This window comes from Acidimicrobiales bacterium (genome assembly GCA_035547835.1).
Lineage (GTDB): Bacteria > Actinomycetota > Acidimicrobiia > Acidimicrobiales > Iamiaceae > DASZTW01.
This window is the reverse complement of the sequence record DASZTW010000006.1, coordinates 5,001-60,704: the sequence shown is the minus strand read 5'-3', so window position 1 is coordinate 60,704 and position 55,704 is coordinate 5,001. Positions and strand designations below refer to the sequence as shown.

The following is a 55,704-nucleotide window of genomic DNA, read 5'->3' as shown; positions in this document are numbered from 1 at the left end:
AGCCCGTGAGCTGCAACGGCTGCTGGCCGCGTTCGGGCCCGCCAACGTCGCGGTCGAGCTGTGGGACCACGGCGACCCGCTCGACTCCGCTCGCAACGACGCTCTGGCCGAGCTGGCGGTGCGTGCCGGGCTGCCGTTGGTGGCCACCAACAACGTGCACTACGCCGTCCCGACCCGCCGGCGGTTGGCCACCGCCCTCGCCGCTGTCCGCGCCCGCCGCAGCCTCGAGGAAGTCGATCCGTGGCTCCCCGCCGGGGCTGGTGCCCACCTGCGTTCCGGCGCCGAGCAGGCCCGCCGGTTCGCCCGTTGGCCGGGGGTGGTGGAGCGGGCGGCGGCGCTCGGGCGGGAGTGCGCGTTCGACCTCCGGCTGGTGGCGCCCAAGTTGCCGCCGTTCCCGTGCCCCGACGGGCTCGACGAGATGGCGTTCCTGCGGCGGCTCGCTGTCGAAGGTGCCACCCGCCGCTACGGGCCTCGGCACGCCTCCGCCACCGACCCCCTGGTCGCCAGAGCTTGGACCCAGATCGACCACGAGCTCGAAGTGATCGAGCAGCTCGGCTTCCCGGGTTACTTCCTCGTGGTGTGGGACATCGTCCAGTTCTGCGAGCGGGCCGGCATCTTCTGCCAGGGCCGCGGGTCGGCGGCGAACTCGGCGGTCTGCTTCGCGCTCGGGGTCACCCGGGCCGACGCGGTCCGCCTCGGTCTGTTGTTCGAGCGCTTCTTGTCCCCCGAGCGCGACGGCCCGCCCGACATCGACCTCGACATCGAGAGCGGCCGGCGGGAGGAAGCGATCCAGTACGTCTATGCGCGCTACGGCCGCCAGAACGCCGCCCAAGTCGCCAACGTCATCACGTACCGGCCGCGGTCGGCCATCCGCGACATGGCCAAGGCGCTCGGCTACGCGACCGGCCAGCAGGATGCTTTCGCCAAGCAGATCGACCACTGGGGGCCCTTGCCCGACGCCGGCGGCGAGGTCCCGGCGGCGGTCGTCGACCTCGCCGGTGAGCTGCTCGACGCCCCCCGCCACCTCGGCATCCACTCGGGCGGCATGGTGATCTGCGACCGGCCGGTGGTCGAGGTCTGCCCGGTCGAGTGGGGTCGGATGGAAGGCCGCAGCGTGCTCCAGTGGGACAAGGACGACTGCGCGGCCGAGGGGCTGGTGAAGTTCGACTTGCTCGGCCTGGGGATGCTCACCGCCTTGCACGAAGCGGTCGACCTGATCCGTGCGCACCGCGACTACGAGCTCGACTTGGCCGAGCTTCCACAGGATCCCGCGGTGTACGACATGTTGTGCCGGGCCGACTCGGTCGGGGTGTTCCAAGTCGAGTCCCGGGCGCAGATGGCCACGCTGCCCCGCTTGCGACCGCGCGAGTTCTACGACTTGGTGGTCGAAGTGGCGCTGATCCGGCCCGGCCCGATCCAAGGCGGGTCCGTCCACCCCTACATCCGTCGCCGCAATGGCCGCGAGCCGGTCACGTACCTCCACCCACTGCTCGAGCCGGCGCTGCGCAAGACGCTCGGCATCCCGCTGTTCCAAGAGCAACTCATGCAGATGGCCATCGACGTCGGTGGGTTCTCGGCCGCCGACGCCGATCAGCTCCGCCAAGCCATGGGGGCGAAGCGGTCGGCGCAACGGATGGAGCGGTTGCGCGCCCGTTTCTACGGCGGTATGGCCGAGCGGGGGATCACCGGCGACATCGCGGACGCCATCTGGGACAAGCTCGCCGCGTTCGCCAATTTCGGCTTCCCCGAGAGCCACTCGGTGAGCTTCGCCTACCTCGTGTACAGCTCGGCGTGGATCAAGTTGTACGAGCCGGCTGCGTTCTGCGCGGCGCTGTTGAACGCGCAGCCGATGGGGTTCTACTCGCCGCACTCGCTCGTGCAGGACGCACGCCGACACGGTGTGGTCGTGCATTCCCCCGACCTCGCTGCATCGTCGGCCAAGGCCACGCTCGAGCCGTGCCCTGGCAGCCACAACGACGTGGCGGTCCGCATGGGCATCTCGTCGGTGCGCACCATCGGCGCGGAGCTCGCCGAGCGCATCGCGGCGGGTCGCCCGTACACCGGCATGGAAGACGTCGCCCGACGGTGTGGCCTGTCCCAGCCGCAACTCGAGGCGTTGGCCACCGCCGGCGCGTTTGCCTGCTTTGCCGGTGCCGGGCCGTCCGACGGGGCCGGGTCTGGCGGGGGAGGGATGGCGCGGCGGGCTGCGTTGTGGGCGGCGGGGGCGGTGGCCCAAGGGGGGCCGGGCCGGTTGCCGGGTGTCGTCACCGGGGTGGAGGCGCCGCCCCTGCCGGGACTGTCGCCAGCGGAGACGGCAGTCGCCGACTTGTGGGCCACCGGGGTGGCGCCCGACGGCCACCCCACCCGGTTCGTGCGCGACACCCTCGACCGCCTCGGCGTCACGACCGCAGTGGGGCTGCACCAGCTACCCGACCGGGCCAAGGTCACGGTGGGTGGGGTCGTGACCCACCGCCAGCGCCCGGCCACGGCAGGCGGCACGGTGTTCGTCAACCTCGAAGACGAGACCGGCCTCATCAACGTGGTGTGCTCGAAGGGGTGCTGGGCTCGCTACCGCCGGCTGGCCCGCACGTGCCCCGCCCTGTTGGTGCGCGGTCGGCTGGAAAAGGTCGAGGGGGTGGTGAACGTGGTTGCCGAGAAGTTGGAGCCGCTGCCGCTGGCGGCCGGCACGCTCCGCTCCCGCGACTTCCGCTGATGCCGAGGCGGCCGGGCGTGTCCGATTTCGCTGCCGTCTCGGCGGCGGGGGATCATCCAGCCATGACGGTCGACTCCGCATCGATGCCGACCCCGCTCGAAAGCCCTCCGTTCGCGGTGATGTGGGACATGGACGGCACGCTCGTCGACACCGAGCCGGACTGGATCGCCGCGGAGTACGCGCTGGTCGAGGAGTTCGGCGGGCACTGGGACGACGGGCGGGCCCACAGCCTGATCGGGCTCGACCTGCTCGCCGCCGCCGGGGTGATCCGGCGGCTCGGCTCGGTCGACCTGCAGCCAGAGGAGATCGTGCACCGCTTGTCCGCCGAGGTGCAGGACCGGATCGCCCACGAGCCGAAGTGGCGACCGGGCGCGTACGAGTTGCTCGATGGCCTCCGCCGATCCGAAGTGCCGTGCGCGCTGGTGACCATGTCGTGGGCCGGCCTTGCCAACTCGGTCGTCGACCATCTGCCGGCCGGAACGTTCGCGGCGGTGGTGACCGGCGACGTGGTCACGCGCGGCAAGCCCCATCCGGACCCGTATCTGGCGGCGGCCGCCCGGCTGGGGATCGAGCCGGCTCACGGCTTGGCCATCGAGGACTCACCGACCGGCGTGGCCGCGGCCGTGGCTGCCGGCGTCCCGACGTTGGCCGTGCCGAACGTGGCGGGCGTCGCGGAGCAGCCCGGAGTGGTGCAGGTGTCGACGCTCGCCGACGTGCGACCCCACGACTTGGCGGCCTTGTGGGCGGCAGCCCGCGGTTGAGCGAGCGGGCGCGCCCTACCGGCGGGTGAGGCCGGGTCCCTCAGGCTCAGGTCGACGCCGGTTCGCGGTCGCCCACCACGTGGGTGAACGGGATCGTCAGCTCCTTGCGGAGACGGCTGGGTGCGTCGAGCTTGAGCCATCGCGACGGCCCGGCCGGCAAGGTCGACATGATCACGCCATCGAAGGCGGTGTCGCGGTCGAACACGACGTGCACCGCGTGCACCGGGTTGATGTCGCCGATCTCGCCGCTGACCTCGGCTGCGCCGAGCTCGGTGAACGCAGCGATGGCGGCGTCGAGCCGGGCCTGTGCCTCCGCTTGCACTTCGCCTTCGGTCCAGACGTGGTCGGCCGGGTGGGTGATCGGGACGACGAGGTGAAACGAGCTCGGGCCCTGCGCGATGCGCTGGCGCACTTCGTCGAGCAGGGCGCTGCTCCCGATGGTGCGGTGGGCCACCACCAGATATCGGCGCATCGTTGACCTCCTTCGTGCCCGCAGCACCACGATACGCGACGACGGCGCGCTCGTGCGCTTGTGAACACTTTCCGCGAACGCCCTCGGCCCGGTCGGCGCGGGCGCAGACGTCGTCGTCGGTCCGTAACCTGACGGCATGAGGTCGCTTCGCAAGGCACAGGATCTGCCGGCACCCGAGCACGCGCTCGCTGGGCGCGACGAGCCGATGCCGGTCCCCGCAACGCACGAGGTCAACGGCCATCCGCTCGTGCCACCGTTCCCTGACGGGCTGGAGCAGATCGTGCTCGGCAGCGGCTGCTTCTGGGGCACCGAGGAGCTGTTCTGGCAGCTGCCGGGCGTGTACACCACCGCGGTCGGCTATGCGGGTGGGGTAACCCCGAACCCCACGTACGAAGAGGTGTGCACCGGCCGGACCGGCCACACCGAAGCGGTCTTGGTCGTGTTCGATCCGGCGGTGGTGAGCCTCGACGAGATCCTGCGCACGTTCTGGGAGACGCACGACCCCACCCAGGGGATGCGTCAGGGCAACGACATCGGGACGCAGTACCGGTCGGCCATCTACACCACGTCCGACCAGCAGTTGGCCGAAGCCGAAGCGTCGGCCACCCGATACCAGGCAGCGCTCCACACGGCGGGCCGTGGCGAGGTCACCACCGAGATCGGTCCGCTCGGCCCCTTCTTCTACGCCGAGCCCTACCACCAGCAGTACCTGCACAAGAACCCCAACGGCTACCGCTGCCACTCCGCCACCGGCATCGCCTTCCCCGCCTGACCGCCTCAACATCCCGTTCTGGGCTGCTTTTTACGCGTCCCAACGCGCTTTTTTCAGCCCAGAACAGTTGAGGTGGGGGACTCAGGGGTCGGGGTCCCGGGGTTGGTCGTGGCGGCGGACGCGCCAGGGACGCGGCGACGGCGGCGGGGGCGGGTCGTGCAACCAGGGCACGGGACCTTCTCGGTCGCGGGCACGTCGGAGTGCCGCCCGGCGCAGCAGCCACAGCGGGCCGAGCACCACGCCGATGAGCGCGGCAGCGACCACGCCGGCGAGCAGCGCGCTGACCGCCACCCGCGTCAGCGACCGGTGGCCGCAGCTCGCCTTGCCCGCGAGCCAAGTGGAGGTTTCGACACGCCGACCGGCCGCTCGGACTTCGCCGGCACGCAGGTCGGCGGGGTCGAACGTGGGCCCGGTCCACGCGTCACCGGTCGTGGACTCCGCCAACGCGCGGTACGTCGTGCCTCGTCGGAGCCCTCCGGCGCCGAGGTCGTCGACCACCCGGTAGCCCGGCACGTGCCTCGCGACCGTCAGGTCGGTCGTCGAGGCGCCGCCTGGCGACACCGTGGCCGACCACACCACGCGGTTGCGCGGGTCGAGGAGCCGCAGGCGCCTGATCGCGGCCGTGTCGTCGCACGGTTTGAAGCGGATGGTGGTGCCGCCGGCGGTAGGGCCCACCGCGCTGGCCGGCCCGGCGGTGCGCGCACATCCGCTGGTCGTCAGGGCCAACGACCCGACGAGGAGGAGCGCGGCAGCGATCCGGCGGGCTCGGGCGGGCATCGGCTGAGTCTGGCCGGTTCGGGCGCCTGGCCGCAGCCCGGTAGCGTGGAAGGCCATGGCTGACCGCAACCAGGCCAAACAACGGCGCCAAGCGCAGAACCGGGCGCGGCGCGCCGAGATCGCGGCGCGGGCCGAGACGTCGAGGCGCAAGGGCAGCGACGAGGAGCCCACCTCGGGTCGGGGTCGCCCGGCGCGCACGGCACGCGGCGTTGCCAGCGCCACCGGCAAGGGCGGCCGCGCCACCACCGCTGCCGGCCGGCCGGTGCGCACTCCCGTGCCACGCGGCGGTCTGCTCGGCAAGTTCGGTTGGAACGAACCGGGCGGCCAGGCCGTCATCTTGGGTGCCGCCGCCACGATCCTCGCGTCCGTGGCGCTCATCTTCGTGAAGATCATCCCCACCGACGGGCCCTGGGAGGTCGTCGACCGGGCCGGCAACGTCGGCGCCGGTCTGTCGAAGCAGAGCCTCGACCAGATCGTGGCGTTGCACGGCAAAGTCCACACCGAGACGTTGCTCAAGAACGCCGGCAGTCGTGGTTGGCTGTTCCTGGCCTTGCCGGTGGTGCTCACCTGGCTCACCGTCTTGATCGCCCGGCCGTCGAACCGCAAGCGCACCTGGATCATGGGCGCCATCGCCATGTTCTTGTTCGTGATGCTCTACCAGCAGCTCGGGATCTTCTACATCGTGCCGTTCGGTGCGTTCGCCTGGGGCACCTACCAGGCGTACAAAGTCGCCCGCCTCGAGCGACTTGCCGACGCAGGCGGCGGCCGCGCCATCCCCACCACGGCCCGCGATGCCACCGCCGCTGAGGATCTCGACGGCGAGGACTACGACGACTTCGACGACGAGGACCACGACGCCGACGAGGACGACGACGACGGCGCACCTGCCCGCCGCAGCGCGGCGCGCAGCGGTGGGGCGAACGCCCGGCGGCCCGCGGCCGCGAGCTCGCCGAACACCGGCCCGCGTCCGGGCTTGTTGTCGTCGTTGTTCAAACCGCAGCCGCGCGCCACGCGCAGCGCGGGTCGACCGCGGCGCGACCGCGACGAGTAACGCCTCTCCGGGGCCGTTCGGCGCGACCGTCGCCGACGTGAGCGGTCCGCGCGTCGGCGGTGAGGTGCCCCGTAGTATCCCGACGCATGCGGAGCACCCTCGACCGGTTCTTCGAGATCAGCCGACGGGGCTCGACGCTCAGCGCGGAGATCCGTGGTGGCCTCGCCACGTTCTTCACGATGGCCTACATCCTGGCCGTCAACCCCAACATCCTCGGCCACGGTGACGCCAGCGGTCACTACCTGACCGGCCAGCTCGTGCCGAAGGTCGCAGGTGGGGCTTCGGTGCCGCTCACCGCCGAGACGGCGAAGATCGCCGCGTCGACCGCCCTGGTGGCGCTGGCCACCACGTTGCTGATGGGCATCGTCGGGCGCGTGCCGATCGCGCTCGCCGCCGGCCTCGGCGTCAACGCGATCGTGGCGTTCCAGCTCGCGCCGCGCATGTCGTGGCCGGCCGCCATGGGCATCGTGGTCATCCAAGGTGTGGGCATCACGGTCCTGGTGCTCACCGGGGTGCGGCGGATGATCTTCGACGCGGTACCGGCCGCGCTCAAGCACGCCATCACGTGCGGCATCGGGCTGTTCATCGCGTTCATCGGCTTCGTGGACGCCGGCTTCGCCCAGCGCACCCCCAACCCGGGCGGCCCGCCGGTCCAGCTCGGCCCGACCGGCAACCTGCTCGGGTGGCCGGTCGTGGTGTTCGTGATCGGCCTGCTCGCCATCGGGATCCTCATGGCCCGGCGGGTGAAGGGCGCCATCTTGATCGGCATCATCGCCACGACGGTGGTGGCGATGATCATCAACAAGGCGGCCGACGTCCCGGCCGCGGCGTGGGGCGGTGCCATACCGGCGTGGCCCAAGAAAGTCGTCGCCGCGCCCGACTTCGGCCTCCTCGGTCACTTCAGCATCGGGGGCGCGTTCCACCAGGTCGGGGTGATCACGGTGATCGTCTTCGCCTTCACGATCATGTTGAGCGATTTCTTCGACGCCATGGGCACCATGCACGGTGTCAGCGAGCAAGCGGGGATCCTCGACGAGCACGACCAGGTGCCCCGCGCCGACGCCGTGCTGCTGGTCGACTCGGTGGCCTCCTTCGGCGGTGGTCTCGCGGCGTCGAGCTCGGCCACCTGCTACATCGAGTCGGCCGCCGGCGTCGGTGAAGGGGCCAAGACCGGTTTCGCCAGCGTGGTCACTGCGTTGTGCTTCGGCTTGGCGCTGTTCGTCACCCCTCTCGTCGGGGTCATCCCGAGCCAGGCCACCGCACCGGCCCTGGTGATCGTGGGGCTGATGATGATGAGCCAGGTGCGCCACATCAGCTTCGACGACTTCGCCATCGCGCTGCCGGCCTTCCTGACGATGGTCGTCATGCCGTTCACGTACTCCATCACCGACGGGATCGGGGCCGGATTCGTGGCGTACGCGGTGTTGCAGGCCGCGTCGGGCAAGGCGCGCGAGGTCAAGCCGCTGATGTGGATCACGGCGTTCGTGTTCCTCGTCTACTTCGCCATCGAGCCGGTCAAGAGCTGGCTGGGGGTGGGCTAGTGGCACACCCGGAGGAACCCTCGCCGGCCGACTTCGACGACGCCACCGACTTCGCGACGGACACGACCGTCCACCCGCTCGGCCCTGGCCGGTGGGGCGCGTCGCTGCGCCGCGGCTGGTGGATCGTGCGGGGACCCAATGGCGGTTACCTGGCGGCGATCGTGCTGCGGGCCATCCTCGCCGAGGTCGACGACCCGTCGCGGCGCCCGCGCTCGCTGACGCTCCACTACATCGCGCCCGCCACCGACGGGCCCGTCGAGATCGTCACGGCCGTGGAGCGCACCGGCCGGTCGCTCACCACGGTCACCGCCCGCCTCGTGCAGGACGGGGAACCGAAAGTACTGGCGATGGCCGCCGTCGCCGCGGACCGGCCTGCGCCTGAGTGGTCGACGCTCGAGCGGGTCGACGCGCCGCCGGCCGACGCGATCGCCACCAGCACCGAGCCGACCGTGCCCCTCGGCAACCGCTTCGAGCAGCGCTGGGTCGAAGGCGTGCCGTTCAGCGGCCAGGCGCGAGCGCTGACCACCGGTTGGATCCGGCCCAAGGTGCACGAACCGCTCGATTGGCCGCTGGTCGCCGCGTTGACCGACGCGTGGCTGCCTGCGGTGTTCACCAAGCACGAAGGTTTCGCGGCCGTCCCCACCGTCGACCTCACCATCCACTTCCGTGACCCGCTGCCCGAAGGCGACACCACCGGGGCGTGGTCACTGGTCCGTTTCACGACGGACGTGTCGTCGTCGGGCTACCTCGAAGAGGACGGCGAAGTGTGGACCGAGGGAGGCAAGCTGCTCGCCCAGAGCCGCCAACTCGCGGTGTTCCTGGCTGCTCCCGGTTGATTTGCGAGCGCATCGCTTCACGAGCGGAAAAAGCCTGCGGAGCCTCTTGACGCACCACCGCGCGAGGTCCACAGTGGCACTACTCCGGTGAGCGGCCATTGGCCACGACCATCGGGGTGGGCAACACATCGGTCGCATCCGAGGAGGTGCTGAACGATCGTGACGACCGTGGAGCGCAGGCGCTTGGAGCGGTCTCCGCCCTGCTGACGGCTGCTCGAGCCGGAAGCTGACATCCCGGCCGGGCCGCGGCTCGCCTGGTGCGCGCCGCAGACGAGTCGATCTGGGAGCCGCTTGTGCCGATCCGTTACGGACCGCGGATGTGCAGGTAGGGGAAACGTCGACGTGGGGTGGAACCCAGCCGGGAACGCCGGCCCCTCATCGCCGAGACCTCTCCGCCAGCCACCGGGCCCGTCCAACCACTGACGGCGCCGGGCCGCGACCCAGACGCTGCGTCCCGCCGACCCCGGGCCTCCACCGCCCGCCGTCGGCGGGGCGCCTCGCGTTCCGACCTTCCCGCCGGGTTGGGGTCGGTTGGGTCCGGCGTGTCCGCCGCGCCGGGCTGGTCGGGCACCCCGGTAGCGTGAGTGACCATGTCGGACACGCCACCAGACCCGACCACGACGTTCCCTGCGGCGCCGCTCATCGCCGTCGACGAGGTCGACCCCGGCCCGAGCGGGCGCCTGCGGATCGTGTCCGTCCACGCCCACCCCGACGATGAGGCGTCCAAGGGTGCCGGCACCATCGCCAAGCTCACCGACGGCGGTGCCCGGGCCGTGCTGGTCACCTGCACCGGCGGTGAGGCCGGCGACGTGCTGAACCCGGCGATGGACCGTCCCGAGGTCAAGGCCGACCTCGCCAACGTGCGGCGGGACGAGCTCGCAAGGGCGGCGGGCGTGATCGGCTACCACCAGGTCGTGATGCTCGGTTACCGCGACTCGGGGATGCCCGACAGCGAGCACAACGCCCACCCGCGGGCCTTCGCCAACGCCCCCTTCGACGAAGCCGTCGATCGGCTGGCCTCGGTGTTGCGGGTCGTGCGACCCCACATCGTGTTGACATACGCCGATGACCAGAAGTGGTATCCGCATCCCGACCACCTCCGCGTGCACGACATCTCCGCGCCCGCCATCGAGGTGGCGGCCGGCCCGGCGACCCACTTGCCCGGCGATCCGTGGCAGGTGAGCAAGGTGTACTACTCGTCGTGGTCCCGCTCGCGCATCGAGGCCTTCCACGAGAAGTTCCTCGAGCTCGGCCTCGAGTCGCCTTACGATGACCGGTGGTTCGAGCGTCCCTCGCAGGATCAGCGGATCACCACCCGCCTCGACGTGGCGGGCTACTACGCCCGCCGCAAGGCCGCCCTGGTGGCGCACGCCACCCAGATCGATCCGACCTCGAAGTTCTGGTTCGGCCTCCCCGACGACGTGGCCGAAGCGGCGTACCCCTGGGAGGACTGGATCCTGGCGTCGAGCGAAGTGCCGACCGAGACGCCCGAACATGATCTCGCGGCCGGGCTGCACGATCTCGTCGGTGGGGAAGCGTGATGGCGGCGTACGGCTCGGCCGAGTGGCTTGCGGCCCTCGAAGAGCTCGCAGTCGACTTGCCGGAGACGCCAGGGGTCACGGTCCGGGCCGAGCTCGCGGTCTCCGGCACCCCCGAGGGCGATGTCGCTTACCAGCTGGACGTGTCGAACGGTCAGGTGATGTCGACGGCGGCCGGCCCAGCCGCGGATGGCACCGTCGACGTGTCGATCGCGATGACCTACTCGTTGGCCAGCTCGATCTTGGGGGGCAGCGAGGACGCCAACGCGGCGTACATGCGCGGCGACCTCAAGCCCACCGGCCACACCGGTCGCCTGCTCGACCTGTTGGCGTGGAGCCAGACCGGGCCGGTGCGCAAGCTGGGCGTCGAGCTCGCGGCCCGCACGGACGCCTGACCTCGCGCCCCCACGGCTCGCCGACCGGGTGCCGGCGCGACGGCTGCGTGGTCAGGCGCGTCGCGCGTCAGGCCGCGGGGCGGCGTTCGCGACGCTGGAGGTCGCGCAGCTCGCGGTAGCCGATGAGCTTCAGGCCGGCCCTGGCCACCATCGCGGGGAAATCGGTGTCGTACGTGACGAGGTGGTGATCGTCGACCCGGGCAGGCCAGTCGTCGGCGAACGACCGCAGCTCGGGGGTGTCGACCGTGGGGTGCACGTAGATCTCGGTGATGCCGGGCCGCAAGTCGAACAGCGCCTGCTCGATCGTCCGGCGGCTTCCGACGCCCGGGACCACCACGAGGTGGTCGGGGAAGCGGACACCTTCCGCGGCGGCGAGCTTGCGGAACGGGAAACCGATCATGCGCTCGGTCGACGCGCCCGACAGCCGGAGGGGCAGGTCGAACTCGACGGCGAGGTCGAGGTAGACGTCGAAGAACTCGGGCCGGAACTGGAGCGTGCCCATGTGCGAGTCGAGGTGGCTGACGTCGAACCCCCACAGGATCGCCCGCTCGACCTGCGCCCGCAGCTCGCGGCGGACCTCGTCGAGGTCGGCGTGGTCCCACACATCGCGCTGCGTGCGGGGGAAGCCGCCGTCGCCGTCGAGCAGCGAGGGCGCATGGGTGATCGGTCCCCAGCGGTAGAGGTCGAACTCGGCGTTCAACGTGAGGTGCACGCCGATGTCCTCGCCGCGGTAGCGGGAGGCGGCCTCGCGGGCCCACGGGCAGGGGACCATCAAGGTGGCGCTGGTGGCCATGCCGGTGCGGAGCGCCTCGTAGACGCCGACGTTCGCGGCATGGCTGGAGCCGAGATCGTCGCAGTTGATGATCAGCACGCGGTCGTCGTCGCCGAAGCCGAGCTGCTGGGCCAGTTCCGTCACGACCATGACGCTACCGGCCCGACCCGCCCGCGCCGTCGAGGACGGACCCGGCCCCGCGCGCCGCAGCTCAGCCGGTGGTCGACGCCGGTCGGCCCGGCCCGCCGCATGTGCCCCACAGGCCGCTGCCGCGGGCCCGCGCCTGGTCGACCGCGGCGCGCAACTCGCCGGCGTGGGCGACGTTGGGCGGGTACGTCAACAGCGCGGCAAAGCCGCCTTTGGCGAGGTCGAGGTTGACGAAGAGCCCGTCGGGCAGCCGGTAGACGTACGCGAGCAGCCGGCCGTACTTGTCGCGGCTCTCCACATCGCGGACGAGCCGTACCCGGGTCCCCGCCGGCAGGAGTGCTTCGGTGTGCGCGCTGGCTTCCTTGCCGTAGCACTGCACGGGCCGGCGTGGGTCCTTGGTCTCGGGGGTGTCGATGCCGAGCAGGCGAACCCGCTCGGTGCGGCCGGAGATCCGCACGTCGATGGTGTCGCCGTCGATCGCGCGCTCGACCGTCGCGGTGCCGGGCGGGCCCGCGGTGGCGCCAGTGGCCCGGCGTGTGGTGCAGCCCGACAACGGGAGCACCGTGAGGGCCACCGAGACGAGCAGCAGGTGGCGGAGGTGCCGTGTTCGGGGCTGGGGCGGGGCGAGTGGGGGGCATGGCGGTGACATCGGACGACCTCGGGCTCGGCGATGAGAGGCGGCCGGTGCCGCGAGACCAGGGGCGGCCGGGTGCCGCGAAAAGGTGGAGGCGGCGGTCAGCCGCGAACGTATCGGCGACGGCGATCGGCGGATCCGCCGGTCGCCGCGCACGTGCGTTCAGGCGGCGTGGCGGTGATCGTCGTCGTCGTGCGAGGGGTGCTCGCCGGCGCCACGGAGGATGGCCGCGTGCAGCGCCGCCCGGGCCTGGGCGACGCCCCGGCGACCGACCTCCTTGGTGCGCTCGTCGAGCCGCCATTCGACCGGCGCTTCGAGCAACGAGAGCTGTGGTTGTGCCATACCCCCATCATGACGATCACCTGTGACATCGAGGCCGGAGCGGCCTGGTCGACGGTGATTCGCCGACCAGGGTCAGGCGGCGACGAGGGGCCAGGGCCGTTCGGCCTCGACGATCCGGGCGAGGTCGAGCAACAACGCATCGCTGTGGTGGTGGCCGATGACCTGGAGGCCGACGGGCAGGCCGTCGACGGTGCCGGAAGGGATCGAGATGGCTGGTACACCCGTGACATTGGCCGGGATGGTGAGGGCGCCGTTGTTCTCCGGACCCACCTTCTGCTCGCGGACCCGCGTGTTCAGGGCGATCTCGGCGCCGAACGCCACGTCGGGGTTGGTGGCCGTCATCACGAAGTCGACTTCGCCGAGCAGGGCGGCCATGGCGTCGTTGATGGCCCGTCGCGACGCCTCGGCCTTGGCCGCGAGGTCGAGGTTCAAGGTCGACTCGGCGATCGACATGCCGAACGCCATCTCGGTGGTCAGCTCGTCTTTGCACTCGGGCCAGCGATCGCCGAGCTCCTCGCGCAGCGTGATGAGGTTCATGATCGCCCACTCGAAGCCGAAGCCCGGTAGGTCGACCGGCACGTCGACCACCTCGAGCCCGGCGTCTTTGGCCAGCAGCTCCGCTTGCGCTCTGACGAGCCCGGCGACCGCCGGTGCGACCACGGCCGCGCCGCCGAGATCGGGCGTGATCACCACCTTCTTGCCGGCGAGGTCGTGGTGGTCGAGGTCGCGCTCCCACCCTTCGATCCGGGGCAACGAGTAGGGGTCGTAAGGGTCGTAACCCGCGCAGACGTCGTACCACCGGGCCACGTCGCGCGCCGAGCGGGCCATGCAGCCCATCACGACCGTCAGCGGCCCGATCGAGGTGTGCGGGCCGCGCGGGATCCGGCCCGCGGTGCCTTTCATGCCGACCAGGCCGCAAAAGCCCGCCGGGATTCGGATCGACCCGCCGCCATCACCGCCCGTGGCGATCGGGACCAGCCCCCCGGCCACCGCGGCCGCCGAGCCGGCGGACGACCCACCCGTGGTGCGCTCGTGGTTCCACGGGTTCCGGGTCACCCCGTTGAGGCGGGTGAGGCCGATGTTGAGACCGCCGAACTCGCTGGCGGTGGTCTGACCGATCAAGTTGGCGCCGCCGCTGCGGAGGCGGGCCGTCTGCGTGGCGTCGAACGACCAGGTGCGGTCCGCGAACACGAGGGAGGCTTCGGTGGCGGGCCAACCGTCGACGGGGTCGAGCTGCTTGACACCCATCGGCACGCCACCGAACGGCAAGCGGACATCGGCTTCGGCCGCGCGCGCTCGGGCCAGGTCGGCCTCGAGGTGGCAGAACGCGTTGAGCGGGCTGGCGTCGATCGCCGCCAGCGCCGCGTCGAGCTCGTCGACCGGGGAGTGCTCGCCGCGCCGGAACGCGTCGACCAATGAGCACGCATCGCCTTGCCAGGTGGACGTCATGGGCCGAGATGCTACGCGTTGGCGTCGCGGGAAACCGAGTCGACGCTCAGCTTTGTCGGGGCCGCCCGCGCGTGACATCGGTCGTGCGATGGTCGGAGCGGGCGACCCGGCCGCGTACATTGCTCGCCGTGGATGCGCCTGCCTTCCTCGGCCTCGAGTCGACCCACAACCCCAACCGCTGGTACTTGCCGATCGTGCCCGGCATCTGCGCCGGTGGGCAGTTCCTGTTCGGCGGCTGCGGCCTCGGGGCGGGCATCGCCGCCATGGAAGCCACCACCGGCCGGCGAGTGGTCTGGGCCACCGCCCAGTACCTCAGCTACGCACGCCCGGGATCCGTGCTCGACATCGACGTGACCGTGGCGTCGGCGGGCCACCACACGACCCAGGCCCGCGCGGTGGGGCATGTGGGCGATTCGGAGATCCTCACCGTGAACGCCGCGCTCGGGGCGCGCCCGAGCGAGTTCGACGGCACCTGGGCCACGATGCCGAAGGTCCCGCCACCAGAGGACTGCCCGAACCGGCCGTTGCGCTTCCCCGGCGTCGAGTCGATCAACGACCGGCTCGACGTCCGTTTGGCCGACGCGCGGCCCTGGGGCGACCTCGACGGCACGCCCGGCGACGGAAGGTCGGCGCTGTGGGCCCGGATCCCCGACCTGCTCGAGATGTCGGCCGGCACGTTGGCGATCATGGGCGACTTCGTGCCGTTCGGCATCGGCCAGGCGCTGGGTCGCGCCGGCGGCGGCAACAGCCTCGACAACACGATCCGGGTGGCCACCCTGGTGCCGACCGAGTGGGTGCTGCTCGACATCCGCATCATCGCGGTGGGTCACGGGTTCGCCAACGGCGCAGTGCTGCTGTGGGCGCCCGACGGCACGCTGATGGCCACCGCGAGTCAGTCGACCATCGTGCGGATGTGGAAGGGTGACGAACCATGACCTCCCGATACGGGATGACCATCCCCTTCGACGGCGTGCCGCTGCATGCCCACCGCGACTGGATCACAGAGCTCGAGGACCTCGGCTACACCGACGTGTGGTCGGCCGAGGCCATGGGTGCCGACGCGTTCACGCCGCTGACCCTGTCGTCGGTGTGGGCGCCGTCGTTGCGGCTCGGCTCCGCGATCGTGCCGGCGTACACGCGCGGCCCGGCGTGCCTGGCGCAATCCGTGGCGTCGCTCGCCGACGCCGCCCCGGGCCGGGTGGCGTTGGGCATCGGCACCTCGTCGAATGTCATCGTCGAGCGCTGGAACGGCATCCCGTTCGAGGAGCCGTACAAGCGGGTGCGCGACACCGTCCGCTTCTTGCGCACCGCGCTCACCGGCGAGAAGGTCACCCACGACTACGACACGTTCTCGGTGAAGGGCTTCAAGCTCGGCTTGGTGCCAGAACAGCAGCCCCTGATCATGATCGCCGCGTTACGCGAAGGCATGTTGCGTCTGGCTGGGCGCGAGGGCGACGGCGCGATCATCAACTGGTTGTCGGCCGACGACGTCCGCACCGTGGCACCGATCGTCCACGAAGCCGCCGGGGGCGAGCCCCGCGAAGTGGTGGCTCGCATCTTCGTGGCGGTCACCGAGGATCGCGACACCGTGCTCGCCATGGGTCGCTACGCCATCGCGGCCTACCTCACAGTGCCGGTCTACGCGGCGTTCCACCGCTGGATGGGCCGCGGCGAGATCCTCCAGCCGATGTGGGACGCATGGGAGGCCGGCGACCGCAAGGCCGCCTTGGCGGCGATCCCCGACTCCCTCGTCGACGAGCTGATCGTGCACGGGTCGCCTGAAGCGTGCCGCGAGCACATCCAGCGCTACCTCGACAACGGGGTGACCTGCCCGGCGCTGGCGCTGTTGCCGTTCGGGTCCGATCCCCGCCAGGCCATCCGCGACGTCGCGCGCCGCTGATCCGGCCCGGCTGGCGGGGCCGTCAGCCTCCGGTGGTCGTGGTCGACCCGCCGGGCGGCGCCGAGCCCGATGACGCGCCGGCACCGGTGTCGGTAGGGGCGGTGGTGGTGGTCGTGGAGGACTCGGGGGCCGGTGTCGCGCCCGTGACCGGCCAGTTGTCCTCCTCGTGCTGCAAGCGGTCGCATGCGCCTCGGTCGTACGTGGGGTTGGCGACGCAGTACGCGGTGAGGAACGCGTTGAGCGAGTCGTGGAAGGGGCCGGCGATCAGACGGTTGTAGGAGTCGGCGCGCAGGTCGCCACGGATCGTCGGCTCGTTGCGGACGGTGATGAGCACGTCGACCTTCGTGGGGGCAGTGTCGCCCACCATGAGCACGGCATAGTCACCGGTGACCGGCGCGACGATCGTGTCGGGCGAGCCGAGCACCACACCGTGGAAGCCGGGGACCCGCACCGTGGGGTCGTTGGCGCCGGGAGCCCGGATGCCGCTGCCGGAGGAGGTCGTCGTACTCGATGTGTCGGTCGACGCCGAGCCGGCGCCGGCGGAACCCGTGTCGCCAGGACCGGCGGTGGTGGTGGTGCCGGTCACGGAGTCGGCGGCGATCTGCGCGACGAACGACCTGCCGCTGGCGCGGGCGCTGGCGCGCTGGACGCCCGTGACGTAGCCGTGGTCGCTCAAGCGGTCGACGGTGGTGGCCGAGATGCCGGTACGGACCGTGGCGCGGCCGGATGCCACACGCCAGCCGACCACTGCGGTCTGCCCGGCCCGCAAGTGCAGCAGGTGCACGTCGAGCTGCCCGCGCCGCAGCGTGACCTGGTAGTGCCCCGAGCCCGCGACGTCGACTTCTCGGGGCAGGCGAGGTCGCGTCGTTGTCGTGGCGCGTCGCGCCGTGGTGGGCGGCGCGCTCGAACCGTGGTGGCGGGTCACGACGAACGCCGCCGCGCCCCCGGCGACCCCGAGCAGGACGGCGGCCGCCACGAGGAACGGCCAACGACGACGCGCCGACCCGGCGAGGTGCGGCGGCGGGGTCGAGGCATCCGGCCGGACGCCGGTGGTTGCCGGGCCGCGGTCGAGCGTGGACGTCACCGGGGCGGTCGCCGCGCGGCCGGTGGCCGACGGGCGCGACGCGCGGCGGCGGGGGCCGGTCGAAGTGGCCACCGGCGGGTCGCTGGCCTCGAGGCCGTCGTCGGCCACCCGGGAAGTCCAGGCCTGCCCGTCCCAGAAGCGGTGCTGATGTCGCCGGGTGGGATCGGCGTACCAGCCGATGACCGGTGACGGATCAGGCACGGCGGGCGCGGGCGGGATCGTCCGTCATCGGTGGGCTCCAGGGCGTCGGCTCCTGCGCGTGACGCTAATCGCTGCCTTCAAGTGGTCGGTGAACACCTCCAGCGAAGTGCGCGCGTTGAGGCCGCTGGTGCTCGGCATCACGTAGACCGGTACGCCAGCGAGCTCGCGTGGTTGCCATCCGGCGACGGCCTTGCGGTCTGCGGCCGCCCGCCACCCCGCGAGACCAACGAAGCAGACCGCCCGCGGCTGGAGCCGACCGCACAACCGCTCGACGCGAGCCAGGCCCGACCGGTACTCGGCTGTCGACAGCTCGGCCGCCCCGACGGAGGCGCGCTTCACCAAGTCGGTCATCCCGATGTGGCGCACGGCCAGGAGCCGCGCAGGAGCGCGGTCGGTCGCCTCGTCGCTGAGCCCGGCCGCCGTGAGGGCTGGCCAGAAGCGGTTCCCGGGGCGCGCGAACCCGGCGCCGGCGTCGGCCGCGTAGCAGCTCGGGTTGAGCCCGCAGACGAGGAGGTCCATGCCCGGGCCCACGGTGTCAGGCAGCGTGCGCGCCCGGGTGGCACGGAGGCGGATCATGCCGGCCGGCCAGTGCTGCCCGGGCGGCGCCGTCCGCTCATCGACCTGGTCGACCTCGAAGCCCGCGCCCATCAGGAGGTCGAGCCAAGCCTCCGGGGACCACAACGTGAAGCGGCGCCCGGGCAGGTCGTCGTCACTCCGCCACTCGCCCTCGCCGGTGAAGGCGAGCAGTTCGAGCTGCCCACCGACCGACAGGCTGTGGTGCAGGCCCGCCAGCGCCATCGGCAGGGTGGCGGCGTCGACGTGCTGGAGCGACTTGTTCGCCCACACCGCCTGCACCGAACCCCGGCGGAGCGGAACGGCGGCGAGGTCGGCCTGCACCGCCAAACGCCGCTGGTCGGGCGGGATCTCGGCGAGCATGGCACGAGCGGCGTCGAGGGCGACGGTGCGGTGGGCGCCGAGCTGGTCGAGGTTCAGGCCTGGCCCGCAACCGAGGTCGACGATGCGATCGTCGTCGTCCAACAGCGCCGTGAGCGACGCGACCCGTTCCGTGTCGGCGGCGCTTCGATTGCGGTGGTACGTCGCCGCGTTGGCGTCGTACACGGCGACGGTCTCGCGGTCCATCGCGCTCAGTCAGGCAACCGGAACGCGAGTTGCTCCTCGCGCTCGGCGCGCTCGGACAGCGGCTCCCAGACCCGACCGCCGCGGGGTCCGCGGGTTGCGACTTGGAGCCGCTCGACGGGGATCGCCCTGGTGCGGCCCCGCTCGTCACGCAGACCGACCGACCCGTCGCGCTCGCGTCGGACCACGGTGGCTTCCAGCCAGCGCGAACCCTCGCGAGGCCGGAAGCGCACGGTCTGGCCCGGCGCCAGCCCGAGCGAGACCAGGCCCGCGTCGGCGTCGGGACCGACGGCCAGCGCGTCGCGACGTGCCGGCGCGCCGTGCGGGTGGTCGTGGCGGCGATCCGTCATTCGCGGTGTGCCTGGCTCGAGCCGGCGGCGTTGATGCGGGCCTGCAAGCGCCGCATGCCGGCCAGCCAACGCTCGTGGTCGGCGGCTTTGCGCTGGGTGTAGGAGGCCACTTCGGGGTGGGGGAGGATCAAGAACCGCTCCTCGGCGAGCCCGGCCACCACAGCCGCGGCAACCTCGGCGGGCTCGATCAACCCTTGTGCGATGACGACTTCGGCGCCGAGCTCGCCCGCCCCGCCGAGCACCATGTCGGTCTTGACGCCTTGCGGGCACAGGCACGACACGTGGATGTCACGGTCGCCGTATGTGATCGCCAGCCAGTCGGCGAGGCCGACCGCGGCGGCTTTGGTGGTGCTGTAGGGCCCGTCGCCGATCTGGCTCAACAAGCCGGCAGCCGACGCGGTGAGCAGCAGGTGACCGCCGCCGCGCTCGAGCCACCGGGGCACCATCACCCGGGCGGCCTGGACGTGGGCGAACGTGTTGACCTTCCAGGCGCGCTCCCAGATCTCGTCGGGCGCGTCGAGGCCGACGCCGGTGGCGATGCCGGCGTTGGCGCAGAACAGGTCGATCGGCCCGAAGCTCGCTTCGGTGGCGTCGACTGCTGCCTCCACGGCGGCGCGATCGCTGGCATCCGCCGCCAGGCCGAGCGCGCGTTCGCCGAGCTCCGACGCGGTGGCCTGAACGGTGGCTTGGTCGAGGTCGACCACGGTCACGCCCTTGGCGCCCTCGGCCAAGAAGCGCTCGGCCAGCGCACGCCCGATGCCCCGTGCTCCGCCGGTTACGAGAACGACCTTGTCGCGCAGCTCCATGAGGCGGACTGTACCGTCGCCGTCCGACAGCCCCGGCCGCGACTCGGGCACCTGTCCGCGCAGGTCCTCGGCCGCCTCGGAACCTTGGGCGACCGTCGGCCACCCGTCGGCGCCGGCCCCGTGGCGGTGTGGCGTGGGGCTCAGGCGCCGATGGCGGCCCGCAAGGTGTCGTCGATCACCGCTTGGCGATCGGGCCCCCACGGCAGGGGCATCACGATCGGCTCGTCGACCCCGCCGGTGACATAGTCCTGCATCGTCGTGCGGACCAGGTCTGCGTCGCCGAGCACGTCGATGGCGTCGACCATGCGGTCCGACACCGCGGCCACCGCCCCGGCCCGGTCGCCGGCCGCGAAGCGCTCCCGCACCTCGGCCACCTCATCCGCGAAGCCGGCCCGCTCGAAGTTGCGGGCGTAGCTGTCGACCACGGCGTAGGAGAAGAGGTCCTTGCGGCCGTTGTCGAGCCCGGCTTCGCGGTCCGCGACGCCGACGTGCACGTAGCCGTACACGCGGCACGCACCTGCGGGCCGGCCGGCGGCAGCTTCGCCTTCGCGGACCTGCGCCACCGACCACGCCACATGCGACGCCGGCAGGTAGTTCAACAGCACGCCGTCGGCAATCTGACCGGCGAGGCGCAACATGCCCGGGTTCAGTGCCGCGATCACGATCTCGGGCTTGCGCTCCCCGAGACGCACGCCGAGGCGGAAGCCCTTGACGCCGTAGAAGTCGCCGGCGAAGTCCACCTTCTCGCCGCTCAGGCACTGGCGGACGAGGGTGACGTACTCCCGCACTTTGGCCAAGGGGCGGGCACCGTCCCATGGGACCCCGTGCCAGCGCTCGGTGACGACCGGCGACGAGATGCCGATGCCGAGTAGCACTCGGCGGTCGTCGTCCATCGCCTGCAAGGTGGCGCCGGCCATCGCCACGACCATCGGGGTCCGCAGCTGCATCGCCAGCACCCCGGTGCCGAGGTCGACTCCCGGTGCGGCCGCGCCCGCTGCGCCGAGCAGGCTGAACGCCTCCGGACCGGTGGTCTCCGCGGTCCAGTACGAGTGGTAGCCCAGGTCGCGGCCCAAGTCGGCGACCCGCAAGCAGGTCCGCGGCCCGAGCCCCATGATGCTGGCCGCGGTCACCCCCATCGGTGTTGGAGCAGTCATGGTCGGCGACGCTACCGGCCTCACCCCGCAGTGGCGCCATATGACACGTCTGGCGTCACAGTCCGTCGGTAGAGTGGGGGCATGACGGAAACCGATGGCACCGATGTGATCAACGAGGCGAAGGCCCTCATCGATCGTGGCCTCGCCGACATCAAGCACCGCGAGCTGTTGTCGTCCAGCGAGGTCGCCGACCTCCTGCTCGACGTACGGCTGCTCCTCACCATGCCCACCGTCGAAGTCGTCGGCTCGCTCGACGACGGCGACGACGCGGGCGACGATTCGTCCGTCGCGCTCGCCGGTACGAACTGATCGGCCAACTCGGCCTCCGTCCTCACCAGGCTGGCCAGCCGCCGAGCCACACGGGGCGGTCGGGACGGACGGCCCGTTGGGGTCGGGTGGCGCTCAGCGGTTGAGCGTCGTGTACTTGAACTCGTTGAGCTCGGGCAGCTCGACCATCAGGTCCAAGATGCGCTGCACGGTGCGGGTGGCCCGCTCCCCGTCACCGCCGGAGCCTTCCATGAGCCGCACGAACACGGCGCGGTCGCCGACGATGAAGGTCGGCACGCCCCACACGTCGGCTGCGGCCACGACGGCTTCGTGCTCTTTGCGCACCGTGTCGAGCGGCCAGCCGTCGTCCACCTCGGCGAAGACCTCATCGGCGTCGAGTCCCACGTCCGCGAGCACGTCGCGCAGCACGTCGTGCTCGCGGATCTGGCGCCCGTCGCGGTGGCGGGCGTCGAACAGCGCCCGGTGCAGCCGGCGGAAGTGGTCGGGGTGCCGGTCGCGCACGACGACGCCGACTTGCAGGGCGAGCAGGCCGCTGTCGTCGTCGGGCCGATCCCAGATCGGGGTGTCACCTTCGGCGACGTGTGCCTGGCCCAGGGAGAACGGCACGAACTCGACGTCCCAACCCGCTCCCGCTTCCAATGCATCGAGCACCTGCTCGTTGGCGATGCGGGCGAAAGGGCAGCGGTAGTCCCAGGTCAGGCGAAACGTCGGCATGGTTTCGTGAACCGACCCGCGCCGTCGAACATTCCCGTCAGCCCGGCAGCGGCCACAGCCTGCGCGCGACCAGCCCGATCGCCGTACCGATCGCGGCGCCGGCCACCACGTCGGACGGGTGGTGGATGCGCACGTGGGCTCGGCTGGTGCCGACCACCACGGCCATCGCCACCCACAAGGGCGACAGCGGATCGTCGTCGGCGAGTAGCACCGCGGCGCACGCCGCCGCGCTGGCGTGGCCGCTCGGGAAGCTCGACGTGAGCGGTTGGCGCAGCCGGTGCGGTCGCTCGCCTTCGTGGACGGGGCGCGACCGTTGGAACAGCGACTTGACGCCCCCGTTGACGATCACCGACTCGACCCCCAAGACGGCGGACAAGCGGACCGCCCGCACGAAATCGCGGTCGCTGCGGAACGCCTGCACTGCCCCGACCAGGTGCCAGACCAGGCCGAAGTCGCCCAGCTCCGATGCGCCGTACATCACGCGGTCGACCACCGGATGACCGCGCAGGCGACCGAAGTGCCGTTCGGCGGCGCGGTCGAAGCGGCGGACCGGTTCGGCCCAGTGGTCAGGGGGTGCGAACTTCTTCATCGCCGGGGTTTCACCGCGCCATGGGTTCAGAGGGGGAGTGGCACCTCACCCGTGCGGGCCTCACGGGCCGCGAACCGGGCTCTGGTGGGATCGCCACCATAGGCCGGGCAGAACTCCTTGAAGTTGCACCAGTTGCACAACGGTCCGGTGCGGGGCCGGAAGTCGTCGTTCGCGCAGGCCCGCTCCACCGCCTGCCAGACGGCGCCGACCTTCGTGCGCAGCCCCCGCGTGGTCTGGTCGGTGGGCACGGCGGTGATGGCCACGGGATCGGCGAGGTACAACAGCTGCACCCGCGCCGGCCGCTTCCCGAACAGCTGCTCGCACAGGTACGAGTAGAAGTTGACCCCATCGAAACGCGCCTGCTCGTAGCGCTCGCTCGGCGCCCGACCGGTCTTGTAGTCGGTGACGACCAGCTCGCCGTCGTCGTCGAGCTCGAGGCGGTCGATGATGCCCCGCAGCACCACGCCGCCGAGGGGCACCGACAGCATCAGCTCGAGGCCGATCGGCGTCACGGCTCGGGGGTCTTCGAGCGCGAAGTAGTTGCCGATCAGCGCGCCGGCGTCGGCCAGCAGTTGCGCCTCACCGTCGGCATCGAGGTCGAGCCCGGTGAACTCGGGGTCGGTGCGCAGCTGATCCCAGGCGGTGGCGAGGCACGCGGCCGCGGCCTCGGGCGTGCGGGCGACGTGGACGAGACCGAAGAGGCGCTCGAGCGCAGCGTGCACGAGCGTGCCGCGGCTGGCCGGCAGGGAAGGCGGCTCCGGCACCTTGTCGATCACGGAGAACCGGAACGCGAGCGCGCAGTCCTTGAACGAGCTCACTTTCGAGGGTGACAGTGTGCGAGGCGGCGCCAACGGCATGCTCCAACCCTACGCAGAGGGTGTGACGGTGACCGTGATGCCGGTGGTCGGCTCGTGGCTGGCCGGTCAGCGTTGCTTGACGAGGCGCTCGAAAGCGGCGGCGATCTCCTCAGGTGCTTCGAGGGGGCCGAAATGGTCGAGGTGGTCGTACGTCTCGAACGATCCGTGGGGGAGCGCGGCGGCCGTGTGCTCGGCGAACAGGGCCGGTCCGCCGCTCGACAGGTTGCCGCGAGCCACCACGACCGGGCATTCGACCGACGGGACGGCGGCCCACGCGCCGCTCTCGGGGGCCATCTCGTAGCAGCGGGCCTCGACTTCGGGGCGGCACTTCAAGGTGACCGACCCGTCGGGTCGTCGGGCGAAGCCGTGGTCGACGTACGCCTCGAGCACCTCGCGGTCGAACACGTTCATGGGTGCCTTGGAGGCGAAGTTCGCGATCGCGTCGTCGCGCGACGGGAAATCGGGACGCCGTTTGCGGGCCGAGCCGGACAGCGGGTTCTCGCCGGTCATCTCGCTGAGGCGCTCCGGCGGGAACACGACCGGCTCGTAGAGGTACAGCGCCGCGAACGTGCCGGGCTGCTGCTGTTCGGCGATGAGCAGCGCGGCGCCGCCGCCGGAGTGCCCGAAGCCGACCATGGGCCCGTCGAGGCCTTCGGCTCGCAGCGCCGCTGCACCGGCGAGCGCGTCGTCGGCCCACAGCCGCCAGTCGACGCCCGACGGGGGCAGCTCGGCGTTGTCGCCGTGGCCCCGCAGGTCGGGAGCGACCGCTCGTAGGCCGGGCACCGCCCGCGCCAAGGGACCGAGCACGGCGCCACAGAACCCGGTGGCGTGGCACAGCACGGCCGGGATCGATCCGGACCCGGTGGTGTACATCGTGGACCTCTCGTGAGCGGTGGGCATCGCCACGCTTGCAGGCGACGCAGTCACGGACCAATCCAGTCGTCCAACTACCATTCGGCCAGTGCCTCCCCGCGACCCCCGCCTGTCTCGCGCCGCGGGCGCGTGGGTCGTCGAGGTCGCCCGCAACGCCGCCGGCCTGGCTGGTGCGTACGGCCCCTGGCCGGTGATCTCACGCCGCCGCCTGCAAGCCGCCCTGGTGGCGTTCGCCGACGCCGCGAGTGCTCCTCGGGTCGCGTGGGCGCACCGCCAATGGGCCGAAGCGATGGGCCAACCCCGTGGCGACGACGCCACGCGGGCGGTCGTTCAGTTCGCCGCCACTGCTGGTGAGCACGGGCGGCCTTCCGCGCCGCAGTCGCTCGCCGATGCGATCGCACCCCCAGTGGTCCGCGCCGTCCGCGCCGCGGTCGGGGTCACCGCCGTTACGGCGATCGCGGACCAGGCGCTGGCCGACCTCGAGCGCCAAGTGCGTGGCGCGGTGCCCCGCTCGCTCGGGCGTGCCGCCACCGACGTCGTGGCCGCCACTGCGCTGTGGCCGCTCGCCGTGCCGTTCGCCGGTTGGGCGTTGGCGGGGTGGGCGCTGGCGAGGTCGGCGCCGCCGTTGCCCGTCGTCGAGATCGACGAGCATGGCGCGTCGCTGTTCGCCCACCTGGTGGCCGAGGCCCTGCCCGAGTTCTTGAGCGGCGCGGCGATCCGGATGGCGGTCGCCCGCAGCCCGTTCGCCGTCTCGGTGGCGATGTGCCCCGCAGGGGGCGACGGCGTGACCGTGCGGGCCGGGCGGGGCCACCTCTCGGTGATCGACGGTGTGGCCGACGACGCGATGGTCGTGGTCGACGGGCCGCTCGACGAGCTGCTCGAGCGTGCAGGCGACGCGCTGGTGGCCGAGCTCGCCCATCACCCGCTGCAGGAAGGCCCGAGCCGCTGATGCCTCGGCGCCGGGGCGCGACGTGTCGTCGGCGGGTGGCCATCGCGACGCTCGTCAGCTTGCTGCTCGTCGCAGGGTGCGGCGGCGCGAAGCATGCGGCCTCGACGTCGACCTCGTCGTCTTCGTCGTCTTCATCGTCGACCACGGTCGCGTCGACTTCCAGCACGAGCTCCACACCTCCCACTGCAGCGACCACCACGACACCCGCCAACCCCGACGGGCCGGTCGTGTCGGCCCAAGGCGCGGAGCTGGCGCCGCCCACGACCACGGCGACGCCCGTGCCCTACACCGGCGACTGCAGGGACCTTGTGCCGGCGGGGGCGGTGGCCGACGGGTGCGGGCGGGGCACGGCGGGCAGCTCCGACCTGGCGTGGGTGGTCCACCACGGGCCCGGCGCCACCAAAGGCGTCGACATCTACCGGGTCGGGTCGGGCACGGCGACCGTGGCCCTGACCGCCACCGACCCCGACGGCACGTCATGGACGAGCGTCAAGGCGTTCACCGCGGACGTCGGCGGGCCGCCCGGTGACGAGATCGTGGTGGGCTACCGGCTGGGCGGGACGGGCGGCCAGCTCCACGTCGACGTGGTCGGCGCCGCGGGCGTGGTGCAGTTCCACCGTGAGCTCGACCAGGGGCGGGTGCAAGTGAGCGACGGCGTGTACCACGACTGGGCCGCGCAGTTCGGGCCCGACGACCCGAACTGCTGCCCGAGCGTGTATGAGGCCGAGACGGTCGACTACCTGGGTGGCCAGTGGCGTGTCGGTCGCCGAGCGCTGGTGCCGCCGACGCAGGTGCCCGCCAGCGAAGTGCCGTGACCCACGAGGTGTGTTGCGGGACCTGCCCGACCTGCCTGAGGTGATCAGCGGATCGCTGCGCGACGGTCGCCGTGCTCAGGTGCGAGCGGGTGAGGGTGTCGGGTGTGCCGCACGGACGCGTTTGACCATCAGCACGGTCAGCGTGATCGCCGCCGACACGGTGCCGAGCAGGAACGCCCACGTCACCCGCGTCAACACCGCGCCGGGTAGCGCGCACGCGGCCACGAACACCACCAGCCCGCCCAGCCACCCAATGGCCGCGTCGCGGTGCGCGCCGAGGGAGATCGAGCCTTGCGACGTGACGATCCCGACCATCACGGCCGCGCTGCCGAGCGCGAGGAGGGCCAGGTCATAACGGCTCAGGACCTGCTTGCTGGGGAACAAGGTGTCGACCACCCACGGCCCGATGGCCAGGCAGCCCAACACCCCCAGCACCGCGATGGCGGCCACCACGACGAACAGCTTGCGGAGGTCGTCGCGGAACTCCGCGAAGCGGCGCTCGGCAGCCATCTTGGCCAAGTTGGGCAACAGCGCGGCTTGCACGGCCTGGAAGAAGAACAGCGGGACACGGGCGATCAGCAGACCGTTCAACATCGTGCCGGCGTTGTTGGCGCCGCCGTGGGTGAGGAGGCGGGCGGCGACCGGGGTGCAGTTCATCAGCCCGAAGTTGCCGATGGACGCGGCGAGCAGCAGGCCGAGGTTCTGGGAGATCTCCGGGAGCTGCGCCTCGGGGCCCGGCTCGAGCAACCCCTCCCGCTGGTGGCGGCCCACGAGCAGCACGGCGATCAGCGGGCAGATGCCCACGACGAACCCGAACGGCCCGGCCGTCTTGGTGCCGACGATCCACAGGCCGACCGCGCCGACGAGCCGCAGGACCGATTCCGTGCCGAACACCCACCCGTAGGCAGCGAACCGCCCGGTCCCGGCGAGCGTGCCGCGCAGCAGGTGCTCCATCGCGTAGCCGTCGACGCCGAGGATGAGGCCGATCAGCACCATCCACTGGTGGGCGAACAGGTGCTGACGGAGCGGCGCGTTGGCGGCGAGGGCGACGATGGTGAGCAGGACGGCGAACGCGGCGGCCACTTGCGCCGCGCGGCGCACGATCGGGGTCCAGCCCTGCCCCAAGCTGCGGCGGTGGGCGATGGCCCGACCGACTTCCTGCTCGATCGGGATGAACAGGCCGGGGCCGAGCAGGAACACGAGCGCCCACAGCACGCTCACCGAGTCGTACTGGTCGGCGTTGAGCGCACGGTTGGCCACGGCCAAGAACGCGTACGCGGTCAGGCCGGTGACCAGCAGCGCCGCCGCGACCGGCACGGTGCCCGGGGGGAACAGCGCGGCGAGCTTGCGGAGCGGGCCGCCCTCGCCGCCCGTGCGCGGCGCGACCGCGTCGTCGGGCGCCGTGACGGGTCGGCCCGCGGCGGCTTCGATGACGGTCTCCTCCGCGTGGAACCGGTCGCCCGTGGTCGGGGGTCGCTCGTCACCCATAGTCCGGCGACGTTACCCGCCGCTGCCCCGGCCCCCCCGGGTGGGCGCAGGCGTGGCCGTCAACCCCGCCCCCAAACCCCCGCTGCTGTGAGCACTTGGCCACCTGGTGGGTGGGTAGCTGCTCACAGCTCGGTGGGGTTGGGGTGGGACCCCCGCTGCTACTCAGCCGAGGGACTTGGCCGCTGCTCAGCCTAGGGACTTGAGGGTGAGGCCCAGCTCCTCGTTCAGGTTGGCGGGCACGGCGTAGCCGTCCTCGGCGCGGATCTCGTCGAAGTGGTCGCGGATCGCCTCGACCGTGAACTTGTCGTGGTCGGTCTCGGTCCAACCCGGGGTGACGCCGAGGAAGACGCGGCCGACGTGGCCGCCGCCGAGCGTGTACAGCTCGCCCGACACCGGGCAGTCCTCGTGCGCCAACCAGGCCACCACCGGGGTGACGAACTCGGGACCGAACCGCTCGACGAGTGCGCCCATGAGCTCCTCGGTCATACGGGTCTTGGCGACCGGCGCGATCACGTTGGCCTTGATGTTGTTCTTGGCGCCTTCGACTGCCAGCACGCGGGTGAACCCGACGAGGCCCATCTTGGCGGCGCCGTAGTTCGCCTGGCCGAAGTTGCCGAACACACCGGCGCCCGAAGCCGTGTTCACAATGCGGCCGTAGCCCTGCTCCTTCATCTTCACGTACGCCGGCCGTGTCACGTTGAAGGCGCCCTTGAGGTGCACGTCGATCACGGCGTCGACGAGGTCGGGCGTCATGTTGTGGAACGCCTTGTCGCGCAGGATCCCCGCGTTGTTGATCACGATGTCGACTCGGCCGAACGTGTCGAGCGCGGTCTGCACGATGGCCTCGCCGCCCTCGGGCGTGGCCACGGAGTCGTGGTTGGCGACGGCCTCGCCCCCGGCCGCCTTGATCTCGTCGACGACCTTCTGCGCGGCCGACGCGTCGGCGCCGGTGCCGTCCATCGCCCCGCCGAGGTCGTTCACCACGACGAGCGCGCCGCGGCTCGCCAGCTCGAGCGCGTGCGAGCGGCCCAGCCCACCTCCGGCGCCGGTGATGATCGCGACCTTGCCGTCGTAACCGAGTTCAGCCATTTCGTTGCTCCTTCAGGGGATGGCGACCGGGTCACCGTAGTGGTGGCCCTGATCCGGGAGCCAAGCCGCGGCGGTCACTCGCCGCCCGGCGGCGGCGCCGACCCCGGCGTGGCGGGACGTCAGACCCCGAGGCTCTCGCGGGCGTAGGCCTTGAGGCGCTTGTAGTCGACTTTGGCGTTGGGGGCGCGGCCGATCGTGTCGATGGTGAGCACGCGCTTGGGCGCCTTGTACGACGACAGCTTCCCCTTCACGAAGCCGATGACGTCGTCTTCGCGCACTTCCGCGCCGTCGGCGGCCTCGACCACGGCGGTGATCGCCTCGCCGAACTTGTCGTCGGGCACACCGACGACGACGGCATCGGCCACCGCCGGGTGCAGCTTCAGGATCTCCTCGACTTCTTCAGGGAAGACCTTCTCGCCGCCGGTGTTGATGCACACCGAGCCCCGCCCGAGCAGCGTCAGCGAGCCATCGGCTTCGACTTTGGCGTAGTCGCCTGGCACCGAGTAGCGCTTGCCTTCGAACTCGATGAACGTGGCGGCGGTCTTCGCCTCGTCCTTGTAGTAGCCGATCGGTTGGAAGCCGCCGACGGCGACTCGGCCGATCTCCTCGGAGCCCGGTTGCACTTCCTTGCCTTCGTCGGTGATGACCTTGGCGTTGGGGCCCAGCATGAACTTGGCGGTGCTGGCGGCATTGCCCGCGGTCGAGATCGAGCTGCCCATGCCCAGTGCCTCTGACGAGCTGAACGCGTCGAGCAACATCATCCCGGGGTGGATCTCCAGCAGCCGGTTCTTCACCTCCTGGCTCCACATGACACCCGAGGACGTGATGCTCACCAGGGACGAGATGTCCCAGCGGCCGGGCTCGGCGTCCATCGCCGACACGATGGGCTTGGCGAACGCGTCGCCGACGATGGCGATCTGGTTGACCTTCTCGCGCTGGATCGTGTCGAGCAGCTCCTCGATGTCGAGATGGCGGCTCGCCATCGTGACGGCCGATCCGCCCAGGGCGAGCAGGGCGAGCTGCGTGAACATGCCGGTGCCGTGCATCAGCGGACACGCCGCCATGCCGACCAGACCGGGTCCCTGCACCCGCTCGCGGATCATGTCGAGGTCGGCGGCAGGCGCGTTCTGCAGGTCGGGCCACAGCGACCCGACCACGCTGCGGATCTGGTCGTCCTGGCGCCACATCACCCCCTTGGGCATCCCCGTGGTGCCGCCCGTGTAGAGCATGAGGAGCTGGTCGCCGCTGCGTCCCCACGGGGCCGACACGTCGCCGTTGGCGGGCGTCGCGGCGGCGTCCTCGTAGGCGATCGCCCATTCGGGCAACGGCCCCGACCCGTCGTCGACCCACAGCCACGTGGTCACCCGGGGAACCCGTTCGCGGATCCGTTCGATGGTGTCGGTGAACGTGCCGTGGAAGACGACCACGGTGGCGTCGGCGTTGTCCCACAGGTACACGAGCTCGTCGTCGGCGTAGCGGTAGTTGGTGTTGATGGGCACCAGCCCGGCCTTGAACGCCGCGAACATCGACTCGAGGTACTCGGTGCCGTTGTAGAGGTACTGCGCCACCTTGTCCTGCTCGGCTACACCGCGGTCGAGCAACGCCTGCGCCACCCCGTTGGCGCGCCGGTTGAAGTCCGACCACGTGCGATGTTCGCCGGCGTGGACCTGGGCGGTCGCGTCCGGGATCTGCTGTGCGACGGTCTCCCAGATGTCGGCGTAGTTCCAACCGGGCATTTGTCCCCCTATCGGCTCGGCAGGTGGTGGACCCGAGCGACCGCTTGACCGACCGGTCAGGTTCCGGGCGGAGTGTAGGGCGCGGCAGCGACTGGTCGCGCCCGTGGGGGATCCGGGGGCGTGGCGGCGCGGGCCAGCGGACCCGGCCGGCGCTCAGCGGACGCGGTTGGTGTCGCAGTCGACGAACCGGTTGCCGTCGAGGGCCGAGGCGTGGTGCGACCACGACAGGATGCCGACGCGGCACCGGAGGAACTGGTTCCCACTCGCGACCGTGCCGCCGGCGCCGCGCTCGAGCAGAAGGCCGGTGCCGGTGCCGTCGGCCACGTTGACCATGACGTGGTTCTCCTCGCCGCCGGTGAGGGTGACGCCCCGTCCACCCCGGCACTGGTTCCCGGAGACGTCGCCGCCATTGCAGTCGACGAGGTGGATGGCCCAGCGCTCCGCGCGGGCGGCGTTGGACGACACGGTGGCGTCGCGGGTTCCGGTGAGGCGGATACCGGTGTCGACGCCCGACACCGTGTTGGCGTCGACGCGGTGCTCCGTCCCGCCGCTGATCGAGATGCCGGTGCCCGTCGGTGGCGCGCCGGTGGGGTGGTCGGCGGCTTCCAGCACGCGGTTGCCGGTGACGGTGACCCGCTCGGCTGCCGACGACCGAATCGCGCCGCCGGCAACGGTGTTGAACGACACGGCGTGGTCCGCGCCGCCGTCGTGGTGGACCGACCCGTGGACCACGCAGCGCTCGACCACCGTGCGGTGCGCTCCCTCGCTGGTGACCAGCGGGGAGGTGTCGGTTGCGTGGGTCGGCAGCTCGGCGTCCAGGGTGCGCCCTCGCCGTGCCGGTCCGATCAAGGTGAGGCCTTCGATGCCGGCGTCGTCGGCGAGGACGACCAGCGGCGTGCCGGGTGCCACGTCGGCGCCGTCGAGCGTGGGCGGGTCGACCGTGGGGTCGTCGGGGCTGACGCCGGCGATCGTCACCCCTGCCGGCACGGCGATCGGGAAGGTCACGGCGGGGGAGCCGTAGCGGGCGGCGGGGAGATCGATCTGGTCGCCGGGCCGGGCAGCGTCGAGCGCGGCGGCGAGCGTGGGGAACGTGGTCGCGTCGATGCGCACGGCGGCGGGCGCCCGCTCGCCCGTCACGGCCAGTACCCGGGCGCGCTTGGCGCGGATCGTGAGCTCATAGGTGACCCCGGCCGGTTGGCCGGCGGGCCGGGGCTGCGCCGGGTTGGCGATCAGCCGCACCCCCGCGGGGCCCTGGCTCCAGTCGGCGGCGCCGTCGACGGCTTCGATCGGGTAGCGGTGCGGGCTGAAGTGCGCGATCTCCCGGGTGGGGGCGCCCGTCAGGTCGATCACGTACACGGTGCGGGTGCCCGGGTCCGGGCCGGGCCGGGCTGTGTAGCGAACTTCGGGGTCGCCGGCGACATCGAAGGGATCGACGTCGGCGAGGGCATGGACGTTGGCCGACAGCCAGTGGCCCGCGGCCCCGAGGGTGCTGGCGACCTCCGGTGGCACCGACCCATCGGGCAGCGGCCCGAGCGTGAGGGCCAGCGCGTCGCCGCGTGCCGCCGCAGCCGCGATCACCGCGACCAGATCGGCGGCGCCGAGCCGGTCGTCGTCGCCCTCGACCCGGTTCCAGGTCGACGACGCCCCCAACCCCCGCCGCAGCACCGCCCCAGACCGACGAACCCCCGCGTCGAACCCCGAACTGGGGGGAGATGTGGTCGCCCCGACGACCTGGTCCCCACCTGGTTCGGTGAGGTGGGGGTGGACGTGGGGGTCGGCGACGACGGTGAGGCCGCCGGCGCAGGCCGTGCTCGCGAGGCCGACCCAAGTGGCGAGGTCCCAGGCGGCGAGGTCGAGGTGCGGCGTGAAGTCGGCGAACGTGCGCACCTCGGGCCAATGCTCGGCATGCCACGCGAGCACCTCGGGCAGCGGGTCGTCGCCGGTGAAGTGCCGTTCGTACGCGGCGGCGTCCCAGCCAAGCGGGGCGAACGCCGGCACCATGGCCAGGCCGAGGTGCACCTCGATGCGGAAGCGGTCGATCCGCTGGGGGTCGGTCACGGCGCTCACCGTACGGTGGCGGGCCGCTGCTGTCCCCCTCGGCGTGCCACGGCGTCGGACGCCGCCGGCTCGCCCGGAGCCCGTTCTTTGACCGGTCGGTCAGGGGCCTGCGAACGTTTGCGACATGGACTTCGAGCTGCCCCCGGATGACGACCCGCGCCGCGCGGAGATCCGTGCCTGGTTGGACGACCATCCCCAGCCGTCGGGTGCCGACCTGGGAGCGGCGGGCTACATGGTTCCGCACTGGCCCAAGCCCTACGGGATCGACGCCGACCCGATCCACCAGCTGATCATCGACGACGAGCTCCGGCGGGCCAAAGTCAAGCGACCGGCGAACCCGATCGCGATGGGTTGGGCGGGACCGACGTTGCTGCACGCCGGCACCGAGGAGCAAAAGGCCAAGTACCTTCCCGGCATCGTCGCCGGCACCGACATCTGGTGCCAGCTGTTCAGCGAGCCCGGCGCGGGCAGCGATCTTGCCAACCTCGGCACCCGTGCCGTGCGCGACGGCGACGAGTGGGTCATCAACGGCCAGAAGATCTGGACGTCGCTCGGCCACCTGGCCAGGTACGGCATCTTGATCGCCCGCACCGACCCCGACGTGGCCAAGCACCAAGGCATCAGCTACTTCATCTGCCCGATGGACACCCCCGGGATCGAGATCCGGCCCATCATCGAGATGACCGGCGCGCACAACTTCAACGAGGTGTTCTTCACCGACGTGCGACTGCCCGCCGAGAACCTCGTCGGCGACGTGAACGGTGGCTGGACGCTGGCCAAGGTGACGCTCTCCAACGAGCGCGTCTCGCTCTCGAGCGGCGGCGCGCTGTGGGGACAGGGACCCGACGCGGGGGACCTGCTCGACGTGATCCACCAGCGCGGAGGCCTGCACGACCCACTGCTGCGCCAGCGCGTGGCGGCGCTCTACATCGAAGCGAAGGTGCTCGACCTGATCCGGTTGCGCACGGTCAGCGCCCGCATCCGCGGCGACCAGCCCGGCCCGGAAGCGTCGGTGCGCAAAGTGTTGGCCGACGAGCACGGCCAACGGATCATGGCCCTGGCCAAGGACTTGTCCGGCGCCAGCGCGCTGCTGACGGGTGGCGTGAACAACGGGCCGCTCGGCTCAGACGACTCGATCTGGCACTACGGCTACCTGTTCTCGCAGGCTTTGACCGTCGGCGGCGGCACTGGCGACGTCCAGCGCAACATCATCAGCGAGCGGGTGCTCGGGTTGCCCCACGACATCGACGTGGAAGTCGGCCGCACCTGGGCGGAGTCGCGTCGACTCGTCGCCGGGTGAGCCCCGCTTGGTCGGACCCTGCGACCGTTGGGGTCAGGCGGCGCGGGCAGGCTGCAAGACGGGCGACAGCTCCTCGTCCTCGGTGAGCGCCCGGAACGTGCGGACGTCGTAGACCACCACATGGCCCGGCGACGACGCCACGACGGTGGCGTTGCGCACCCGGCTCGGATCCAGCGTGGCCAACTCGCCGACCACGTCGCCGGGGCCGAGCTCGATCGCACCGTCGTCGGTGAGCACGGTGGCCGTGCCGTCGGCGATCACGAACGCCTCGAGGCCTCGGTCACCTTTGCGGCACAGGACCTGGCCGTCCTCGACCGCGATGGTGGTCCCTGCGAGGGAGAGGTGGTTGGCCGCCCGCCGGCTCAGCCCGCGGCGCTCGACCAACATCTGGCTGACGGGGTCGATGAGTTTGCGCATGACCTCATTGTGCGGCCGCCGAGCGCCGATTTCGCCATCATCGACATGGTTTGTTTCGATGCGACCGATCGCTTGAAGCGATAGGAGCTGCCGCTTGTGGAGGCCGGGCTGAGCGTGCTGGCTGCGCTCAGCAGGGGTCGCTCGTGGCGGCGGCTCCATCGTGAAGTTCGGGCTGTGCCAATCCCTCGAGCACGTCGAGGCTGGCTGCCAGACGCCCGATCGCGTCGGGGTCGAGGGCGGCAACCTGCTGTGCCAACCACGCGTGTTTGCGGGTGCGGGTCTCGGCCAGCCGGGCCCGACCGGCTGCCGTCGCCTCGACCCGGGTCACGCGGCGGTCGCGGGGATCGCGCTGGCGGCGGGCGAGGTCGAGGCGCTCCAGGTGGTCGACGACCTTGGTCACGGTCGCGGGCGCCACCCGCTCGATCGCGGCCAGCTCGCCGAGCGTGAGGGGACCGCGCCGCTCGATGGTCGCGAGGTGGGCGAGCCGGGTCGGGGGGAGGTCGAGGTCGGCCTGCTGGCGCAGCTGCCGGTTGAGTCGGGCCACGGCGATACGGAGGCGACCCGCCACCTCAGAGGGGTCGGCGGGTGTGGGCGGCGTACTCGTCATCGTTCACCAGGGTAAGGACCTGCGCGAAATAGGTCGCCCGAGTCGCGGGTCAGGGTTCGATTCGCCAGGCTACGCCTGGCGGACAGGCGTCGGGTTGATGGGTCGGCTCGCCTGTCGGCTCGCCTCCTGAGGACGTGGCCGGCTTCGTTGCACCCGTGCCGGTTGGCGCCGCAGGCGTCCGTGCCGGAAGGATGGGCGATCGCGTCTCGCCGTCCGCAAGTTCCGCAGGGGGAAGTCCAATGCAGATCAGCATGCCGCTCAGCTACGCCGGGGGTTTCCGGGAAGCCGCTGAGTCGGTGGCCGAGTACGAAAAGGCCGGGCTCGACCTGGTGTGGGTGGCCGAGGCCTACGGCTTCGACGGCCCCAGCCTCATGGGGTATCTGGCCGCCAAGACCGAGCGCGTGCAGATCGCGTCCGGAATCTTGCCGCTGTACACCCGCACGCCGACCTTGATCGCCATGACCGCGGCTGGCATCGACGCCTTGTCCGAAGGTCGCTTCCAGCTCGGTCTCGGCGCCTCGGGCCCGCAGGTCATCGAAGGCTGGCACGGCATCCCGTACACCGCGCCGATCGGCCGCACGCGAGAGATCATCGACATCTGCCGCAAGGTGTGGAAGCGCGAAGAGCGCGTCACGTTCGACGGCAAGCACTACCACCTGCCGTTGCCCGAAGGGCAGGGCACGGGCCTCGGCAAGGCGCTGAAGATCATCGCCCACCCGGTACGCGACCAGATCCCGGTGTGGGTCGCGTCGATCGGTGAGAAGAACGTGGCGATGACGGCCGAGGTGGCCAACGGCTGGCTGCCGATCTTCTTCATCCCCGAGCGGTATCGCGAAGTGTGGGGCAAGTCGGTCGACGAGGGAGCCGCCAAGCGTGACCCGGCGCTCGGGCCGCTGCAGATCTCTGCAGGCGGTCTGCTGGCAATCGGCGACGGCGACGACGTGACCGCCATCCGCGAGTTCGCACGCCCGATGGTGGCGTTGTATGTGGGCGGCATGGGCGCAAAGGGCAAGAACTTCTACAACGACCTCGCCTGCCGCTACGGCTTCGAGGAAGCGGCTGCGAAGATCCAGGACCTCTACCTCGACGGCAAGAAGCAGGAAGCCGCGGCGCTCGTGCCCGACGAACTGCTGGAGGCCACCACGCTGTGCGGGCCCGAGAGCTACATCGCGGAGCGGGTCGCTGCTTTCAAAGAGGCCGGCGTGACGCACCTTCAGGTCACACCGGTGCCGACCGGCGGCCAAAAGCCCACCGAGGTGATCGAGAAGGTCAAGGCGATCAGCGACTGAAGGGGCGAACGCGAGCCGGCTCGGACCGTCGGCGCGATCCGAGCCGAGAGCCCCACCCCTCCACTCGACGTGCGCTCTGCAGCTGCGCCCACATCCCCCGCAGACCGCCCGTCCTCGCACCCCTGTTGCCAGGGGTTGCTGCACAGAGCGCCCGTCGGCGTCGCAGATACATCGGATCTGGACTTCTCCGGACGGTGGCCGCGGCCGGTGGCCGTGTTGCCATCGCGATCGGCGACCGATGAGCCAGCGCCGCTGATCACGTCTCATGGAGGCCGGCGCGGCGCCGGCCGCCGCGGCAAGGGAGCGCCGAGAACCCGATGCGACCACTTCGCTACTCGATCAATGTGACACTCGACGGCTGTTGCGATCATCGCGAGGGCATCCCCGACGAGGAGTTGCACCGCCACCACGCGGCGAACCTCGCGCGGGCTGACGCCCTCCTGTTCGGCCGCGTCACGTACGAGATGATGGAGGAGGCATGGCGGAGGCCGCCGTCCGGCGCCTGGCCCGAATGGATGGCCGACTGGATGGTGCCGTTCGCCGACACCATCGACGGCGCCAAGAAGTACGTCGTGTCGAGCACCTTGGACCACGTCGACTGGAACGCCGAGCTCGTGACCGGTGACCTCGGCGACGCGGTCCGTGCGCTCAAGGAGCAGCCGGGCGAGGGCCTCGCGGTCGGCGGGGTGACCCTCCCGCTTGCGTTGGCCGACTTGCGGCTGATCGACGAGTACGAGTTCGTCGTGCAGCCCATCGTTGCGGGTCATGGGCCCGCGCTGCTGGCCGGTCTTCGGGAGCGGCTCGATCTCACGCTCGTGGGTCGCGAGGAGCTCGGCTCTGGCGCGGTGGTGCTGCGCTACCGACCCGGTCGGGACTCCTGGTGACCCTCAGCTGACCTCGTTGTTGCTCCGCACCTCATGCCGATTGCTGGCTCTGGCACGATCGTCAACGGTCCGTGAGCCCGACCGCCAAGGCTCGCCGCGTGCATCTCGTCGCGATCGCGGCGAGCATAGGGGCATGACGGACACCGCTGAACGCACGATCCAGACCAGCGACCCGCGCACGGGCGCGGTGACGGGTTCGGTGCCGAACCAGGGTCCCGACGAAGTGGCCGCGGCCATCGCGCGCGCCCGCGTCGCATCGGTGGCGTGGGCCGGCCTCACCTTCGAGGAGCGTGCGACGCATCTGAAGGCGGTGCGCGACCTCCTGCTCGACCGGGCAGAGCAGCTGGTCGACGTCGTCTGCGCGGAGACCGGCAAGCTGCGCGGCGAGGCGGTCTTCACCGAGCTCATGGTGGCCTGCGAGCTGATCGACTACTACGCCAAGCACGGCGGGCGCACGCTCCAGCCCGAGAAGGTGTCGGCCGGTTCGACCATGGTCCACAAGAAGGCCATGCGGTGGTACGAACCGATGGGCGTGGTCGGCGTGATCAGCCCGTGGAACTATCCGCTGACGCTGACGATGACCCCCGTGGCCACTGCACTGTTCGCCGGCAACACGGTGGTGCTCAAGCCGTCGGAAGTCACCCCGCTGGTGGGCGTCGAGGTCGGCAAGCTGTTCGCGGAGGTCGGCGGGCATCCCGACATCGTGCAGGTGGTGACCGGCGACGGCATGACGGGCGATGCGGTCGTGCGCGGCGGGGTCGACATGGTGTGCTTCACCGGCTCGGTCGCCACCGGCCGCAAGGTCGCTGTGGCGGCGGCGGAGCAGCTGATCCCGGTGATCCTCGAGCTCGGCGGCAAGGACCCGATGATCGTGTGCGACGACGCCGACCTCGACCGTGCGGCGGCGGGCGCGCTGTGGGGTGCGTTCTCGAACTCGGGCCAGACGTGCATGGCGGTCGAGCGTGTGTACGTGCAGGACTCCGTCTACGACCAGTTCGTCGACAAGGTGGTCGATGGTGCGAGCAAGATCCGCCAAGGCGAGGGTCCGGCGCATGACATCGGCTCGATGACCTTCCCCAAGCAGGTCGACATCGTCGAGCGTCACGTCGACGAAGCAGTCGACAAGGGTGCAAAGGCACTCGTCGGCGGCCACCGCGTCCTCGGCAAGCCGGGGCTGTGGTTCGAGCCGACGGTGCTGGTCGACGTCGACCACGACATGGCCGTGATGCGCGACGAGACCTTCGGGCCGGTCCTTCCGATCATGCGGTTCCACGACGACAAGGAAGCGATCGCGCTCGCCAACGACTCCGTCTACGGCCTCAACTCCTCGGTGTGGACCAAGAGCCCCGAGCGGGGCGAGCAGCTCGCGGCGCGCATCCAGGCCGGCAACGTGTGCGTGAACGACGCGCTGGTCAGCTACGGCGTCACGTCGTTGCCGTTCGGCGGTGTCAAGGAATCGGGCATCGGGCGGGTGCACGGCGAGGAAGCGCTGCGCCGCTTCTCGATCGAGAAGTCGGTGTTGGTCGACCGCGCCGGCCTGAAGAAGGAGGTCTACTGGTTCCCGCTGCCCAAGCGGATCGACCGGATGGGCCTCAAGCTGCTGCGGGCCCGGTACCGGTCGGGTGCCGGCAAGAAGCTCAAGGCGCTGCTGCCCAGCCGCAACCCGCGCTGAGACCGGACCCGCTCAGGACCTGCGCGGACGGGTCGCCCGACTCGCGGGTCGCCGTGCGATTCGCCAGGCTGTGCCTGGCGAATCAGGCGCCGTGTTGATGGTCGGTTCGCCTACCGGCTCGCCTCCTCAGCGGGCCGCGTCGACCCGGCCGAGGGCGGCTTCGGCCTCGGCCACGAAGCGGTGCACCAGCTCGCCGGCGGGCACCAGCTCGTGGATGGCGCCCACGCCTTGCCCCGCCGGCATGAACTCGCGGTCGATGTCGACGTCGGTCGTCTCGGGTCCCGCGCCGAGGTGGTTCACCCCGTCCTGCCAGGACTGCAGGACCTGGCCAGGGAAGGGGAGTGGCTCACCGCCGGCCGCCTCGAAGTCGTCGACATAGCTGGTGCGCACGACCCGGCAGGTCTTGCCGGTGTACGCACGGGTGACGATGGTGCCGTCTTCAGGGGTGGCGAGCAGCCGGTCCTTGTACCCCTTCACAGTGTGGGCCTCGGGGGTCGCGATGAAGCGTGTGCCCACCCAGACACCGTCGGCGCCGAGGCTGAGCGCGGCCGCCAGACCCCGACCGTCGAAGATCCCGCCGGCGGCGACCACCGGCACGCGGTCGCCCACCGCGTCGACCACTTGGGGGACCAGCGCCATCGTGGCGACCGTGCCCGTGTGGCCGCCGGCCTCGGTGCCCTGGGCGACCACGATGTCGCACCCTGCTTCCACCGCGGCCACCGCATGGCGCACCTTGCCGCACATGCTCATCACCAGCAGATTCAGCTCGTGGCACAACTCGATCACGTCGCGGGGCACGCCGAGGCCGGCCACGTAAGAAGTCGCACCGCCCTTGGCGATGTCGCGGATCTTCGCCTCGATGTCCTGGGGGGCGGCGGTGAGCAAGTCGACACCGAACGGCTTCGACGTCCGCGCCCGCGTGGCCGCGATCTCGGCGACCATCTCCTCGTGGCTCGCGGCGGCGGCACCGATGCAGCCGTAGCCGCCGGCCTCCGACACGGCCGCAACCAGCTCGTGGAAGGAGACGCCACCCATCCCGGCCAGCATCACCGGGTGCTCGACGTCGAGGGTCTCGGTCAGACGAGTGCGCATCGACCGGACTGTAGGCCCGCACTCGACCGTGCGGTCAACAAGGGCCGGGCCGTGGGTGCTCGCGGTACGCGCCGTGGCCGGTGAACACGCCGGGGTGCCAGCGGCCGGGCGTGACCGCCATGGCCCGCGGATAGTCCTCGAACAGCCAGCGAGCGAAGGTGCGCCGGGTCCAGTCGTTGGCGGCCGCCAAGCGCACCGCGGCTCGAGCGCCTTTGCGGTGGCGCAGCCCCCGGGCGGTCACCAGCGCCATCCGGTGGTCGGCGACGAGCTCGCGGCGTACGGCGTGGCGATAGTGACGGGCTGCGCCCACCGCGTCGAGCGGCCCCGCCGCGGTCATCGCCTGCGCGGCGAGGACCCCGGACAACAAGGCCTGGCCGATTCCCTCGCCGGTCATGGGATCGGTGGCCCGCGCCGCGTCGCCCACGAACAGCACTCGGCCCGTGGCGAGCCGCACGCCGTCGATGCGGGCAGGGATGGGCCACGCCTTGTGACGGTCCTCCGGGCGGGCGGTCGGGCCGAGCACCTCGTGGATGGCGGGACGGTCGAGCAAGTCGATCCACAGCCGCCGAAGCGCCCCTCCGTCGAGCTCTTCGGGTCGGATGATGCAGTAGCCGACATTCGCCCGGCTGCCCGGCAGCGGGAACGACCACGCGTAGCCCGGCAGCAGGTCGGGCTCGAACCACACGAACAGCTCGCTCGCCGCCCGGGGGCCCACGTCGGTGAAGTACTGGCGGAAGGCGTGCCATTCGCCCCGGTACGTCGGGTCAGCAAGGCCGAGGTGCTTGCGCAGCGGCGACCACATCCCGTCGGCGCCGATCGCGTAGCGGGCTGCGATCGTGCCGACGCGGTCCACGACGAGCTCGACGTGGTCGGGCCGGTTCACCGCACCGGTGCAGCCGTGGCCTTCGAGCACCTCAACGCCGGCCGCGCGTGCCAGGTCGAGCATCGCTGCATCGAGCTCCCGGCGACGAGCCACCACTGCGAACTGGCCGTCGTCGCGCGGCAGGGGGAATCGTCCCTCGCGGCCGGACGGTGACCGGACGATCACGTCGTCGACCACCTGCCAGGACGGCACATCGGCAGGGTCGAGGCCGAGGTGCTCGACCAGCCGCAACGCCCCGGCCGTCAGCCCATCGCCGCAGCACTTGTCGCGAGGGAACCTCGCTTTGTCGATCAGGGTCACCTGACGGCCGGCCCGCGCGGCGGTGATGGCGGCAGCGGTGCCTGCGGGCCCTCCACCGACCACGACGATCTCGCGTTGCTCCACGACGCCACCGTAGACACGTCGCCGGCACCCGGCCGTTCGATCGCACATCCTCAGACCCTGTCATGCCATGCTGTCCGCCATGAGCACACCGAGTGACGAGTCGACCACGACATCGGACGGCCCGCCTCCGGGTGGCGATCCGCCACGCGGCGCCACCGGTGCGGTGCCCCCCGAACGTCCTGTGCCGGCTCCAGCCGCCGCCTCCCGCAGCCGACGTTCCCTTCGGGCGTCCGGCGTGGTGGTCGCGATGGTGGGCGCCACGCTGCTCGCCGCAGTCGTCGCGGACTTCCAATGGGCGGGCCCGTACGGCTACGGGCGCGTGTCGGACGGGAAGGTCTGGTTTGCGTTGCTGGTGTTCCCATGGGTGCTCACGGTCGCGGCCGGCGCGCTGATGATGCGGACGAAGCGGCTCGGGCAGGTCGTCGCCGGTGCCGTGGTGGGCTTCGGCGTGATGGTGGTGGCCGTGGCGGTCGCCGCCGCGGTCGCCGGCGATCGCGTCGCTGGCACCAGGTTCGTGATCCGCATCTCCCGTCTCAGCCCTTACCTGTTGCACACGGGGCTCCAGTTGAGCACCACCCAGGCGGTCCGCTACGCCTGCGCCAGCGCGGTGATGGGTGCGGTGTTCGGGTTCGTGGTGATCGTGGTGGCCACGGGGTTCGAGCGGTCGTGGTTCCCAGCGCTCGGCGGCGCGTTCGCCGGCGCGCTGCTGCTCGGCCCCCAGCCGCTCATCACCCACACCGCCAAGCACGCGTACACCAACTCACTTGGCGTGGCCGGCGCCCTGGTGGTGCTCGGGATCGCCGCGGTCGCGGCCGCGCTCGACGCACCGCAGCCGGCGGCGCGAACGGTGGACGTGACCAACGCCTCGACCCTCGCGGCCGGCCGACAAGGCGCGCCCACGGGAGGGTCGGGGCTCACGCCCACCAACGCGTTCGCCGTCGTGGCGCTCGTGCTGGGGTTGCTCGGCGGGAACCTGCTCGCTGTGATCTTCGGTCACCTCGGGCGGCGCCAGATCCGCGAGACGGGGGAGCGGGGCGACGGGATGGCCTTGGCGGGGCTGATCCTCGGCTACGTCGGCATCGTGCTCTGGGCGGTCTTGTTCGTCGCCGCCTTGGCGAACAGCTGAGGGCGGTCGCCGTCGATCACGGCGCGGGTTCAGATGGGGGCACGGGGCCGGGTCGGTCGGCCGGACCCGGCTTGGCGCGGCCAGCGGCCGGGTGGCGCGACGGCGCGGCGTCGGGCAACAAGGCGTGCTGGGTGAGCCAGGCAGCAGCGGTTGCCGGTGGCCAGCTGCGGTCGCGCTGGAACACCGGAGTGGCGGCTTCGTCGAGCGCGAGCTCGACGATCTCGTTCCACGGCAGCCACGGGCTCGCCTCGACATAGGACGCCGGGATCAAGGCGGGGTGGACACGGCCTTCCTCGAGATCGTCGACGCCCGGCACCGGGAGCTGGAACGCCGCCGCGAGCTCGGCCCGGGTGCCGCCCAGCACCCCTCGGACCGTGACGGTGGCAGCCATGCCTGCGGGCCACGGCCGCCTCGCCCGCAGGTAGTTCGCCGCCAGTCGTTCGTAGGCCATCCGGGCGAGCCGCTCGGAGGTGGTCGCCGGCGGCCGCAACGGCAACCCCTCCTCCGCTCGTGGCTCGGGTCGGCCGGCGCTCATGCGACCGGCGCCAGCATCGGCTCGTCGCCTGCGGGGCCACCGCTCAACAAGGGGATGTCGGCGAGCCAGGCGAGCTCGGCGTCCGCCCTCGCCGCGTCGCGCAGCTTGCGGCGGTAGCGACTCACTCGCTGGCGCACCGTGGCGGCTTGTAGGCCGCGGGTGCGCCCGACCGTCTCGGCCGGAGCGGGGTCGCCCTGGTCGTGTTGGACCTGGTAGTCGAGCAGCAGTCCGAGGTCGCGGTCACCGACGCGCCGGGCCAGGGTGCAGAGCGCGGCCAGCTGCTCGTCGGACGTGGCCAGCTGTTCGAGCAGCGCGACCGGTTCCTCGTCGGCCGGTCGACCGATCCATGCGACGATCTCGTCGCGAGCGTCACGCGCTTCGGCGAACTGTTCCGTGTCGCACGAGGTGGCAAAGGTGCCGACGTGTGCGGCGATGACGTTGCCGATGCGGTGCGCCGCCCACACCCAGGGGAGGGCCCCGCCATCGGCGCGCCACGTACCGGCGACGGCGGCGATGGCGAAGGCGGTGTCGACCGCCAGCGACTCACGATCGGCGCGATCGAGGGGAACCCCGCGCCGCAACGCCTGAGTGGCGACCGCCGATTGCAGTTCTTTGGTGAACCCCGTGAGCAGCTCGACCACTGCAGCATCGTCGCCCTCGGCGAGGCGGCCCATGATCCGCTCCAACTCTGCTCGTCGTTCCGCTTCCATCGTGGCGCCCGCCTTTCGTCGTCGTCCGCCCGTCAACCCCCATCATGACGACGACCTGTGACATCGAACGGGAACCACCATCGCCGGGTCAGTCCGAGGGACGGCGATCGGCGGCGAGGCCGTGGATGAGTGTGGCGATGATCGGGCGCATCTCGGCTCGGGCTGCCTTCGTCCCGCTCGACGCGCCAGCTCGTGTAGCCGACGAGATCGCCGCGTTCGTGCCGGTGTGATCCCGTGGCGGCGTGGCCGCACCGCGTGCCGGTCCTCGGTGTGCACTCGCTCGGGGGCGTCTGCCAAGATGCCGACACCGCTCGGCACACCCCAGGGGGACGACATCGATGGCAGGGACTTGTGAAGGCCGCGTCTGCGTGATCACCGGCGCCGGCCGAGGGATCGGGCGGGAGCACGCACTGCTCCTGGCCCACGAAGGCGCGAAGGTGGTCGTCAACGACCTCGGCGGGGAGATGGACGGCGAGGGCCGTTCCACCGGGCCCGCGCAGGAAGTCGTCGACGAGATCAAGGCGGCCGGCGGCGAAGCGGTCGCCAACGGTGACGACATCAGCGATTTCGACGGCGCGGAGCGCCTGATCAAACAAGCCATCGACACGTTCGGCGGCCTCGACGTGGTCATCAACAACGCCGGCATCCTGCGCGACCGCATGCTGACGAACATGACCGAGGCCGAGTGGGACGCGGTCATCAAGGTGCACCTGAAGGGCACGTTCGGCCCGTCGCGTCACGCCGCGGCGTACTGGCGGGAACAGGCCAAGGCCGGCAACCCGGTCGACGGCCGGATCATCAACACCTCGTCGCCGTCGGGCATCTACGGCAACGTCGGACAGACGAACTACGGCGCTGCCAAAGCCGGCATCGCCGCGTTCACGATCATCGCCTCGATGGAGCTCGCCCGATACGGCGTCACGGTCAACGCCATCGCCCCCGCCGCGCTCACCCGCATGACGGAGAACCTGGGCATGGGCCAAGCGTCCGACGAGGTGAAGGAGCAGATGTCGCCTGCTCGCATCGCGCCGCTGATCGCGTGGCTGTCGTCGGCCGAGTCCAAGGACGTCACCGGTCGCGTGTTCGACATCAGCGGTCGGCTGCTGTCGGTGTCGGAGGGCTGGCACCGGGGGCCCACGGCCGATACGCCCGACACCGTCGCCGAGACCGGCGAGGTCGTCCGCAAGCTCGTGGCCGAGGCTCGTCCCAACGCCGACATGTTCGGCGCCGACAAGAAGGACGCCTGACATGGCCATCGATCCCGGCGCCGTCGGCGCGAAAGGTGACCCGGTCGAGTCGTCGTGGACCAGCCGCGACTCGCTGCTGTACGCGGTCGGTGTGGGCGCCGGCCAGGAGCCGCTCGAGGAGCTCGCCTTCACCACCGAGAACTCGATGAACATCACCCAGCGCGTGCTGCCGACCCAGGCCGTCGTGTTGGGCTTCGGCGGCGGCGGCGTGATGGGGAAGATCGGCTCGTTCAACCCCGCCATGCTCGTCCACGGTGAGGAACGCATCGAGCTCCACCAGGAGATCCCGGTGGCCGGCAAGGTGTCGACGGTCGGCGAGATCACCGCGATCTGGGACAAGGGCAAGGGCGCGGTGGTCGAGAGCACCTCGGTCTCGACGCTGCTCGAGGGCGACGGCAAGGTCGGCGAGCCGCTGTTCACGACCGTGATGTCGGCCTTCATCCGGGGCGAGGGCGACTTCGGCGGCGAGCGTGGCCCATCGGGCCCGCGCAACGTGCCGCCCGAGCGCGACCCTGACCACAAGGTCACGTACACGACCCGGCCCGAGCAGGCGCTGATCTACCGGCTCTCGGGTGACCGCAACCCGCTCCACGCCGACCCGCAGTTCGCCAAGATGGGCGGGTTCGATCGGCCGATCCTGCACGGTCTGTGCACGTACGGCTTCACTGGTCGGGCCTTGCTCAACACGGTGTGCGAAGGCGACCCGTCGCGTTTCAAGGCCATGGAGGGCCGCTTCTCCTCGCCGGTGTTCCCTGGTGAGTCGCTCACCATCAGCGTGTGGGGCACGGGCGGCAGCGAGGCCGTCTTCCAGACCCAGGGCGGCGACGGTCGCATCGTCCTCGACGCCGGCCTCGTCAAGTTCGCCTGACCCGCCCGCTCTCCCGTTCTGGGCTGTTTTTGACGCGCTGGGACGCGTAAAAAACAGCCCAGAACGGGGATGTTGGGGGGGTGGCGCGGGGACGGGGCGGGGTCAGAACAGGCGGAGCTCGTCGGACTCGATGCCGCGGAGCTCGTCGTAGTCGACCTCGACCCAACCGAGTCCGCGGTCGGTGGCGAGGGTGCGGGCCTGGGGCTTGATCTGCTGGGCCACGAAGATGCCGCGGACGGGTCGCAGCAGTGGGTCGCGCTCGAGGTACTCGAGGTAGCGGGTGAGCTGCTCGACGCCGTCGATCTCGCCACGCCGCTTGATCTCGATCGCCACGGTGCCACCCTCGGGGTCGCGGCACAGAAGATCGACCGGCCCGATGGCCGTGGGGTACTCCCGGCGGATCAGCTCCAAGCCGGGTGCGATCGCGGTGCAGTTGGCGGCCAGCAGCTCTTGGAGGTGGGCCTCGACGCCGTCCTTGTGCAGCCCCGGGTCGTCACCGAGGTCCCACGACGAGTCGGACAGGACCTCGTCGATCGTGATCACGAGCGCGTCGCCTTTGCTGTTCGACACCCGCCATTCGCCGTCGGCCTCCTCGAAGCGGTTTGGAGGGGTCATCCAGTTGAGCGGCTTGTACGCGCCGCCGTCGGCGTGGACGCACACGCTCCCGTCGGCCTTCACCATCAACAGGCGGATGGCAGGCGGGAGGTGGGCGTTGAGCCGACCGACGTAGTCGACCGAGCAGCGGGCGATCACGAGCCTCATGCGGCCGCCGATGGTAGAGCGTGACCGGGTGGACTCAGTCCCCGTGCTGGCGACGGCCGCCGAGCAGGCGGCGGCCGCGTCGCCGCTCACGCTGTTCCATCCGCTGGCGCATGACCACCCGGCGGTCCTGGAGCTCTTGGTAGGTGAGCGAGGTCGTCACGGAGGGGTCGACGCCGTAGCTGGCCTTGATGCCGGTGAGATCGAGGTCCCAGGTGGTGCCTTCGAGGCCGACCTCGGCGGCGATCCGCTCGCCGTGATGGGTGGCGAAGTACGTGGCCACATGCGTGATCTCGGCGAACAAGTCGACGTCAGGAGCAAGGGTGGCGATGGAGCCGTCGAGGAACACCATGTTCTTCACGAACAACATCAGCTCCTTGGGAAAGCGGGCGCCCATGCCGAGCAGCGCCTTGATGACGCGCTGGATCTCCTTGGTGAGGTCGTCGCCGGTGAGCGTCGTGAGGTCGACGGCGGGCTGATCGAGGCCGAGCTCGGCGACCACCGCGTCGATGTCGGTGTCGGGCGGAAGGGCGCCGAGGTCGCGGAACGAGGCGACTTGGCCGGCGAGGTCGTTGGTGGTGGCGGTGACGAGCAACCGCAAGAAGGCCTGGCGCTGGACCGGGCTCAGCCGCCCGGTGATCCCGAAGTCGAGCAGGGCGGTACGGCCGTCCGGCAGGACGAACAAGTTGCCGCCGTGCAGGTCGCCGTGGAACACACCGTGGAGGAGGGCGCCTTCGAGGAAACCGATCATGCCGGCACGCACCACCGCCTTCGTGTCGACGCCGGCGTCCTGCATCCCGGCCACATCGTCGAAGTTGAAGCCGTCGAGTCGCTCCATGACCAGGATTCGAGGCGTGACCAGATCAGGGTGCGGTCGGGGGATCACGAAATGGCGCTGATCGAGCTCGGCGTACACCTGGGCGACGTCGAGCATGTTGTCGCCTTCGAGGCGGAAGTCGAGCTCCTCGGTGATGGTCTCGGCGAACAGCTCGACCAGCGCGGGCGGATTGGCGAGCGCGGCGACCGGGATCCGTCCGACCAGCTTCGGCGCCACCCACGACATCACTCGCAGGTCCTGGTGGACCAGGCGGTTCACGGTGGGCCGCTGCACCTTCACCACGACAGACTGGCCGGTGGTCAGGACCGCTGCATGCACCTGTGCGATCGAGGCAGCGGCGAGTGGTTTGCGATCGAACGATGAGAACACCTGCTCGAGCGGGCGGCCGAGCTCACCCTCGACGACCTTGCGCACCATGTCGAACGGCTCCGGCGGCACCTGGTCGCGGCACTTGCGGAACTCCGACACCAACTCTTCGGGGAAGAGGCCTTCGCCCGAGGAGATGATCTGGGCGAGCTTGATGTAGGTGGGCCCGAGCGCCTCGGCGGCCTTGCGGAGCCGGCGCGACAGCCCGGCGATCGACTCCTGTCCGCCGCGTCGCCGCTCGCGCAACGCCCAACCCGCCAGCGCCCCTCCCAAGTGCCGGACGACGCCGACCATGCGCCGGCCGGGCGGCAGCAGGCGAGGCTCGAGCAGCCTCGGCAGCTCCGCGGTCAGCTCGTCGCGGAGTGCAGGGACCGGGTAGCGCCACACCAGCTGGTGCGGCCAGGGGAGCTCCCACGGCGGCTGGTCGCTGAAGACGCCACGGTCGAGGTCACCGGGATGGGGCGGCGCGTCGGTCACGACGGAAGTCTCGCGTGCCGAGCCCCGCCGGCGCCCATCGGCGGAACCTCGCTGCCCAGGTCTCGGCTGGTGCTCGCGGGTCCACCCGTGCGCGAATCGGCGCGCATCCACGCGGGGAGCTGCGGTGCTACTGATCTGCGAAGCGGGGCGGACGCTTGGCCAACAGGGCCGCCACCCCCTCGGCGTAATCGTCCCCACTGGTCATCTCGGCCAACAGCGCTTCGCTGTCGGCCACTGCGCTGCCGACGTCGCGGTGCAAGTCGGTGTACAACTGGCGTTTGGTCACCCGTAGCGATGCCGGGGAGACCTGCGTCGCCATGGCGTTGGCGTACGCGTACGTCGCCGGGAGCAGGTCGTCGGGTGCGACCACGCGGTTGACCAGCCCGATGGTGGCCGCTTCCTCGGCGAGCACGACCCGGCTCGACAAGAGCAGGTCGGCCGCGTGACCGATGCCGACCAGGCGCGGCAGCAGCCACGACAGCCCATACTCGGCCGGTAGCGCCAGGCGGGGCGCCGAGGTCGTGAGCTTGGCGCCACTGGCTGCGAACCGGAGATCGCAAAAGCAGGCGAGCACGAGCCCCACACCCGCCGCCGCCCCGTTGACCGCTGCGATGACCGGGAACCGGAGCCCGAAGTGGAACGCGAACGGGTGGTCGAACTCGGGGCGCACCCCGAAACCCGGCCGGGCGATGGCGCCGGGATCGATGCCCGCGTCGTACGTCCGTGCGTCGGCGTGGACGGCAAGCGCCTGGCTGTCCGCACCGGCGCAGAACCCGCGTCCCGCGCCGGTCACGACCGCCACCCGCACCCGGTGGTCGGCTTCGGCCGCGGCGAGGGCGGCCCGGTACTCGGTGTGCATCCGGCCGGTCCATGCATTGAGCCGGTCGGGGCGGTTCAACGTGATCGTGGCCACGCCAGCGTCGACCTGGTAGCGCACCACGCGGAACTCCGAAGGATCCACGAGGCCATCGTCCCACGCCCGCGCCTGGGCGCCACCGATAGCCTCTCGGATCATGCCCGAAGTGCCCCTGAGCGTCCGCCTCGAGCAGGAGCGGACCGCGCGGCGAGAGGCGGAGCTCGAACGGGACCGGCTGGCGTTCCTCGCGTCGGCAGGTACCGCGCTCACCACCACGCTCGACCCGGTGAGCACCGTGGGCACGCTGGCCCAGTTGCTGGTGCCGGCGCTGTGCGATTGGTGCACCGTGCACAGCGTCGACGACGCGGGGCGCCTGAAGGAGGCGGCGACTGCCCACGCGACGGAGGAGGGCATCGGCCTGCTCGAGGGCAGCCGCCACGAGGTCGACAAGGCCGGGAAGCCGCTCGCGTGGGGGATCGACGACGTCGCGCGATCCGGGCGGGCGGCGCGCTGGCGTGACGTGACGGAAGACGAGCTGGCTGCTCGCGCCGTGGGATCACTCGACGCAGATCTCCAGCGTCAGCTGGCCACGACCGCCGTTGTGGTGTTGCCGCTGCTCGGTCGCGGCCGGGTCATCGGCGTCGTGACGTGCGCCCGCACCCGCGACGGTGCGTCGGGGCGCCACTTCGACTTGGCCGACGAGCGGCTCATCGACAACGTCGTGGCACGCGCCGGCATGGCGCTCGACAACGCCCGGCTCTTCGCCGAGCGCACGCAGGTGGCGCGGATCCTCCAACAGGCGCTACTGCCGCCGCACCTGCCCGAGATCCCCGATGTCGAGGTGTCCGCGCGTTACCGCACGGCCGAGGAGCAGCTCGATGTCGGCGGCGACTTCTACGACCTGTTCCAGCTGCCCGACGGCTGCTGGTCGATCGTGATCGGCGATGTGTCGGGCAAGGGCTCGGTCGCTGCTGCCATCACCGGCTTGGTCCGCAACACGATTCGGGCGGTCAGCCAACCGGGCCAGTCGCCGAGTGACACGCTCCGGCGCGCCAACGAGGTGCTGCTCGGCCAAGTCGACGACACACGCTTTTGCACGGCTGCGCTGGTACACCTCCGTCCGGGGCCGACCGGCGCCACGGTCTGGGTCGCGTCAGGTGGACATCCTCGCCCGTTGGTCCTTCCGCTCGAGGGCGAGGTGCGCCCCTTGGCCTGCACGGGAACCCTGCTGGGCGTGGTGCCCGATCCCAAGCTCTCCGACGTCGAAGTCCACCTCGGCCGGGGCGACGCCATCGTGCTGTACACCGATGGGGTCACCGAGGCGCGCCGCGACCGCCAGGAGTTCGGCGAGGCCGGGATCGCCGAGGCGCTCCGACAGTGCCGCGGGCGCTCGGCGGGCACGATCGCCGACCACGTCGCGCGCAGCGTGCATGCGTGGGCCGGAACGGGAGGCGGCGATGACGCAGCAGTCCTGGTGGTGCGCCGCGCGCCTTGAGGCTGCGTCAGCTCGCGAGCGACGCCAGCTCCGACAGCACCTGCTCCGCCAGCTCTGCACGGCAGATCAACAGGTCGGGCAGGTACGGCTCCGGGTTGTTGTAGCGCAGCGGCGAGCCGTCGATCCGGCTCGTGTGCAGGCCGGCCGCGCGGGCAACGGCGACGGGCGCGGCGGAGTCCCACTCGTACTGCCCGCCGCTGTGCACGTAGATCTCCGCGCCGCCGAGCACCACCGCCATCGCCTTGGCGCCGGCGGACCCCATCGGCACCAGCTCGCCGTCGAGGTGGGTGGCGAGCTGCTCGGCGACCACCGGAGGGCGCGACCGGCTGACGACCAAGCGGGGGCGTTCGGCGGCTGGTGGCAGGGGTGGGGGAGCAGGCCGCGTGCCGAGCACCACGTGCTGGGCCGGGAGCGCGACCGCTCCGGCCGCCACGTCGCCGTCGATGGCCAACGCCACGTGCACCGCCCAGTCGCCTCGTTCGGGCTCGCCGAACTCTCGGGTGCCGTCGAGGGGGTCGACGATCCACACCCGCTCGGCGTGGAGCCGAGGGTGGTCGCCGCCCTCGCGGCTGCCGGCCTGCTCTTCCGACAGCACCGCGTCGTGCGGCGCGTGCTGGGCGAGGCCGGCCATCAGCAGCTCGTGGGCGAGGCGATCGCCTTCGGCCTCGAGCTCCTCGGCTGGCGCTCCCCGTGCGACGAGCTGGGTGCGGACGTCGAGCAGCAGCCGGGCGGCGGCCACCGCGAGTTGGGCGGCGAGCTCGTGGTCCTGTTCGGTGGCGCTCATCGCAGTAGTTTCCGTCATGTCGACATCCATCCGGGACCGCGACCCCGTGGCGCCCGCTCGCCGGCGGTGCCGCCCCGGTTTGGTGAATCCTGACCATATCGGTCAGGATTATGTGTCGACCTTCCGCCCGCACCGCAGGGAAAGGCCATGCCCCCGACGTACCAACTGCCCCACCTCCGCACCCTCGAGGCGGAATCCATCCATCTCTTCCGGGAGGTCGCCGCCGAGTTCGAGCGGCCCTGCCTGCTCTTCTCCGGTGGCAAGGACTCGGCGGTGATGTTGCACCTGGCCGCCAAGGCCTTCTGGCCGGCGCCGATCCCGTTCCCGGTCATGCACGTCGACACCGGCGAGAACTTCGACGAGGTGCTGGCCTTTCGCGACGAGCGGGTCGAAGCGCTCGGGCTGCGGATCGTGGTGGCGTCCGTGCAAGCCGCGATCGACGCCGGCAAGGCGGTGGAAGAGAAAGGCGCCACCGCCTCGCGGAACCGGCTCCAGACCGGCGTCTTGCTCGAAGCCATCGAGGAGCGCGGTTTCGACGCGCTGTTCGGCGGCGGCCGGCGCGATGAGGAGAAAGCCCGCGCCAAAGAGCGCATGTTCAGCTTTCGCGACGAGTTCGGCCAATGGGACCCGAAGAACCAGCGCCCGGAGCTGTGGGATCTGTACAACGGCCGCATCAACAAGGGCGAGCACATCCGAGCCTTCCCGCTGAGCAACTGGACCGAGCTCGACGTGTGGCAGTACATCGCCGAGGACCGCGTGGAGGTGCCGGAGATCTACTACGCCCACCAGCGCGAGGTGGTGCGCCGCGACGGAATGTTGTTGGCCGTCACCCGCTTCCTCACGCTGCTCGAAGGCGAGGAGCCCTACACGGCCTCGGTGCGCTTCCGCACGGTGGGCGACGCCTCGTGCACCGGGTCGGTCGAGTCGACGGCCGCCACACCCGAGGCGGTGGTGGCCGAGGTCGCGGCAACCCGCATCACCGAGCGAGGCGCCACCCGGGCCGACGACCGTTTCTCCGAGGCCGCCATGGAGGACCGCAAGAAGGAGGGCTACTTCTGATGGAGATGCTCCGGTTCGCGACTGCGGGCAGCGTCGACGACGGGAAGTCCACCCTGATCGGGCGGATCCTCTACGACACCAAGACGATCTTCGAGGATCAGCTCGAGTCGATCGAGCGCACCAGCTCCGAGCGTGGCGACGAGTACACCAACTTGGCGCTGCTCACCGACGGTCTCCGCGCCGAGCGGGAACAAGGCATCACCATCGATGTGGCGTACCGCTACTTCGCCACGCCGAAGCGCAAGTTCGTGATCGCCGACTGCCCGGGGCACGTGCAGTACACGCGCAACATGGTCACCGGTTGCTCGACCGCCGATCTGGTGCTGTTGCTGGTCGACGCCCGCAACGGCATCACCGAACAGACCCGCCGACACAGCTTCCTTGCCTCGCTGCTGCGGGTGCCGCACCTCGTCCTGTGCGTCAACAAGATGGATCTGGTCGACTGGGATCAGGCGGTGTTCGAGCGCATCCGCGACGAGTTCCGCGACTTCGCCTCGAAGCTCGACATCGCTGACCTCACGTTCATCCCGATCTCGGCGCTCACGGGCGACAACGTGGTCGAGCGATCAGCCAACACCCCTTGGTACGACGGCGCGTCGCTCCTGCACCACCTCGAGGAAGTGCACATCGCGTCGGACCGCAACTTGATCGACGTGCGGTTCCCGGTGCAGTACGTCGTGCGGCCCCAGTCCAACGAGTGGCGTGACTACCGGGGCTATGCCGGCACGGTCGCTGGGGGCGTGCTGAAGCCGGGCGATGAGGTCATGGCCCTCCCGTCGGGGTTCACCACGACGATCGCCCAGATCGACACGGCTGACGGTCCGGTGGAGGAGGCGTACCCGCCGATGTCGGTGACCGTCCGACTGGCGGACGATCTCGACGTCTCACGCGGCGACATGATCTGCCGCCCGCACAACCGCCCCGAGACCGGCCAGGACCTCGACGCCATGGTGTGCTGGCTCACCGAGCAGGGCAGCCTGCGGCCTGGCGCCAAGTACGCGCTCAAGCACACGACCCGATGGGTTCGTGGGCTGGTGAAGGAGCTGCCGTACCGGCTCGACGTCAACACGCTGCACCGCGACGAAGCCGTCGAGGAGCTGCGCCTCAACGAGATCGGCCGTATCCGGCTGCGCACGACCCAGCCGCTGTTCTATGACGAGTACCGCCGCAACCGGGCGACCGGCAGCTTCATCCTCGTCGACGAGGCGACCAACAACACCGTGGCTGCCGGCATGATCCTCGGCGCCTCGGCCTGACCGGGTTGCTCGCGCCGTGAGCACCAACGTCACTTGGCATGCCAGCCCGCTCAGCCCGGCCGATCGGCCCTTTCGCGGCGCCACGGTCTGGTTGACGGGCCTTTCCGGCTCGGGCAAGTCCACGGTGGCCATCGAGTTGGAACGCCTGTTGGTCGGCCAGGGACGTCCCGCGTACCGCCTCGATGGCGACAACCTGCGTCACGGGCTCAACGCCGATCTCGGCTTCTCGGCTGCCGACCGCGACGAGAACGTGCGCCGCGCGGGCCGCGTGTCGGTGTTGTTCGCGGACGCGGGCGTGGTGGCGGTGGTCGCTCTGATCAGCCCCTACCGGTCCGGCCGCGACGAGATCCGGGCATGGCACGACCAAGCAGGAGCGCCGTTCGTCGAGGTGTTCGTCGACACCCCGCTGGCGGTCTGCGAGGCGCGAGATCCGAAAGGCCTGTACCGCAAGGCCCGCCGCGGTGAGGTCACCGGCTTCACCGGCGTCGACGATCCGTACGAATCGCCGCTGCACCCGGAGCTGGTCCTGACGCCCGCGGACGGGGACCCGCTCGCGCAGGCCGGCCGTGTGGCCGACGTCCTGCACCGAGCCCTGGACTGAGCCCAGGATTCGGCCCGCCCCAAGAACAACCCGCTGCTGTGAGCACTTGGCCACCGTGGAGGTGGCCAAGTGCTCACAACTCGGGGGGTTTTGGTTGGTGCGCGCGCTCAGAAGTCGAGCGGGGCCTCGCAGTTGCCCATGCCGTTGGCGTCGGCGAAGTCGGTGATCGTCTGCTTGGCGGTGCTGCCGTGGATCGGGCGCATGAGTGGCTTGGCGCTGCCACCCTCCGTGCGCAACGCGTGGATGTACGCCGCGCGATCGGCGAGGTAGAAGTCCCAGTCGGCCAGCCAGGACCGTACGACCGCACGCTGGTCAGCCGTGTCGGGCTGGTCGGCCCGCACGTCGGCCACCAAACCCGTGAGCAGGTCCGAGCCGCGCTGCAGGGAATCGGCCCGTGCTGCCGCCGAGGTCGCCTTGCCGGCGTTGGGCAGGCGGTTGATGGCGTCTTGCACCTTCTTGCACTGCGCGTCGGTGCGGTGCACCCAGGCCCGGTCGGCCAGCCGGTCGGGGTTCTTCGGCGTGAGGGTGCCGGTGAACACGAGCGCCCAGAAGATCGCCAGCACCACGAACGCGCCGATGCCGCCGATCACCGCCCAGTGGTGTTGGCGAAGCTTGGCGGCCGGGATCGCCGGGTCGCGGTCGGCGGTGTCGCTGGCGGGGCCCACCGCTCCAGCCTGCCATCGACCCGGCAGTCGACCCCAACTGAGGCAACGGGCTGGACCCGGCGCAGGTCGGGCGGCGAGCATGACCGCCATGGCCGAGCCCGTCGACATCCTCTCGGACCTCGAAGCCCGCGGTCTCGTCCACGACGTCACCGACCGTGCGGCGCTGGCCGATCGCCTCGCGTCGGGTCCGGTCACCGTCTACTACGGCTGTGATCCCACTGCGCCCAGCCTCCACGTCGGAAACCTGATCGGTCTCCTGGTGCTGCGACGGCTGGCGGCCGCGGGCCACCGCCCGGTGGCGTTGGCCGGCGGCGCGACCGGGATGGTGGGTGACCCGAGTGGTCGGTCGGAGGAGCGGAACCTGCTCGACGCGGCCACCCTCGACCGGAACCTCGCGGCGATCGCGGACCAGATGCGGCAGGTCCTCGCCGACCCGACGATCGAGGTGGTCGACAACCGCACGTGGACCGAACCGATGTCGGTGATCGACTTCCTGCGCGATGTCGGCAAGCACGCCACGGTGAACCAGATGCTGGCGCGGGAGTCGGTCAAGGCACGCCTGGCCTCGGAGCACGGCATTTCGTTCACCGAGTTCAGCTACATGCTGCTGCAGGCGAACGACTACCTGTGGCTCCACGACCACCGCGACTGCGAGCTTCAGATCGGTGGCTCGGACCAGTGGGGGAACATCCTGGGCGGGGTCGACCTGATCCGTCGCACCCGCGGCCACGCGGTGCACGCGCTGTCGTGGCCGTTGCTGACCGCCCCGGACGGGACCAAGCTCGGCAAGACGACGGGCGCCCGTGTGTGGCTGGATCCCGCGCGCACATCGCCGTATCAGTTCCACCAGTACTGGATGCAGACCGACGACCGGCAGGTGGAGCAGTTCCTCCTGCAGTTCACGCTGTTGACGGTCGACGAGGCGCGCGAGGTGGCCGCGGCGCACGCGGCCGAGCCCCGGCGACGGCAGGGACAGCGGCGCCTGGCGCGGGAGGCCACCGAGCTCGTGCACGGCCCAGGGGCCGCACGAACCGCCGAGGAAGTGGCCGATGTCCTGTTCGGGCGCCCGCTGGACCAGGTCGGTCTGGACACCCTGGAGGCGCTGGCCCGGGAGATCCCGACGGTTCGCCTCGATGGCGACGGGCTGCGCCCGGCCATGGAGCTCGACGAGTTGCTGGCCACTTCGGGCCTGGTCGCGTCGCGCAGCGAGGGTCGACGGACGCTGGCGCAGGGCGGGGTGTACGTG

At 71.1% G+C, this 55,704-nt stretch carries 54 protein-coding genes and 1 pseudogene (2 of these 55 running past the window's edge); 25 read left to right on the top strand and 30 right to left on the bottom strand.

The window, feature by feature from the left end; translation table 11 throughout:
- Both VHA73_06725 and VHA73_06720 read left to right on the top strand, forming a co-directional pair.
- Positions 1-2,713, top strand: the 3' portion of a protein-coding gene (locus tag VHA73_06725; GenBank protein ID HVX17708.1) for an error-prone DNA polymerase. Its footprint begins 737 nt before the window's first position; 2,713 of the gene's 3,450 nt are visible here — the last part of the coding sequence; the start codon falls outside the window, past its left edge; the stop codon is at positions 2,711-2,713.
- 62 nt (positions 2,714-2,775) lie between these two features.
- Positions 2,776-3,474 carry an HAD family phosphatase gene (locus VHA73_06720; GenBank protein HVX17707.1) on the top strand — a complete coding sequence of 233 codons (699 nt, stop codon included), beginning with the start codon at positions 2,776-2,778 and terminating at the stop codon, positions 3,472-3,474.
- A 46-nt stretch (positions 3,475-3,520) separates the two neighbouring features.
- On the opposite strand, the gene VHA73_06715 is transcribed toward VHA73_06720, so the two are convergent.
- Positions 3,521-3,946, bottom strand: coding sequence for a hypothetical protein (locus VHA73_06715; protein ID HVX17706.1), 426 nt, complete (start codon positions 3,944-3,946; stop codon positions 3,521-3,523).
- A gap of 136 nt (positions 3,947-4,082) precedes the next feature.
- Here VHA73_06715 and msrA point away from each other — a divergent pair, with 136 nt between their 5' ends.
- A complete protein-coding gene (gene msrA, locus VHA73_06710; GenBank protein HVX17705.1) occupies positions 4,083-4,718 on the top strand; it encodes a peptide-methionine (S)-S-oxide reductase MsrA in 636 nt (211 codons plus the stop codon).
- 81 nt (positions 4,719-4,799) lie between these two features.
- Here msrA and VHA73_06705 read toward each other — a convergent pair whose 3' ends face one another.
- Complete coding sequence (locus VHA73_06705) at positions 4,800-5,495, bottom strand: hypothetical protein (GenBank protein HVX17704.1); 696 nt, start codon at positions 5,493-5,495, stop codon at positions 4,800-4,802.
- A gap of 55 nt (positions 5,496-5,550) precedes the next feature.
- Here VHA73_06705 and VHA73_06700 point away from each other — a divergent pair, with 55 nt between their 5' ends.
- From VHA73_06700 to VHA73_06680, 5 genes are all read left to right on the top strand, one after another.
- Entirely contained in the window at positions 5,551-6,546 is a 996-nt protein-coding gene (locus VHA73_06700) for a hypothetical protein (GenBank protein HVX17703.1), read from the top strand.
- 86 nt (positions 6,547-6,632) lie between these two features.
- Positions 6,633-8,087, top strand: a complete 1,455-nt coding sequence (locus VHA73_06695) for an NCS2 family permease (protein ID HVX17702.1) — start codon at positions 6,633-6,635, stop codon at positions 8,085-8,087.
- Positions 8,087-8,923, top strand: coding sequence for a thioesterase family protein (locus VHA73_06690; GenBank protein HVX17701.1), 837 nt, complete (start codon positions 8,087-8,089; stop codon positions 8,921-8,923). The genes VHA73_06695 and VHA73_06690 overlap by 1 nt, the downstream gene beginning before the upstream one ends.
- Positions 8,924-9,513: 590 nt before the next feature.
- Positions 9,514-10,464, top strand: a complete 951-nt coding sequence (mca, locus tag VHA73_06685; GenBank protein HVX17700.1) for a mycothiol conjugate amidase Mca — start codon at positions 9,514-9,516, stop codon at positions 10,462-10,464.
- Positions 10,464-10,856: an SCP2 sterol-binding domain-containing protein gene (locus tag VHA73_06680; protein HVX17699.1), complete on the top strand. Its 393-nt coding sequence runs from the start codon at positions 10,464-10,466 to the stop codon at positions 10,854-10,856. The genes mca and VHA73_06680 overlap by 1 nt, the downstream gene beginning before the upstream one ends.
- Positions 10,857-10,923: 67 nt before the next feature.
- On the opposite strand, the gene VHA73_06675 is transcribed toward VHA73_06680, so the two are convergent.
- The 4 genes from VHA73_06675 to VHA73_06660 form a co-directional block, all read right to left on the bottom strand.
- On the bottom strand, positions 10,924-11,772 hold the full coding sequence (locus VHA73_06675) for a polysaccharide deacetylase family protein (GenBank protein ID HVX17698.1): 849 nt from the start codon (positions 11,770-11,772) through the stop codon (positions 10,924-10,926).
- Positions 11,773-11,839: 67 nt separating this feature from the next.
- Entirely contained in the window at positions 11,840-12,424 is a 585-nt protein-coding gene (locus tag VHA73_06670) for a thermonuclease family protein (GenBank protein HVX17697.1), read from the bottom strand.
- A gap of 147 nt (positions 12,425-12,571) precedes the next feature.
- Complete coding sequence (locus tag VHA73_06665; protein HVX17696.1) at positions 12,572-12,751, bottom strand: hypothetical protein; 180 nt, start codon at positions 12,749-12,751, stop codon at positions 12,572-12,574.
- A gap of 72 nt (positions 12,752-12,823) precedes the next feature.
- On the bottom strand, positions 12,824-14,200 hold the full coding sequence (locus tag VHA73_06660) for an amidase (GenBank protein ID HVX17695.1): 1,377 nt from the start codon (positions 14,198-14,200) through the stop codon (positions 12,824-12,826).
- 128 nt (positions 14,201-14,328) lie between these two features.
- Between VHA73_06660 and VHA73_06655 the strand changes: the two genes are divergently transcribed.
- Both VHA73_06655 and VHA73_06650 read left to right on the top strand, forming a co-directional pair.
- Positions 14,329-15,135 (top strand): thioesterase family protein, encoded by an 807-nt coding sequence (locus tag VHA73_06655; GenBank protein ID HVX17694.1) that lies wholly within the window; start codon positions 14,329-14,331, stop codon positions 15,133-15,135.
- Positions 15,132-16,100 (top strand): LLM class F420-dependent oxidoreductase, encoded by a 969-nt coding sequence (locus VHA73_06650; protein HVX17693.1) that lies wholly within the window; start codon positions 15,132-15,134, stop codon positions 16,098-16,100. The genes VHA73_06655 and VHA73_06650 overlap by 4 nt, the downstream gene beginning before the upstream one ends.
- A gap of 22 nt (positions 16,101-16,122) precedes the next feature.
- Here the strand turns inward: VHA73_06650 and VHA73_06645 are convergent, their stop codons facing one another.
- The 5 genes from VHA73_06645 to VHA73_06625 all read right to left on the bottom strand — a co-directional run bounded on the left by VHA73_06645 (position 16,123) and on the right by VHA73_06625 (position 20,832).
- Positions 16,123-17,385 (bottom strand): DUF2510 domain-containing protein, encoded by a 1,263-nt coding sequence (locus VHA73_06645; protein ID HVX17692.1) that lies wholly within the window; start codon positions 17,383-17,385, stop codon positions 16,123-16,125.
- Positions 17,386-17,409: 24 nt separating this feature from the next.
- Positions 17,410-18,525 carry a uracil-DNA glycosylase family protein gene (locus VHA73_06640; protein ID HVX17691.1) on the bottom strand — a complete coding sequence of 372 codons (1,116 nt, stop codon included), beginning with the start codon at positions 18,523-18,525 and terminating at the stop codon, positions 17,410-17,412.
- A 5-nt stretch (positions 18,526-18,530) separates the two neighbouring features.
- Positions 18,531-18,872 carry a hypothetical protein gene (locus VHA73_06635; GenBank protein ID HVX17690.1) on the bottom strand — a complete coding sequence of 114 codons (342 nt, stop codon included), beginning with the start codon at positions 18,870-18,872 and terminating at the stop codon, positions 18,531-18,533.
- Entirely contained in the window at positions 18,869-19,678 is an 810-nt protein-coding gene (locus VHA73_06630; GenBank protein ID HVX17689.1) for an SDR family oxidoreductase, read from the bottom strand. Before VHA73_06630 ends, VHA73_06635 begins: the two co-directional genes overlap by 4 nt.
- Positions 19,679-19,818: 140 nt before the next feature.
- Entirely contained in the window at positions 19,819-20,832 is a 1,014-nt protein-coding gene (locus tag VHA73_06625; GenBank protein ID HVX17688.1) for an LLM class F420-dependent oxidoreductase, read from the bottom strand.
- Positions 20,833-20,913: 81 nt separating this feature from the next.
- On the opposite strand from VHA73_06625, the gene VHA73_06620 reads away from it, so the two are divergent.
- Positions 20,914-21,141 carry a hypothetical protein gene (locus tag VHA73_06620; GenBank protein ID HVX17687.1) on the top strand — a complete coding sequence of 76 codons (228 nt, stop codon included), beginning with the start codon at positions 20,914-20,916 and terminating at the stop codon, positions 21,139-21,141.
- Between the two features lie 93 nt (positions 21,142-21,234).
- On the opposite strand, the gene VHA73_06615 is transcribed toward VHA73_06620, so the two are convergent.
- The 4 genes from VHA73_06615 to VHA73_06600 all read right to left on the bottom strand — a co-directional run bounded on the left by VHA73_06615 (position 21,235) and on the right by VHA73_06600 (position 24,153).
- Positions 21,235-21,834: a DsbA family protein gene (locus tag VHA73_06615; GenBank protein HVX17686.1), complete on the bottom strand. Its 600-nt coding sequence runs from the start codon at positions 21,832-21,834 to the stop codon at positions 21,235-21,237.
- Between the two features lie 37 nt (positions 21,835-21,871).
- A complete protein-coding gene (locus VHA73_06610; protein ID HVX17685.1) occupies positions 21,872-22,423 on the bottom strand; it encodes a phosphatase PAP2 family protein in 552 nt (183 codons plus the stop codon).
- 26 nt (positions 22,424-22,449) lie between these two features.
- A complete protein-coding gene (locus tag VHA73_06605) occupies positions 22,450-23,280 on the bottom strand; it encodes a PD-(D/E)XK nuclease family protein (protein ID HVX17684.1) in 831 nt (276 codons plus the stop codon).
- A 66-nt stretch (positions 23,281-23,346) separates the two neighbouring features.
- The gene (locus VHA73_06600) at positions 23,347-24,153 is read right to left on the bottom strand and encodes an alpha/beta hydrolase (GenBank protein HVX17683.1); all 807 of its coding nucleotides are present in this window, start codon (positions 24,151-24,153) and stop codon (positions 23,347-23,349) included.
- A gap of 88 nt (positions 24,154-24,241) precedes the next feature.
- Between VHA73_06600 and VHA73_06595 the strand changes: the two genes are divergently transcribed.
- Together VHA73_06595 and VHA73_06590 are read left to right on the top strand one after the other, a co-directional pair.
- Positions 24,242-25,102, top strand: a complete 861-nt coding sequence (locus tag VHA73_06595; GenBank protein HVX17682.1) for a hypothetical protein — start codon at positions 24,242-24,244, stop codon at positions 25,100-25,102.
- A gap of 35 nt (positions 25,103-25,137) precedes the next feature.
- Positions 25,138-25,917, top strand: a complete 780-nt coding sequence (locus VHA73_06590; protein HVX17681.1) for a hypothetical protein — start codon at positions 25,138-25,140, stop codon at positions 25,915-25,917.
- A 75-nt stretch (positions 25,918-25,992) separates the two neighbouring features.
- On the opposite strand, the gene VHA73_06585 is transcribed toward VHA73_06590, so the two are convergent.
- The 4 genes from VHA73_06585 to VHA73_06570 all read right to left on the bottom strand — a co-directional run bounded on the left by VHA73_06585 (position 25,993) and on the right by VHA73_06570 (position 32,288).
- Complete coding sequence (locus tag VHA73_06585) at positions 25,993-27,405, bottom strand: hypothetical protein (GenBank protein HVX17680.1); 1,413 nt, start codon at positions 27,403-27,405, stop codon at positions 25,993-25,995.
- A gap of 186 nt (positions 27,406-27,591) precedes the next feature.
- Positions 27,592-28,494 carry an SDR family oxidoreductase gene (locus VHA73_06580; protein HVX17679.1) on the bottom strand — a complete coding sequence of 301 codons (903 nt, stop codon included), beginning with the start codon at positions 28,492-28,494 and terminating at the stop codon, positions 27,592-27,594.
- Positions 28,495-28,613: 119 nt separating this feature from the next.
- Positions 28,614-30,230 (bottom strand): AMP-binding protein, encoded by a 1,617-nt coding sequence (locus VHA73_06575; protein HVX17678.1) that lies wholly within the window; start codon positions 30,228-30,230, stop codon positions 28,614-28,616.
- A gap of 153 nt (positions 30,231-30,383) precedes the next feature.
- The gene (locus tag VHA73_06570) at positions 30,384-32,288 is read right to left on the bottom strand and encodes a NosD domain-containing protein (GenBank protein ID HVX17677.1); all 1,905 of its coding nucleotides are present in this window, start codon (positions 32,286-32,288) and stop codon (positions 30,384-30,386) included.
- Between the two features lie 124 nt (positions 32,289-32,412).
- Here VHA73_06570 and VHA73_06565 point away from each other — a divergent pair, with 124 nt between their 5' ends.
- Positions 32,413-33,588 (top strand): acyl-CoA dehydrogenase family protein, encoded by a 1,176-nt coding sequence (locus VHA73_06565; protein HVX17676.1) that lies wholly within the window; start codon positions 32,413-32,415, stop codon positions 33,586-33,588.
- Between the two features lie 33 nt (positions 33,589-33,621).
- On the opposite strand, the gene VHA73_06560 is transcribed toward VHA73_06565, so the two are convergent.
- Together VHA73_06560 and VHA73_06555 are read right to left on the bottom strand one after the other, a co-directional pair.
- A complete protein-coding gene (locus tag VHA73_06560; protein HVX17675.1) occupies positions 33,622-34,005 on the bottom strand; it encodes a cyclic nucleotide-binding domain-containing protein in 384 nt (127 codons plus the stop codon).
- Positions 34,006-34,132: 127 nt separating this feature from the next.
- Positions 34,133-34,612 carry a MarR family transcriptional regulator gene (locus VHA73_06555; GenBank protein HVX17674.1) on the bottom strand — a complete coding sequence of 160 codons (480 nt, stop codon included), beginning with the start codon at positions 34,610-34,612 and terminating at the stop codon, positions 34,133-34,135.
- A 239-nt stretch (positions 34,613-34,851) separates the two neighbouring features.
- Between VHA73_06555 and VHA73_06550 the strand changes: the two genes are divergently transcribed.
- From VHA73_06550 to VHA73_06540, 3 genes are all read left to right on the top strand, one after another.
- Positions 34,852-35,901, top strand: a complete 1,050-nt coding sequence (locus tag VHA73_06550; GenBank protein HVX17673.1) for an LLM class F420-dependent oxidoreductase — start codon at positions 34,852-34,854, stop codon at positions 35,899-35,901.
- A gap of 317 nt (positions 35,902-36,218) precedes the next feature.
- Positions 36,219-36,785 (top strand): dihydrofolate reductase family protein, encoded by a 567-nt coding sequence (locus VHA73_06545; protein HVX17672.1) that lies wholly within the window; start codon positions 36,219-36,221, stop codon positions 36,783-36,785.
- Positions 36,786-36,918: 133 nt separating this feature from the next.
- Positions 36,919-38,457: an aldehyde dehydrogenase family protein gene (locus VHA73_06540; GenBank protein ID HVX17671.1), complete on the top strand. Its 1,539-nt coding sequence runs from the start codon at positions 36,919-36,921 to the stop codon at positions 38,455-38,457.
- A gap of 126 nt (positions 38,458-38,583) precedes the next feature.
- On the opposite strand, the gene VHA73_06535 is transcribed toward VHA73_06540, so the two are convergent.
- On the bottom strand, positions 38,584-39,549 hold the full coding sequence (locus VHA73_06535; GenBank protein HVX17670.1) for a nitronate monooxygenase: 966 nt from the start codon (positions 39,547-39,549) through the stop codon (positions 38,584-38,586).
- A gap of 34 nt (positions 39,550-39,583) precedes the next feature.
- Positions 39,584-40,864, bottom strand: a complete 1,281-nt coding sequence (locus VHA73_06530) for a geranylgeranyl reductase family protein (GenBank protein HVX17669.1) — start codon at positions 40,862-40,864, stop codon at positions 39,584-39,586.
- 31 nt (positions 40,865-40,895) lie between these two features.
- On the opposite strand from VHA73_06530, the gene VHA73_06525 reads away from it, so the two are divergent.
- A complete protein-coding gene (locus VHA73_06525) occupies positions 40,896-41,942 on the top strand; it encodes a DUF4190 domain-containing protein (protein HVX17668.1) in 1,047 nt (348 codons plus the stop codon).
- Positions 41,943-41,958: 16 nt separating this feature from the next.
- Here VHA73_06525 and VHA73_06520 read toward each other — a convergent pair whose 3' ends face one another.
- Both VHA73_06520 and VHA73_06515 read right to left on the bottom strand, forming a co-directional pair.
- Complete coding sequence (locus VHA73_06520; protein ID HVX17667.1) at positions 41,959-42,477, bottom strand: hypothetical protein; 519 nt, start codon at positions 42,475-42,477, stop codon at positions 41,959-41,961.
- Positions 42,474-43,187: a hypothetical protein gene (locus VHA73_06515; protein HVX17666.1), complete on the bottom strand. Its 714-nt coding sequence runs from the start codon at positions 43,185-43,187 to the stop codon at positions 42,474-42,476. Before VHA73_06515 ends, VHA73_06520 begins: the two co-directional genes overlap by 4 nt.
- Before the next feature lie 338 nt (positions 43,188-43,525).
- Here VHA73_06515 and VHA73_06510 point away from each other — a divergent pair, with 338 nt between their 5' ends.
- Complete coding sequence (locus tag VHA73_06510) at positions 43,526-44,434, top strand: SDR family oxidoreductase (GenBank protein HVX17665.1); 909 nt, start codon at positions 43,526-43,528, stop codon at positions 44,432-44,434.
- A gap of 1 nt (position 44,435) precedes the next feature.
- Entirely contained in the window at positions 44,436-45,302 is an 867-nt protein-coding gene (locus VHA73_06505; GenBank protein HVX17664.1) for a MaoC/PaaZ C-terminal domain-containing protein, read from the top strand.
- Positions 45,303-45,404: 102 nt separating this feature from the next.
- On the opposite strand, the gene nucS is transcribed toward VHA73_06505, so the two are convergent.
- The 3 genes from nucS to VHA73_06490 all read right to left on the bottom strand — a co-directional run bounded on the left by nucS (position 45,405) and on the right by VHA73_06490 (position 48,757).
- Positions 45,405-46,064 (bottom strand): endonuclease NucS, encoded by a 660-nt coding sequence (gene nucS / locus VHA73_06500; protein HVX17663.1) that lies wholly within the window; start codon positions 46,062-46,064, stop codon positions 45,405-45,407.
- 34 nt (positions 46,065-46,098) lie between these two features.
- Positions 46,099-47,742, bottom strand: a complete 1,644-nt coding sequence (locus tag VHA73_06495) for an AarF/UbiB family protein (protein ID HVX17662.1) — start codon at positions 47,740-47,742, stop codon at positions 46,099-46,101.
- A 127-nt stretch (positions 47,743-47,869) separates the two neighbouring features.
- Positions 47,870-48,757 (bottom strand): enoyl-CoA hydratase-related protein, encoded by an 888-nt coding sequence (locus tag VHA73_06490; protein HVX17661.1) that lies wholly within the window; start codon positions 48,755-48,757, stop codon positions 47,870-47,872.
- On the opposite strand from VHA73_06490, the gene VHA73_06485 reads away from it, so the two are divergent.
- Complete coding sequence (locus VHA73_06485) at positions 48,756-50,093, top strand: GAF domain-containing SpoIIE family protein phosphatase (protein ID HVX17660.1); 1,338 nt, start codon at positions 48,756-48,758, stop codon at positions 50,091-50,093. The genes VHA73_06490 and VHA73_06485 overlap by 2 nt on opposite strands.
- Positions 50,094-50,100: 7 nt before the next feature.
- Here the strand turns inward: VHA73_06485 and VHA73_06480 are convergent, their stop codons facing one another.
- Positions 50,101-50,877 carry a 3'(2'),5'-bisphosphate nucleotidase CysQ gene (locus tag VHA73_06480; protein ID HVX17659.1) on the bottom strand — a complete coding sequence of 259 codons (777 nt, stop codon included), beginning with the start codon at positions 50,875-50,877 and terminating at the stop codon, positions 50,101-50,103.
- A 144-nt stretch (positions 50,878-51,021) separates the two neighbouring features.
- Between VHA73_06480 and cysD the strand changes: the two are divergent.
- The 3 genes and pseudogenes from cysD to cysC all read left to right on the top strand — a co-directional run bounded on the left by cysD (position 51,022) and on the right by cysC (position 53,793).
- A pseudogene (cysD, locus tag VHA73_06475) lies at positions 51,022-51,936 on the top strand (sulfate adenylyltransferase subunit CysD).
- Entirely contained in the window at positions 51,936-53,192 is a 1,257-nt protein-coding gene (locus VHA73_06470; GenBank protein ID HVX17658.1) for a GTP-binding protein, read from the top strand. The pseudogene cysD and the gene VHA73_06470 overlap by 1 nt, the downstream one beginning before the upstream one ends.
- Before the next feature lie 16 nt (positions 53,193-53,208).
- A complete protein-coding gene (gene cysC, locus VHA73_06465) occupies positions 53,209-53,793 on the top strand; it encodes an adenylyl-sulfate kinase (GenBank protein HVX17657.1) in 585 nt (194 codons plus the stop codon).
- Positions 53,794-53,900: 107 nt separating this feature from the next.
- On the opposite strand, the gene VHA73_06460 is transcribed toward cysC, so the two are convergent.
- Complete coding sequence (locus VHA73_06460; protein HVX17656.1) at positions 53,901-54,458, bottom strand: hypothetical protein; 558 nt, start codon at positions 54,456-54,458, stop codon at positions 53,901-53,903.
- An 88-nt stretch (positions 54,459-54,546) separates the two neighbouring features.
- On the opposite strand from VHA73_06460, the gene tyrS reads away from it, so the two are divergent.
- Positions 54,547-55,704: the 5' portion of a tyrosine--tRNA ligase gene (tyrS, locus tag VHA73_06455; protein ID HVX17655.1), read on the top strand. 126 nt of this gene lie beyond the right edge of the window; only the first 1,158 of its 1,284 coding nucleotides appear in the window; its start codon is at positions 54,547-54,549; its stop codon lies beyond the right edge, outside the window.

What these genes read in the sequence shown, in the direction of transcription:
- msrA (HVX17705.1), top strand. Translation starts at nt 4,083, where the DNA reads ATGAGGTCGCTTCGCAAGGCACAGGATCTGCCGGCACCCGAGCACGCG.
- VHA73_06580 (HVX17679.1), bottom strand. Translation starts at nt 28,494, where the DNA reads ATGGCTGAACTCGGTTACGACGGCAAGGTCGCGATCATCACCGGCGCC.
- VHA73_06605 (HVX17684.1), bottom strand. Translation starts at nt 23,280, where the DNA reads ATGCCGTTGGCGCCGCCTCGCACACTGTCACCCTCGAAAGTGAGCTCG.
- VHA73_06525 (HVX17668.1), top strand. Translation starts at nt 40,896, where the DNA reads ATGAGCACACCGAGTGACGAGTCGACCACGACATCGGACGGCCCGCCT.
- VHA73_06610 (HVX17685.1), bottom strand. Translation starts at nt 22,423, where the DNA reads ATGAAGAAGTTCGCACCCCCTGACCACTGGGCCGAACCGGTCCGCCGC.
- VHA73_06470 (HVX17658.1), top strand. Translation starts at nt 51,936, where the DNA reads ATGGAGATGCTCCGGTTCGCGACTGCGGGCAGCGTCGACGACGGGAAG.
- VHA73_06480 (HVX17659.1), bottom strand. Translation starts at nt 50,877, where the DNA reads ATGAGCGCCACCGAACAGGACCACGAGCTCGCCGCCCAACTCGCGGTG.
- VHA73_06505 (HVX17664.1), top strand. Translation starts at nt 44,436, where the DNA reads ATGGCCATCGATCCCGGCGCCGTCGGCGCGAAAGGTGACCCGGTCGAG.
- VHA73_06665 (HVX17696.1), bottom strand. Translation starts at nt 12,751, where the DNA reads ATGGCACAACCACAGCTCTCGTTGCTCGAAGCGCCGGTCGAATGGCGG.
- VHA73_06515 (HVX17666.1), bottom strand. Translation starts at nt 43,187, where the DNA reads ATGGAAGCGGAACGACGAGCAGAGTTGGAGCGGATCATGGGCCGCCTC.
- VHA73_06535 (HVX17670.1), bottom strand. Translation starts at nt 39,549, where the DNA reads ATGCGCACTCGTCTGACCGAGACCCTCGACGTCGAGCACCCGGTGATG.
- VHA73_06545 (HVX17672.1), top strand. Translation starts at nt 36,219, where the DNA reads ATGCGACCACTTCGCTACTCGATCAATGTGACACTCGACGGCTGTTGC.
- VHA73_06715 (HVX17706.1), bottom strand. Translation starts at nt 3,946, where the DNA reads ATGCGCCGATATCTGGTGGTGGCCCACCGCACCATCGGGAGCAGCGCC.
- mca (HVX17700.1), top strand. Translation starts at nt 9,514, where the DNA reads ATGTCGGACACGCCACCAGACCCGACCACGACGTTCCCTGCGGCGCCG.
- VHA73_06700 (HVX17703.1), top strand. Translation starts at nt 5,551, where the DNA reads ATGGCTGACCGCAACCAGGCCAAACAACGGCGCCAAGCGCAGAACCGG.
- VHA73_06600 (HVX17683.1), bottom strand. Translation starts at nt 24,153, where the DNA reads ATGTACACCACCGGGTCCGGATCGATCCCGGCCGTGCTGTGCCACGCC.
- VHA73_06630 (HVX17689.1), bottom strand. Translation starts at nt 19,678, where the DNA reads ATGGAGCTGCGCGACAAGGTCGTTCTCGTAACCGGCGGAGCACGGGGC.
- VHA73_06680 (HVX17699.1), top strand. Translation starts at nt 10,464, where the DNA reads ATGGCGGCGTACGGCTCGGCCGAGTGGCTTGCGGCCCTCGAAGAGCTC.
- VHA73_06490 (HVX17661.1), bottom strand. Translation starts at nt 48,757, where the DNA reads ATGATCCGAGAGGCTATCGGTGGCGCCCAGGCGCGGGCGTGGGACGAT.
- VHA73_06720 (HVX17707.1), top strand. Translation starts at nt 2,776, where the DNA reads ATGACGGTCGACTCCGCATCGATGCCGACCCCGCTCGAAAGCCCTCCG.
- VHA73_06550 (HVX17673.1), top strand. Translation starts at nt 34,852, where the DNA reads ATGCAGATCAGCATGCCGCTCAGCTACGCCGGGGGTTTCCGGGAAGCC.
- VHA73_06485 (HVX17660.1), top strand. Translation starts at nt 48,756, where the DNA reads ATGCCCGAAGTGCCCCTGAGCGTCCGCCTCGAGCAGGAGCGGACCGCG.
- VHA73_06695 (HVX17702.1), top strand. Translation starts at nt 6,633, where the DNA reads ATGCGGAGCACCCTCGACCGGTTCTTCGAGATCAGCCGACGGGGCTCG.
- VHA73_06660 (HVX17695.1), bottom strand. Translation starts at nt 14,200, where the DNA reads ATGACGTCCACCTGGCAAGGCGATGCGTGCTCATTGGTCGACGCGTTC.
- VHA73_06560 (HVX17675.1), bottom strand. Translation starts at nt 34,005, where the DNA reads ATGCGCAAACTCATCGACCCCGTCAGCCAGATGTTGGTCGAGCGCCGC.
- VHA73_06585 (HVX17680.1), bottom strand. Translation starts at nt 27,405, where the DNA reads ATGGGTGACGAGCGACCCCCGACCACGGGCGACCGGTTCCACGCGGAG.
- VHA73_06625 (HVX17688.1), bottom strand. Translation starts at nt 20,832, where the DNA reads ATGACTGCTCCAACACCGATGGGGGTGACCGCGGCCAGCATCATGGGG.
- nucS (HVX17663.1), bottom strand. Translation starts at nt 46,064, where the DNA reads ATGAGGCTCGTGATCGCCCGCTGCTCGGTCGACTACGTCGGTCGGCTC.
- VHA73_06555 (HVX17674.1), bottom strand. Translation starts at nt 34,612, where the DNA reads ATGACGAGTACGCCGCCCACACCCGCCGACCCCTCTGAGGTGGCGGGT.
- VHA73_06640 (HVX17691.1), bottom strand. Translation starts at nt 18,525, where the DNA reads ATGGACCGCGAGACCGTCGCCGTGTACGACGCCAACGCGGCGACGTAC.
- VHA73_06565 (HVX17676.1), top strand. Translation starts at nt 32,413, where the DNA reads ATGGACTTCGAGCTGCCCCCGGATGACGACCCGCGCCGCGCGGAGATC.
- VHA73_06520 (HVX17667.1), bottom strand. Translation starts at nt 42,477, where the DNA reads ATGAGCGCCGGCCGACCCGAGCCACGAGCGGAGGAGGGGTTGCCGTTG.
- VHA73_06635 (HVX17690.1), bottom strand. Translation starts at nt 18,872, where the DNA reads ATGACGGATCGCCGCCACGACCACCCGCACGGCGCGCCGGCACGTCGC.
- VHA73_06530 (HVX17669.1), bottom strand. Translation starts at nt 40,864, where the DNA reads ATGTGCGATCGAACGGCCGGGTGCCGGCGACGTGTCTACGGTGGCGTC.
- VHA73_06510 (HVX17665.1), top strand. Translation starts at nt 43,526, where the DNA reads ATGGCAGGGACTTGTGAAGGCCGCGTCTGCGTGATCACCGGCGCCGGC.
- VHA73_06615 (HVX17686.1), bottom strand. Translation starts at nt 21,834, where the DNA reads ATGCCGACGTTTCGCCTGACCTGGGACTACCGCTGCCCTTTCGCCCGC.
- VHA73_06620 (HVX17687.1), top strand. Translation starts at nt 20,914, where the DNA reads ATGACGGAAACCGATGGCACCGATGTGATCAACGAGGCGAAGGCCCTC.
- VHA73_06705 (HVX17704.1), bottom strand. Translation starts at nt 5,495, where the DNA reads ATGCCCGCCCGAGCCCGCCGGATCGCTGCCGCGCTCCTCCTCGTCGGG.
- VHA73_06575 (HVX17678.1), bottom strand. Translation starts at nt 30,230, where the DNA reads ATGCCCGGTTGGAACTACGCCGACATCTGGGAGACCGTCGCACAGCAG.
- VHA73_06540 (HVX17671.1), top strand. Translation starts at nt 36,919, where the DNA reads ATGACGGACACCGCTGAACGCACGATCCAGACCAGCGACCCGCGCACG.
- VHA73_06670 (HVX17697.1), bottom strand. Translation starts at nt 12,424, where the DNA reads ATGTCACCGCCATGCCCCCCACTCGCCCCGCCCCAGCCCCGAACACGG.
- VHA73_06650 (HVX17693.1), top strand. Translation starts at nt 15,132, where the DNA reads ATGACCTCCCGATACGGGATGACCATCCCCTTCGACGGCGTGCCGCTG.